General features: G+C 45.8%; 54 protein-coding genes, 1 tRNA gene and 1 pseudogene (1 of these 56 running past the window's edge). 29 read left to right on the forward strand and 27 right to left on the reverse strand.

Features of this window, described 5'->3' with window-relative positions:
- Positions 1 to 398: 398 nt before the first annotated feature.
- From hemN to QL234_RS26710, 8 genes and pseudogenes are all read right to left on the reverse strand, one after another.
- The gene (gene hemN / locus QL234_RS26675) at positions 399 to 1,769 is read right to left on the reverse strand and encodes an oxygen-independent coproporphyrinogen III oxidase (protein WP_281560927.1); all 1,371 of its coding nucleotides are present in this window, start codon (positions 1,767 to 1,769) and stop codon (positions 399 to 401) included.
- A 233-nt stretch (positions 1,770 to 2,002) separates the two neighbouring features.
- The gene (locus QL234_RS26680) at positions 2,003 to 2,314 is read right to left on the reverse strand and encodes a TraR/DksA C4-type zinc finger protein (RefSeq protein ID WP_044834048.1); all 312 of its coding nucleotides are present in this window, start codon (positions 2,312 to 2,314) and stop codon (positions 2,003 to 2,005) included.
- Between the two features lie 155 nt (positions 2,315 to 2,469).
- On the reverse strand, positions 2,470 to 2,958 hold the full coding sequence (locus QL234_RS26685; protein WP_281560806.1) for a DUF2489 domain-containing protein: 489 nt from the start codon (positions 2,956 to 2,958) through the stop codon (positions 2,470 to 2,472).
- 10 nt (positions 2,959 to 2,968) lie between these two features.
- Complete coding sequence (yihI, locus tag QL234_RS26690; RefSeq protein ID WP_281560807.1) at positions 2,969 to 3,538, reverse strand: Der GTPase-activating protein YihI; 570 nt, start codon at positions 3,536 to 3,538, stop codon at positions 2,969 to 2,971.
- 830 nt (positions 3,539 to 4,368) lie between these two features.
- Entirely contained in the window at positions 4,369 to 4,899 is a 531-nt protein-coding gene (locus QL234_RS26695) for a VOC family protein (RefSeq protein WP_281560808.1), read from the reverse strand.
- Positions 4,900 to 5,074: 175 nt separating this feature from the next.
- Positions 5,075 to 6,868, reverse strand: a complete 1,794-nt coding sequence (locus QL234_RS26700) for a PDZ domain-containing protein (RefSeq protein WP_281560809.1) — start codon at positions 6,866 to 6,868, stop codon at positions 5,075 to 5,077.
- Positions 6,869 to 7,062: 194 nt separating this feature from the next.
- Positions 7,063 to 7,923 carry a formyltetrahydrofolate deformylase gene (gene purU, locus QL234_RS26705; RefSeq protein ID WP_281560810.1) on the reverse strand — a complete coding sequence of 287 codons (861 nt, stop codon included), beginning with the start codon at positions 7,921 to 7,923 and terminating at the stop codon, positions 7,063 to 7,065.
- Between the two features lie 327 nt (positions 7,924 to 8,250).
- Positions 8,251 to 8,460, reverse strand: a pseudogene (locus QL234_RS26710) (VF530 family protein); the annotation flags it as partial.
- Between the two features lie 220 nt (positions 8,461 to 8,680).
- Here QL234_RS26710 and QL234_RS26715 point away from each other — a divergent pair.
- A complete protein-coding gene (locus tag QL234_RS26715) occupies positions 8,681 to 10,570 on the forward strand; it encodes a methyl-accepting chemotaxis protein (RefSeq protein ID WP_281560812.1) in 1,890 nt (629 codons plus the stop codon).
- 19 nt (positions 10,571 to 10,589) lie between these two features.
- On the opposite strand, the gene QL234_RS26720 is transcribed toward QL234_RS26715, so the two are convergent.
- Both QL234_RS26720 and QL234_RS26725 read right to left on the reverse strand, forming a co-directional pair.
- Positions 10,590 to 11,360, reverse strand: coding sequence for a transporter substrate-binding domain-containing protein (locus tag QL234_RS26720; protein WP_281560813.1), 771 nt, complete (start codon positions 11,358 to 11,360; stop codon positions 10,590 to 10,592).
- Entirely contained in the window at positions 11,344 to 13,620 is a 2,277-nt protein-coding gene (locus QL234_RS26725; RefSeq protein WP_281560814.1) for a TonB-dependent receptor, read from the reverse strand. Before QL234_RS26725 ends, QL234_RS26720 begins: the two co-directional genes overlap by 17 nt.
- Before the next feature lie 231 nt (positions 13,621 to 13,851).
- Between QL234_RS26725 and QL234_RS26730 the strand changes: the two genes are divergently transcribed.
- Both QL234_RS26730 and QL234_RS26735 read left to right on the forward strand, forming a co-directional pair.
- Positions 13,852 to 14,478, forward strand: a complete 627-nt coding sequence (locus QL234_RS26730; protein WP_281560815.1) for a peroxiredoxin-like family protein — start codon at positions 13,852 to 13,854, stop codon at positions 14,476 to 14,478.
- A gap of 272 nt (positions 14,479 to 14,750) precedes the next feature.
- Positions 14,751 to 14,960, forward strand: coding sequence for a hypothetical protein (locus QL234_RS26735; RefSeq protein WP_281560816.1), 210 nt, complete (start codon positions 14,751 to 14,753; stop codon positions 14,958 to 14,960).
- A 252-nt stretch (positions 14,961 to 15,212) separates the two neighbouring features.
- Here QL234_RS26735 and QL234_RS26740 read toward each other — a convergent pair whose 3' ends face one another.
- The 4 genes from QL234_RS26740 to QL234_RS26755 all read right to left on the reverse strand — a co-directional run bounded on the left by QL234_RS26740 (position 15,213) and on the right by QL234_RS26755 (position 17,835).
- A complete protein-coding gene (locus tag QL234_RS26740; RefSeq protein WP_281560817.1) occupies positions 15,213 to 15,764 on the reverse strand; it encodes a VOC family protein in 552 nt (183 codons plus the stop codon).
- 101 nt (positions 15,765 to 15,865) lie between these two features.
- A complete protein-coding gene (locus QL234_RS26745; protein WP_348650738.1) occupies positions 15,866 to 16,354 on the reverse strand; it encodes a GNAT family N-acetyltransferase in 489 nt (162 codons plus the stop codon).
- A gap of 48 nt (positions 16,355 to 16,402) precedes the next feature.
- Entirely contained in the window at positions 16,403 to 17,437 is a 1,035-nt protein-coding gene (locus QL234_RS26750; RefSeq protein ID WP_281560818.1) for a nitronate monooxygenase, read from the reverse strand.
- Positions 17,438 to 17,583: 146 nt separating this feature from the next.
- Positions 17,584 to 17,835 (reverse strand): helix-turn-helix transcriptional regulator, encoded by a 252-nt coding sequence (locus tag QL234_RS26755; protein ID WP_281560819.1) that lies wholly within the window; start codon positions 17,833 to 17,835, stop codon positions 17,584 to 17,586.
- Positions 17,836 to 18,316: 481 nt separating this feature from the next.
- Between QL234_RS26755 and QL234_RS26760 the strand changes: the two genes are divergently transcribed.
- Both QL234_RS26760 and QL234_RS26765 read left to right on the forward strand, forming a co-directional pair.
- A complete protein-coding gene (locus QL234_RS26760) occupies positions 18,317 to 18,508 on the forward strand; it encodes a hypothetical protein (protein WP_281560820.1) in 192 nt (63 codons plus the stop codon).
- Between the two features lie 80 nt (positions 18,509 to 18,588).
- On the forward strand, positions 18,589 to 19,209 hold the full coding sequence (locus tag QL234_RS26765; protein WP_281560821.1) for a hypothetical protein: 621 nt from the start codon (positions 18,589 to 18,591) through the stop codon (positions 19,207 to 19,209).
- A gap of 109 nt (positions 19,210 to 19,318) precedes the next feature.
- On the opposite strand, the gene QL234_RS26770 is transcribed toward QL234_RS26765, so the two are convergent.
- Positions 19,319 to 19,624: a hypothetical protein gene (locus tag QL234_RS26770; protein ID WP_281560822.1), complete on the reverse strand. Its 306-nt coding sequence runs from the start codon at positions 19,622 to 19,624 to the stop codon at positions 19,319 to 19,321.
- A gap of 156 nt (positions 19,625 to 19,780) precedes the next feature.
- A complete protein-coding gene (locus tag QL234_RS26775; protein WP_281560823.1) occupies positions 19,781 to 20,686 on the reverse strand; it encodes a LysR family transcriptional regulator in 906 nt (301 codons plus the stop codon).
- Between the two features lie 162 nt (positions 20,687 to 20,848).
- Here QL234_RS26775 and QL234_RS26780 point away from each other — a divergent pair, with 162 nt between their 5' ends.
- On the forward strand, positions 20,849 to 21,847 hold the full coding sequence (locus QL234_RS26780) for an NADP-dependent oxidoreductase (protein ID WP_281560824.1): 999 nt from the start codon (positions 20,849 to 20,851) through the stop codon (positions 21,845 to 21,847).
- Between the two features lie 342 nt (positions 21,848 to 22,189).
- Here the strand turns inward: QL234_RS26780 and QL234_RS26785 are convergent, their stop codons facing one another.
- Complete coding sequence (locus tag QL234_RS26785) at positions 22,190 to 22,408, reverse strand: hypothetical protein (RefSeq protein ID WP_281560825.1); 219 nt, start codon at positions 22,406 to 22,408, stop codon at positions 22,190 to 22,192.
- Positions 22,409 to 22,526: 118 nt separating this feature from the next.
- Here QL234_RS26785 and QL234_RS26790 point away from each other — a divergent pair, with 118 nt between their 5' ends.
- Complete coding sequence (locus tag QL234_RS26790) at positions 22,527 to 23,315, forward strand: hypothetical protein (protein WP_281560826.1); 789 nt, start codon at positions 22,527 to 22,529, stop codon at positions 23,313 to 23,315.
- A 201-nt stretch (positions 23,316 to 23,516) separates the two neighbouring features.
- Here the strand turns inward: QL234_RS26790 and QL234_RS26795 are convergent, their stop codons facing one another.
- From QL234_RS26795 to QL234_RS26810, 4 genes are all read right to left on the reverse strand, one after another.
- The gene (locus QL234_RS26795; protein WP_281560827.1) at positions 23,517 to 24,584 is read right to left on the reverse strand and encodes an FRG domain-containing protein; all 1,068 of its coding nucleotides are present in this window, start codon (positions 24,582 to 24,584) and stop codon (positions 23,517 to 23,519) included.
- Between the two features lie 119 nt (positions 24,585 to 24,703).
- On the reverse strand, positions 24,704 to 25,153 hold the full coding sequence (locus QL234_RS26800) for a hypothetical protein (protein WP_281560828.1): 450 nt from the start codon (positions 25,151 to 25,153) through the stop codon (positions 24,704 to 24,706).
- A 111-nt stretch (positions 25,154 to 25,264) separates the two neighbouring features.
- The gene (locus tag QL234_RS26805; RefSeq protein ID WP_281560829.1) at positions 25,265 to 26,419 is read right to left on the reverse strand and encodes a DUF3800 domain-containing protein; all 1,155 of its coding nucleotides are present in this window, start codon (positions 26,417 to 26,419) and stop codon (positions 25,265 to 25,267) included.
- A 174-nt stretch (positions 26,420 to 26,593) separates the two neighbouring features.
- Complete coding sequence (locus QL234_RS26810) at positions 26,594 to 26,845, reverse strand: hypothetical protein (RefSeq protein WP_281560830.1); 252 nt, start codon at positions 26,843 to 26,845, stop codon at positions 26,594 to 26,596.
- Between the two features lie 660 nt (positions 26,846 to 27,505).
- On the opposite strand from QL234_RS26810, the gene QL234_RS26815 reads away from it, so the two are divergent.
- From QL234_RS26815 to QL234_RS26850, 8 genes are all read left to right on the forward strand, one after another.
- Entirely contained in the window at positions 27,506 to 27,784 is a 279-nt protein-coding gene (locus QL234_RS26815; protein WP_281560831.1) for a hypothetical protein, read from the forward strand.
- Positions 27,785 to 28,045: 261 nt separating this feature from the next.
- Entirely contained in the window at positions 28,046 to 28,846 is an 801-nt protein-coding gene (gene hutG / locus QL234_RS26820; RefSeq protein ID WP_281560832.1) for an N-formylglutamate deformylase, read from the forward strand.
- Between the two features lie 5 nt (positions 28,847 to 28,851).
- Complete coding sequence (locus QL234_RS26825; RefSeq protein ID WP_281560833.1) at positions 28,852 to 30,216, forward strand: formimidoylglutamate deiminase; 1,365 nt, start codon at positions 28,852 to 28,854, stop codon at positions 30,214 to 30,216.
- 126 nt (positions 30,217 to 30,342) lie between these two features.
- The gene (locus QL234_RS26830) at positions 30,343 to 30,855 is read left to right on the forward strand and encodes a formate dehydrogenase subunit gamma (RefSeq protein ID WP_281560834.1); all 513 of its coding nucleotides are present in this window, start codon (positions 30,343 to 30,345) and stop codon (positions 30,853 to 30,855) included.
- The gene (locus QL234_RS26835) at positions 30,845 to 32,452 is read left to right on the forward strand and encodes a formate dehydrogenase beta subunit (protein ID WP_281560835.1); all 1,608 of its coding nucleotides are present in this window, start codon (positions 30,845 to 30,847) and stop codon (positions 32,450 to 32,452) included. The genes QL234_RS26830 and QL234_RS26835 overlap by 11 nt, the downstream gene beginning before the upstream one ends.
- Positions 32,449 to 35,343, forward strand: coding sequence for a formate dehydrogenase subunit alpha (gene fdhF, locus QL234_RS26840; RefSeq protein ID WP_281560836.1), 2,895 nt, complete (start codon positions 32,449 to 32,451; stop codon positions 35,341 to 35,343). The genes QL234_RS26835 and fdhF overlap by 4 nt, the downstream gene beginning before the upstream one ends.
- 20 nt (positions 35,344 to 35,363) lie before the next feature.
- Positions 35,364 to 36,191: a formate dehydrogenase accessory sulfurtransferase FdhD gene (gene fdhD / locus QL234_RS26845; RefSeq protein WP_281560837.1), complete on the forward strand. Its 828-nt coding sequence runs from the start codon at positions 35,364 to 35,366 to the stop codon at positions 36,189 to 36,191.
- A 41-nt stretch (positions 36,192 to 36,232) separates the two neighbouring features.
- Positions 36,233 to 36,457, forward strand: a complete 225-nt coding sequence (locus tag QL234_RS26850) for a formate dehydrogenase subunit delta (protein ID WP_281560838.1) — start codon at positions 36,233 to 36,235, stop codon at positions 36,455 to 36,457.
- 26 nt (positions 36,458 to 36,483) lie between these two features.
- On the opposite strand, the gene QL234_RS26855 is transcribed toward QL234_RS26850, so the two are convergent.
- Entirely contained in the window at positions 36,484 to 36,840 is a 357-nt protein-coding gene (locus QL234_RS26855) for a hypothetical protein (protein WP_281560839.1), read from the reverse strand.
- Between the two features lie 175 nt (positions 36,841 to 37,015).
- Here QL234_RS26855 and ccoG point away from each other — a divergent pair, with 175 nt between their 5' ends.
- Genes ccoG through QL234_RS26870 form a run of 3 tightly spaced genes read left to right on the forward strand, consistent with a single transcriptional unit; the run spans position 37,016 to position 40,082 of the window.
- Complete coding sequence (gene ccoG, locus QL234_RS26860; protein ID WP_281560929.1) at positions 37,016 to 38,422, forward strand: cytochrome c oxidase accessory protein CcoG; 1,407 nt, start codon at positions 37,016 to 37,018, stop codon at positions 38,420 to 38,422.
- Complete coding sequence (locus QL234_RS26865) at positions 38,422 to 39,402, forward strand: serine/threonine protein kinase (RefSeq protein WP_281560840.1); 981 nt, start codon at positions 38,422 to 38,424, stop codon at positions 39,400 to 39,402. Before ccoG ends, QL234_RS26865 begins: the two co-directional genes overlap by 1 nt.
- Before the next feature lie 47 nt (positions 39,403 to 39,449).
- Positions 39,450 to 40,082: a thiol:disulfide interchange protein DsbA/DsbL gene (locus QL234_RS26870; protein ID WP_281560841.1), complete on the forward strand. Its 633-nt coding sequence runs from the start codon at positions 39,450 to 39,452 to the stop codon at positions 40,080 to 40,082.
- A gap of 103 nt (positions 40,083 to 40,185) precedes the next feature.
- On the opposite strand, the gene QL234_RS26875 is transcribed toward QL234_RS26870, so the two are convergent.
- The 4 genes from QL234_RS26875 to QL234_RS26890 form a co-directional block, all read right to left on the reverse strand.
- The gene (locus QL234_RS26875) at positions 40,186 to 40,881 is read right to left on the reverse strand and encodes a VTT domain-containing protein (protein WP_281560842.1); all 696 of its coding nucleotides are present in this window, start codon (positions 40,879 to 40,881) and stop codon (positions 40,186 to 40,188) included.
- Between the two features lie 98 nt (positions 40,882 to 40,979).
- Positions 40,980 to 41,855 carry an SHOCT domain-containing protein gene (locus QL234_RS26880; protein WP_281560843.1) on the reverse strand — a complete coding sequence of 292 codons (876 nt, stop codon included), beginning with the start codon at positions 41,853 to 41,855 and terminating at the stop codon, positions 40,980 to 40,982.
- 89 nt (positions 41,856 to 41,944) lie between these two features.
- Positions 41,945 to 42,634, reverse strand: coding sequence for a single-stranded DNA-binding protein (locus QL234_RS26885; protein WP_281560844.1), 690 nt, complete (start codon positions 42,632 to 42,634; stop codon positions 41,945 to 41,947).
- Positions 42,635 to 43,011: 377 nt separating this feature from the next.
- The gene (locus QL234_RS26890) at positions 43,012 to 44,091 is read right to left on the reverse strand and encodes a ketoacyl-ACP synthase III (RefSeq protein ID WP_281560845.1); all 1,080 of its coding nucleotides are present in this window, start codon (positions 44,089 to 44,091) and stop codon (positions 43,012 to 43,014) included.
- Positions 44,092 to 44,636: 545 nt separating this feature from the next.
- On the opposite strand from QL234_RS26890, the gene QL234_RS26895 reads away from it, so the two are divergent.
- The 9 genes from QL234_RS26895 to QL234_RS26935 all read left to right on the forward strand — a co-directional run bounded on the left by QL234_RS26895 (position 44,637) and on the right by QL234_RS26935 (position 55,824).
- Complete coding sequence (locus tag QL234_RS26895) at positions 44,637 to 45,458, forward strand: hypothetical protein (RefSeq protein ID WP_281560846.1); 822 nt, start codon at positions 44,637 to 44,639, stop codon at positions 45,456 to 45,458.
- A 78-nt stretch (positions 45,459 to 45,536) separates the two neighbouring features.
- Entirely contained in the window at positions 45,537 to 46,409 is an 873-nt protein-coding gene (locus QL234_RS26900; protein ID WP_281560847.1) for a hypothetical protein, read from the forward strand.
- Between the two features lie 41 nt (positions 46,410 to 46,450).
- A complete protein-coding gene (locus QL234_RS26905) occupies positions 46,451 to 47,215 on the forward strand; it encodes a hypothetical protein (protein ID WP_281560848.1) in 765 nt (254 codons plus the stop codon).
- Positions 47,216 to 47,283: 68 nt separating this feature from the next.
- Entirely contained in the window at positions 47,284 to 47,607 is a 324-nt protein-coding gene (locus QL234_RS26910) for a hypothetical protein (RefSeq protein WP_281560849.1), read from the forward strand.
- A 41-nt stretch (positions 47,608 to 47,648) separates the two neighbouring features.
- Positions 47,649 to 48,053 carry a hypothetical protein gene (locus QL234_RS26915; RefSeq protein WP_281560850.1) on the forward strand — a complete coding sequence of 135 codons (405 nt, stop codon included), beginning with the start codon at positions 47,649 to 47,651 and terminating at the stop codon, positions 48,051 to 48,053.
- Positions 48,054 to 48,114: 61 nt separating this feature from the next.
- On the forward strand, positions 48,115 to 50,115 hold the full coding sequence (locus QL234_RS26920) for a hypothetical protein (protein WP_281560851.1): 2,001 nt from the start codon (positions 48,115 to 48,117) through the stop codon (positions 50,113 to 50,115).
- A gap of 1,335 nt (positions 50,116 to 51,450) precedes the next feature.
- Positions 51,451 to 51,735: a SymE family type I addiction module toxin gene (locus tag QL234_RS26925; RefSeq protein ID WP_281560852.1), complete on the forward strand. Its 285-nt coding sequence runs from the start codon at positions 51,451 to 51,453 to the stop codon at positions 51,733 to 51,735.
- Between the two features lie 438 nt (positions 51,736 to 52,173).
- Positions 52,174 to 54,225 carry a winged helix-turn-helix domain-containing protein gene (locus tag QL234_RS26930; protein WP_281560853.1) on the forward strand — a complete coding sequence of 684 codons (2,052 nt, stop codon included), beginning with the start codon at positions 52,174 to 52,176 and terminating at the stop codon, positions 54,223 to 54,225.
- A 459-nt stretch (positions 54,226 to 54,684) separates the two neighbouring features.
- The gene (locus tag QL234_RS26935; protein WP_281560854.1) at positions 54,685 to 55,824 is read left to right on the forward strand and encodes an alpha/beta hydrolase-fold protein; all 1,140 of its coding nucleotides are present in this window, start codon (positions 54,685 to 54,687) and stop codon (positions 55,822 to 55,824) included.
- Between the two features lie 201 nt (positions 55,825 to 56,025).
- On the opposite strand, the gene QL234_RS26940 is transcribed toward QL234_RS26935, so the two are convergent.
- Positions 56,026 to 56,102: transfer RNA gene (locus tag QL234_RS26940), tRNA-Arg, on the reverse strand.
- 270 nt (positions 56,103 to 56,372) lie between these two features.
- Between QL234_RS26940 and QL234_RS26945 the strand changes: the two genes are divergently transcribed.
- Positions 56,373 to 57,428, forward strand: a complete 1,056-nt coding sequence (locus QL234_RS26945) for an efflux RND transporter periplasmic adaptor subunit (RefSeq protein WP_281560855.1) — start codon at positions 56,373 to 56,375, stop codon at positions 57,426 to 57,428.
- A gap of 3 nt (positions 57,429 to 57,431) precedes the next feature.
- A protein-coding gene (locus QL234_RS26950) for an efflux RND transporter permease subunit (protein ID WP_281560856.1) crosses the window boundary here: on the forward strand, positions 57,432 to 57,671 show its beginning. The gene runs 2,802 nt beyond the window's last position; only the first 240 of its 3,042 coding nucleotides appear in the window; its start codon is at positions 57,432 to 57,434; its stop codon lies off the right edge, out of view.

A 57,671-nucleotide genomic window follows, 5' to 3' on the forward strand; every position in this document is an offset into this window, starting at 1 on the left:
GTGGCTAATGGGACTTGAACCCACGACAACCGGAATCACAATCCGGGGCTCTACCAACTGAGCTATAGCCACCACTGAGGTGTGTCGACTGCTGTTCTCAAGCAGTGCGCGGATTCTATATCGGTATTCGGGCTTTGACAAGGGCCTTTTAAAATTTTTTTTACTTTTTTTGTCTATTTGCTTTTTATTTGTGCTTTTAGGGCTTTTTCTCTGACTTTTCTGCTGGTGGCAGATATTTCATCAAAGAAATAGCTGTTTTTCGGCTGCTTAAATCAGTGCTGTTAAAGGAAGGTTTTTTTTGGATTTTGTTGCTTTTTCTCTGTCCTGGAAGAGAAAAATAAAAAAGGCACTGAAAGAAAACTTCCGGTGCCTTTTAGCTCGCTTTGGTTCGTTGGCGGTTAAATCACCCGGGAAAAACGCTGGTGATTGCGCTGCTCTTTCATATAGGCATCAAAGGTCATGCAGATGTTGCGGATCAATAACCGTGCTTTCTGGCTGACGGTGATGGCTTCGTCGGTATTGGTGAGCAAGCCGTCGCTGATGAAAGTGCTGAGCGCTGGCAGGTCATCACTGAAATAATCGTCAAAGTCGATACCGAATTTGTCATTGATGGTTTTTTTGCTGACATAGTGATTGCACATCAGTTCGCGGATCACTTCTCCACGGATTAGGTCATCTTCGGCCAATGCCAGGCCTTTTTCCTGGGCGTGCTGTTTGCTTTCTATCTGTTTGTAGTAGCTGTTGAGCTCTTTAACGTTCTGGCTGTAGCTGCTGCCGATGGCGCTGATGGCGGAGACCCCCAGGCCGAGTAAATCACAATTGCCTTTGGTGGTGTAGCCCTGGAAGTTTCTGTGCAGGGTACCGTTTTTCTGGGCGATGGCCAGTTCGTCATCGGGTTTGGCGAAATGATCCATGCCGATAAAGTCGTAACCGAAGCCACACAGGGTTTCGATGGCTAGCTTCATCAGAGCAAATTTTTCATCAACACTGGGCAGCCATTCGTCCCGCAGTTTTCTTTGCGCGGCGAAGCGGCTGGGCAGATGGGCGTAACTGAACAGGGAAATTCGGTCTACGTCCATTTCATGGGCCTTGTTCAGGGTGCGGGTAAAGGTATCTGTGTTCTGGTGGGGCAGGCCATAGATCAAATCGATATTGATGGATTTAAAGCCGACCGCTTTTGCCTCACGGATAAACTGGTGGATAAAATCGGTATCCTGCACCCGGTTAATGGCCTGCTGTACTTTCAGATCTATGTCCTGTACCCCTATGCTCAGGCGGTTAAAGCCGAGATCAAACAGGTGCTGCGCCAGGTCGAGTTCGATTTCCCTGGGGTCTATTTCGATACTCATTTCCAGCTCGTCGGAGAAATTGAATTTTTTCTTCAGCAGGGTGACCAGCAGGGTAATTTGTTCATGGGTCAGAAAGCTTGGCGTACCGCCGCCCCAATGTAGCTGCTTTACGGTATAACCGGTGAATAAGGCGGCGCGAGATGAGATTTCTGCTGCCAGATATTCTAGGTAGGTATCGGCTTTCTCCCGGTGACGGGTGATGATTTTGTTGCAGCCGCAGTAATAGCAAAGGCTGTGGCAAAAAGGGATATGCACATAGATTGAGAGTTCGCGGTTTTCCGATTCTTCTATGGCATGGATCAGGTCCGTCTGATTAAATTGATCGTTAAATTCCAACGCGGTCGGATAGGAAGTGTATCTTGGGCCGCTGGTATTGTATTTTTTCAGCAGTTTGTTGTCGAAAAACTGGCTCACTTGCATTGTATTCACCATAGAAAACGCAGGGTGCAAAATTCAGGAACACAGTATAGCTTTTGCCGATATTTACACCTTGATCGAGCGCAAGCTTAGGTAAAAAAGCCTAAACTTTGTAGGGTTTTTAATGGTTTATAAACTGGCTTTTAGCAGGCTGTTTAAATGAGGCGCCGTTCAAGCTCATTCCTTTGATGCTTGAGGCCGGGGTTTTCTTTAATCGGGAGGAAAAAGGGCCCGAATTAATCGGCACATTGAATGCATTTAATCGCCGCGGGTTGCACATGCAATCTTTTCTCGGCAATTTCTTCGCCGCATTCCAGACAGATACCATAATTGCCGCTATCGATGCGGGTAATGGCATTGGACAATTGTTGAATTTCTATTTTCGCTTCAGATTCCAGGGCGTTGAGGACTTCGTCATTTTCCCTCTCTCCCGCTTGTTCCGACCAGTCGGCATTGCGTCCTTCGGCAAAGTCCTGGTGGATGGAATCTATGCGTTGTTGAAGTGCGACAATGCGTTGGGTAAATTGTGTTTTCAGTTGCTCACTCATAATGTGCCCCTCAAAGTCTCTCTGGCTTGTATTCATGGCTTATTAATGCTGTTGCGGCTGATGGAGCTAAGCCGGCGGACAAAATTAACAGAGTAGAATTTTCACCAGAATTGTTTGAACAAAGTACCGGACGATTTAGGTGAGCAGCGCCGAAATTATTTCCTTAGCAGCTGGTAGCGCTCGTTGGCGTACTGATGTAAGAGTTCAAGATCCTGGCTTACCTTATCCCGTAATTCGGCTTCTACCTTCATACGTTCCAGATCCTGCTTCATACGTTGCTGCTTAGCGAGTTGTTTACGCTCATCTAAAATCGTCAAATGCTTTATGCGATTATATAATTCAAATATAGCAGGAAATTGCTGATCCAGTGCAGTGCTCTTCTTTAATGAGTCCAATAACACGCTTAAACGCCAGCAACCTTCGCTGTAATCGCATTGTTCTTCTTTCATCGCCCGAACTATGATGATCACGCTGTTAAGCACCTTAGCATCATGCTCGCTCAGGGCGGCCTGATGTCTTTGCTCGGCTTCTTGCTGCAACAGGGTTTGCTGTTTTAGCTGGCGCAATAATTTACCGGCATAAAATGCCAGTGCGGCTATGATGATAACCGCAAAGATAATGGCTATTAACCAGGGGGTGGACATGGTTTATCCTTTATTCGAATTCTGACAGATCACTGTTATCGAACTTATCCCAAAGCTCGTCTTCAGATGACGTTTTCTGAGCGGTTTCGCTCTCTTCGTCTTCATCATCCCAGCCGAGTAATTCACGCAATTGCTGGTGACGGGTCATTTTTTCATTGAAGTAGTCGACTTCGGCTTCGCTCAGGGCGACCTCGTCTTCCTGCTTTTCGAGAATGCTCTGTAATTGCGCATCTTCTTCAATGGCATATAGCTCCTGCTCTAACGAGGTATCCGGCTCTACGTCACGTATTGCGGCGATAGGCGAGGCCTGGACCCTGGCTTTCTTCGGCTGTTTCGTCATCGGCTGGGCCGGTTTACCTAAGGCTATCGGGGTTTTGCTGCCCAGGCGCGGATCTTTTTTGATGCCTGACCCCTGAGAGCCTTTAGTTTTCTTTTTCGCTTCAGTCTGGCGGTTGCCCGGCTTGTTGCCGGTTTGCTTCTTGGGTTTTTTATCGCTGCGCAGCGCTGTTTTGGTTTTGTCGTCTTTGACTATGCCGATGGAGCCGACTCCCGGCTTTCTGGATTTCTTTTTACGAGTCATAGGGAAAATAATCTTGCTACTGTTTAAGGCGGGTATTTTACGACATTAACAGCCAATAGAAAAATAAAAGCGTATAAAGAAAAAAAGCGATGGCCATTGCCATCGCTTCTGGAGATTATCATTGCAGGCTTTGCCTACAACTTTTAGTTTCCGATATAACCGGTTTCCCAACCTATTAGCACAGTCCCTGTAATCTCTGAACGCTTCCTATTTGTTTTTAATGCTTCCGTACTATATTTTTTTATTCTTGGTCTTCCTGACGCCTTATTGGCTGTCCATAAGGTCCTCTTGAACCTAAAAAGTACATCATCCTGATATTGAATAAACCATCCTTATTCAAAAATATTTATTCAAAATGCGAATAAACGATTGCTTTCCTTGCATATCAGTTCCCTGTTTTTATTATTTGCTGCCTGAGCAGCTGTTCAATACTTTACCCGAGATGAGCTCGGCAGCAAGTTATAAATGAAACTTTTTTAACGTTTTTTTATCGCGAAAATCTTACTTGCCTGTTTTTACTGGTAAAAAAAATGTAAATAAATCTTTCGTGAATTAGAAAAAAATCCGTTAATGGCGAATGTCTCACAAACTTTTAAGTTGTTATCCTACAGTTGATTTGTTGTCTTTTTATACGAAAAACTTCGTTTATTTGCCGATTTTTCAGGAGTGTCTGAATTCTTTACAACTTAATACCGCTGCCGTCTGCGCGCAGATCGGCAGATCAAAAAAACCAGCAAATGGCTTGCTGGTTTTTTCAAAAATATCACTCGAAAATCGGCTGAATTTCAGGTCATTTTTAAATGTAACCCAAATGTAGCCGCATCCGGCTGTTAATCCTGTTCATGTAACCAGGCAGCGTGCCTGGGAGCGCGTTTGGTTTGTGACCATTCTTCTACCATTAGCGGTGCCACACGCTTGAGTTCGGCAAACTGCTCGGGTGTGCCGGTATTGGCGGCAAGCTCCAGGCGGTGACCGTTGGGATCGAAGAAATAGATAGATTTAAACACGCCGTGGTTTACCGGCCCCAGTACTTCTACGCCTTTGCCTTCAAGCTCTTCCTTGGCGGCAACCAGGGCATCAAGATCTTCCACTTCCAGGGCGATGTGTTGCACCCAGGTCGGGGTGTTTTCGTCACGGCCCATTTTCGGAGAGTTGGGGATCTCGAAAAATGCCAGGACATTGCCCATGCCGGCATCTAAGAAGGTATGCATATAAGGATCCGGCGCTTTCGTTGACGGTACTTCGTTTTCCGCGATAGCAACGGTAAGCTCCATGTTTAACTTGTCTTTATACCATTCAACCGTTTCTTTGGTGTCGATGCAGCGGTAGGCCACATGATGAAAGCGTTTTAAATTAATCATAATATTCCGGGGGGTTAGTTGTCCTCATGGCGTTAGTTTGTACCATAAAGGTGTATTTTTCCCAAAATTTTCGCGTCAGTTAACTGCCTGGGCAGGCGTCAGCTATTTAATACGGGTGTACAAATAACTGTACACCCCTTGATGGCTATGGTGTTTTAGCCTTTTTTCGGATAGCTCAGGTAATGATGTTCTGCCAGCTGGCGGCCAGCTCGGCATCGGTTACGCTGATCTTGATTGCCGACAGCGGTGAGTCGCTAAAAGCCAGCTCAGAGCAAAGCAATTGATCGTCGCGGAAATAATAGCAGCTGACCGCCTGACCGGCGCTTAAGTGTTCGCCAAGCTGCTGCAGGGATTTTTCCGTGACCTTAAGGTTGTCCACGGCAATGAGCACATCATTGACCGCCAGCCCAGCCTTGGCGGCGGGGGAGTGCTCCACCACCACAGATATTTTCAAACCGCCGGCCTGTTCTTTAAATTGTGCCCCCAGGTAAGGGATATAATTATCGCTGCTGGTAGTGTCCAGGCTGTTCAGGCTTTTGAATTTTTGTGCTTCAAAGCTTACTCCAACTTTTGCCAGTAAAGGGGCCAGGGCTACCCGGTCCGGGGCATGTAGCAGGGCTTTAAAGGGCTCACTGATATCTTCACCGCATAAGATATTGGCGATATTGATAAAGTCGTCTTCCTGGGTGCCGATGCCGGGACGGCCGAAGTGGATCCATAATTCCCGCATCAGGGTATCCAAGCTGTATTGTCCGGCGGACTTGTCCCGGATGGTCAGATCCAGCCATAAGGCGATTAACGAACCTTTGGTGTAATAGCTGACGATATTGTTGACCGCATCCGGTCCCTGTTGATAGAACTTGGTCCAGGCATCAAAGCTGGACTCGGTTACGCTTTGTTTCAGCTCGCCGCCACCGCGGTAAACCCGGGTGGCGGTTTTGCTGAGCAGCTCCAGATATTGTTCAAACGGGATAATGCCGGCGCGGAACAGGGAAAAGTCATCATAATAGGAAGTGATGCCTTCATAGGCCCATAACTGCTTGGTATGGGATTCTTTTTGCAGATTATAGGGGACAAACTCTTTCGGTTTGATGCGACAGACATTCCAGGCGTGGAAATACTCGTGCGAGCATAAACTGAGGAAAGTTTTGTAGTTATCGCTTAATTCCTCCGGCTTGTTCGGGTTGGGCAGGTCAAAGCGGCTGGCCTGCAACACGGTCGAGTTTTTATGCTCCAACCCGCCGAAACCGCTGGCAAGCAAATGGGTGATAAACCAGTACTCGGTAAAAGGCGCTTCGCTGAACAGTTTAATATGATGCTGGCATAACTTAGCGACATCATCCGCCAGGCGCTGGTGGTCGCCGTAATGGCCGCTGGTAAAGACCAGGTGGTGCACTACGCCTTCGACGGTAAATTCAAAGGTATCCAGAATCCCTATGGCCACCGGGCAGTCGATCAGTTCATGGTAATCGGCGGCAATATAGTCGCCGAAGGCATATTTGTCTGTGCCTGTTGCCCGGGGCATGCCGGTGGCCACCTGCCAGTTATCGGCTTGTCCGGGAGGGTTGATGGTCAGCTGGCAGGCATGTTCGCTCAGCTCTTCTACCGCCAGGAAAGTTGAACTGCCGTTAAAGAAACCCCGCTGGCTGTCTAAATAGGCGGTGCGCACTGAAAGATCAAAAGCGAATACCTGGTAGCTTAGGCTGATTTGCTCATCTGTCGCGGTAACATGCCAGGTCTGCTTATCGCTTTTCTCTGCAGCCAGGGCTTGGCCATCGGCGGAAATGGCGCTCAGCTCAATGATATTTTTCGCAAAGTCTCTGATCATATAACTGCCGGGCAACCAGGCGGGCAGACTCAGGGTGTAGCTTTTTCCCGGTTCGCTGGCAAAGGTCATCTCGACGCTGAACAGGTGACTATGAATATTTTCCGGGGTGATCTGATAACAAATTTTATTTTTATGTTGCATATAGGTAACCAGGATAATTGTAATCTTGCTTGATTGCTTGGCTTATTCTGCCGGGCAAAGGAAGTGGGTGAAGTCTGGTTTGCACTTGATTTCAGCACCATCCCTTAGCGCACTGTATTAATTAACTAATAATAGTCGCGATACCGGAACAGGATAAAGAAAACTCCTGTTCCGGCGTGTTTGCTTTGGCCTTATTAAGCCAGAATAACGGTTTTGTCGCCGTTGAGGCAGATGCGTTGCTGGGCATGCATTTTCACGGCATGACACAGGGCAGTGGCTTCCAGGTCATGGCCTGAGTGCACCATTTGTTCAACGGTGAAGGTATGGTTAATAGGTTTGACTTCCTGCACGATAATCGGGCCTTCATCAAGATCTGCGGTCACATAGTGGGCGGTGGCGCCGATCACTTTTACCCCGCGGGCATGGGCCTGGTGGTAAGGCTTCGCCCCCTTGAAACTGGGCAAGAATGAGTGATGGATATTGATGGCGTTGCCCTGGAGTTTGACACACATATCGTCGGATAAAATCTGCATATAACGGGCCAGCACCAGCAGCTCGGCATCGGCGCTTTGCATCACGTCCAGGATGGCGGCTTCCTGCTGGGGTTTATTTTCCTTGTTGACCGGCAGGTGATGGTAGGGAATACCATGCCACTCCACCAGGGACTGACAATCCGGGTGGTTGGACACCACAGCAACAATATTGACCGGCAGCACACCGGCTTTCCACTTGGTTAACAACGAGACCAGGCAGTGATCGTCCTTGGACACGGCAATGACGATATTGGGAAGATCGTTGGCATTTCGGATGCGATAGCTCAGGTTGAGCGGCTTGGCGAGCTCGTCGATGGCGCTGACAAATTCTTCAAACGGCACTTTCAGGTTGCGGTCATCAAAGGCGATACGGGAAAAAAAGGTATCGGTATAGGGATCGCTGTACTGGGACGTTTCGGTAATAAAAGCGCCGTGTTCAAACAGGTTATGGGTAACTTTTGCTAAGACGCCTGAAGTATCAGGACATTGCCAGGTTAAAACGTATTGATTGTTGATTTGCATAATGTCTCACTTGATAGAAAAAGTTATTGTTTACCTTGCTTGGTCCTAATTGATTTTTATCCGATTTTTCCCCGGTTGTGAAAACGTTTGCGTTAGCGCTGCGAACTGCACTTGTTAAATGCTTAACAAGTTAAGGAGAAGCAAGCTAACCACAATAAGCCACAGCCCCTGTTCAGGGTTAACGGCGAGGTGTGCTGAAAGTTTTCGACAACAGAGAAGCGATTTAAATTTGAAAACGGCAAAGTCTGAGCTAACAGGTTAATTCCTGCCCGGTTAATTTACGACAGAAACTTACTTGTAGGCAAGGGCTCAGTGACGGAATTTGTGTTTATTTTTTATATAGAGGTTTTCTACTTTGGTCCGGGCCCAGGGGGTCTTGCGTAAAAACTTCAGCGACGACTTGATGCTGGGGTCGTGGGTAAAGCAGCGTATCTTGATGATTTGCCCTAATTCTTCAAAACCGTAATGCTCCACCAGTTCAGTGACTATGGTTTGTAAGGTAATGCCGTGCAAGGGATTAAAGGGTTGTTCGTTCATGTTTTTCTCTGTGGTGATATCGGCCTGCTGTTATTGTATCAAGTTAAGGACGACGAGCGCGAAAAAATTATCCACAAGAAAAATCTCTGTACGCAGCCCGTGAATTAGTGAAGAATGAATCAACAGTATTTTTGCGTACAGCCAGGGAAATTGCTTTGGTTATCCTTGCCGGATAACCAGGCTTGAGTCGGCCCCTGGCGATAAACGGATAGTTTTTGTTATGTTCAGCCAATTAAAATTTGCCCATAAAATCATCTTAACCGCAGCGGTCTTGCTTATTTTAACCCTGACGGTATCAAGCGCTTACCACTACCTTAAAATCAACGAGCAAACCGAAACCAACCTGGAGCGGGGTATTAATGAAATTGCTCGCTCGGTGTCGGGGAATATTGCCAACTGGCTCAACAGCAAACTGCAAATCGTCAATGCCATCGCACAAAGTACCCGGGAAGGCAGCGACAGTGCCACCATTTTAGCCACAGTGCAGCAGGCGCAAGTGGCTGGTTTGTTTAAAAACACTTATGTCGGGGTGGAGCGCAGCGGTGAGTTTATTGTTGATGATGTCAGCATTAAACTGCCGGATGATTTTGATGCCAGGCAAAGGCCCTGGTATACCCAGGTAAAACAGGATCGCAAGTCATCCTTTACCGAACCTTATGTCGATGCCTCAGTGAATAAACTGATTATTTCTGCGGTGGCGCCGATTGAGGATAACGGCGGTTTTATCGGGGCAGCCGGCGGCGATATTGAACTTGATGAAATTGCCGATATTATTAATGCCATCGACTTCCTGGAATTGGGTTACGCCTACCTGGTAAGTGATAACGGGAAAATTCTCAGTCATCCGCAAAAACAATATCTGGATAAAAATATCAGTGAGCTTTTTGGCTATCAACCCAGTTTTTCCCGTGAACTGGTGGAAATTCCCGAGAAGGAACAAATTGTTTCGTTTATCCCGGTAGAGGGCATTACGTCGGTAAAATGGTATGTCGGCGTGGTGCTGGATCGCGACAAAGCCTATGCCCCTATGGTGACGGCAAGAAACAATGCCATTTTATCCGGTTTTATCAGTGTGGTGGCGACCATAGTTATTTTGCATTTGCTGCTTAATCACCTGATGCAACCCATCAATCACCTGACGCTGGCGATCAAAGATATTTCCCAGGGGGACGGTGATTTAACCAAACGTTTGTCGGTAGACTCGCAAGATGAAATCGGCCAGTTATCCCATCATTTTAATGCCTTTATCGATACCATTCATGATTCCATGAAGCAGGTACATCAAACTGCCGGAGCCCTGGATCAGCATATCAACAGCGTGCGTCAAAGCGCCCTGTCCGGGATTGCAATGGCAGAGCAGCAATTGAGCCGGGGCGACAGTGTCTCCAGCGCCATCTCCGAACTTAACAGTTCGGCGCAGGAAATTTCTTCCAATGCGGTCACCGCCTCGAATTTAACCTCGGCGATGCAGGAGCAGTCAAGGGAAGGGGTGGATGCCCTGAGCAATAATATTCATTCCATTGAGCACTTATCCACGACTATGGGGCAGTCCAGCGGTGAAATCGAAAAACTGGCCACCGAAGCCCAGAATATCGGCAATATTCTCGATGTGATCAAAGGGGTCAGTTCGCAAACCAACCTGCTGGCATTAAATGCCGCCATTGAAGCGGCCCGGGCGGGAGAAGCCGGGCGCGGTTTTGCCGTGGTTGCCGATGAAGTGCGCCAGCTGGCGCAGCGCACCCAGGATGCTACCGGGGAAATTGAAGTGATGATCGACAATCTGCAAAACGGTACCGGCGCCGTGGTTACCAGCATGGGGCAAAGCCAGGAAAACAGTGCCACCAGCGTGGAAATGGCGGGTTTGGCCGATGAAAAAATGCAGCAGATCATCCAGTCCCTGACCCAGGTGGATATTGAAAACCATGCGGTATCGGATGCCACCCAGCAGCAGGCGGCAGTGATCAAAAGCATAGATGAGGATATCTTGCAGCTGATGGAATTAAACCAGCAGGGGGTGAGCAATCTGCAGCAAACCCAGAATGCCTGTGACGGCCTGCAACAGGAATTTGCCGGGTTAAATACCCTGGTGGGGCAGTTTAAGGTTTCCTGAGTGTTTGCGCGGTAAAAGGTTAAGGGGGGCTGCTTGAGGTCTCTTCTTTACTGGCTTTAAAGGAGCGGACCAGGGTGTTGATATCCCTGAGCAGGTTTTTGCAGGGAGTGTTTCTGGAAATGCCGATGGAGACGTTTAAGGTCTCCACCACAAACGGCAGACGTTTCATTTCTTTGAACCTGGGAAAGTGGCTGAGCCACTTTTTTTGCGACCTGATAGAAGAGACATAATAATCGCCCCGCTTATGATGCAGCATGTCGGCGAATAAACGGTCGTTTTTAACCCGTACTGTCTTGTCTTTGGCCAGTTCCTCTATCCTGTGGCCCTTAAAGCTGCCGTAACCCTCCACCCGCCAGTAATTGGCCAGGTCTTCGACTTTTTCGATGTTCAGATCTCTGTTCTTGGCGACAAAAGCATAGAGGTTAATATGATGAAAAGGCTCGGAAAAGACCAGGTGTTCGCTGCGTTCCGGACTGGGAATCAGGCCCGCGATCAAATCTATCTTATTGTTTGCCGCCATAAACATCATTCTCGGCCAGGGGATATTAATATAATAGCGAAACGGTTTATCGTATTCCCTGCTCAGGCGGCCGATCAAGCCGTAGGCATATCCTTTGGTTTCCTGTGATTGAGGGTCCAGATAAGACACCGGCGGCCAGTCACCGGCACCGCCGGCACGAATAATCGCACAAGCCTCCTGTGCGCCGGCGATAGACGGGGCAAATAGCAGCCAGGCAGACAACAACCAGTTAGGGCCGCTTAACCGGGAAATATTACAGGCCGAAGTCATAATAAACGGATAACCCTAAGGTACGTGGTCTTAGCGGGCTGGCGACTATGGCCTGATCGCTCAAGGCCGCCGAGGTCGCTTCCCTATGGTCAAACAGGTTGCTGATATAAAGCGCCAGCCGCCATTGCTGCAGGGAGAAGTGATAACGCAGCGTGGTACTGCTATAGCCATTGAGTTTTAAATAACCGGGATCTCCGGGGAAGGCGGTGACCATATCGCCGACCTGGCGGAAATCGACACGGATCAGGTTATCCTGCCCCAGCCCATGGTCAAGGTGATAATCTGCCGAGATCGCCACGGACCATTTTGGGCTGTGGGGCAATTGATCGCCGTCGAATCCGGCCGAGGCTAGTTGTCCGGCCCCGGGCTGATCTTGTGTGAGGCGGGCATCAAGCAGGTTAATTCCGGAGTAGATCTCTGTATTTTCCCCCAATGATGTTTTCAGCTCCAGTTCTAACCCGGTGGCCCTGGCTTTGCCGGCATTGGTGATAAAGGTAAAAGCGCCGGTTGTCTCATCTGTGGCCTGGGTCTGGATATCGTCCCAGTCCATTTGATAGACGGCGCCGTAAAAACGGGCGCGATTATGGTTAAAATTCAGCTTCCAGCCCAGTTCATAGTTAATCAGCGAGTCGGCTTTATATGCCGGGGCATTGTCGGCAAAACCCAGTGGCTGATTGACGCCCCCCGGGCGAAATCCTTCGCTGATTTGCCCGTATAACAGGGTGTTTTTATGCCATTGATAACTGAGGTTAACTTTCCCTACCCAGCTGTCGTCCTTGACCTTCTGGGCGATAAATTTTCCCGGCGGGCCAAAAATAGAGGCCAAAGTTTCCTGGCGGTCTTCTTTTTCACTTTGATACCACCTCAGGCCTGCTGTTGCCTGCCAGCGGGGAGTAAAAGCATAACTGACTTCTCCGAATACGGCTTTGCCCCGGGTGGTGCCCTGGTTGTCCCGGGCAAATAAGCGGTTTAACGCCACTCCCTGGTTATCAAATTCCATCTGGCCGCTGCTGTTGGTGAAAGCCACCTGGCCGAGACGGGAATTATCCCGTTGCTGGTAATATAAGCCGCCAAGCCAGTTAAATGCCCCGGTGCCCTGTGAAAAAAACCGTAATTCGGCGGCCTGGGAATAAACGGTTTCCCTGCCCCAGGAAGCGGTGCCAGCCAGGCAATCGGGAAAGTCATCGAGCTCACAGCCGAGCATGCTGAACACAAAGCGTGAGGTATCGAACAGACGCAAAAACTCCCGGTCGATATAGGAGAAGCTGGCAATCGCCCCTAAGCTGTCTGTGTCATAGCGGTAACTGAGGTTCAGCATTTTCAGGGTATCGGTTAACGGGGTTTGCACAAAGTTTTGTTGCCGGTAGTGATCCGAGCCGAATGTCTGCAGGTGGTAATCAAAAGCGGCGCCGGTTTCCACTTCCTGAAAAAAAGTACTGACGCTGACCTGGGATCGGGGAGAAAGACTCCACAGCAGGGCTGCCCGGCCTCCCCGGGTCTGGTCGTCATTTATTTCCTGCCGGCCATAGACCACATCGTCAATATAGCCGCCGGTATCGCTATAATATCCGGACAGGCGTAAGGCCAGGCTATCCTGGCCCAGGGGAATATTGACCATGCCTTTAAGGCCGTGGGAGGCATCGCCGTCCCGGGTGGTTTCCGCATGCAGGGCCAGGGCCGCTTCATACACCTGCAACTCAGGCTGGCGGTAGAGGATTTTGATCACCCCGCTCATGGCCCCCTGACCATATAAGGTGCCCTGCGGCCCCCTGAGCACTTCTATCCGATCGATATCCCAGAGGGTGAGATCAGATTGCTGGGCGCCGGCATTGCTGTCTTCGCCGTTAAAGCCGGCGCCGCTAACGGGGATCTCATCGTAATAAAGCGCGACCTGGGGTTCGCCGCTGGCGATAATGCCGCGGATAATATAGCGTTTATCACTCGGGCCATGGTCGGTGCTGTATAAGCCGGGAATACTGGTAAACCAGTCGGAGAAGTGTCTGGCACCGCTGTTTTCAATGTCCTGTGCTGTTAATACGCTGACGGCCATACTGGTTTCCTGCAAATAAGCCTGGCGCTTATTGGCGGTCACCTGGATTTTTTCGATTTCCTTTTCCGTTTGTTCCGACTTGGTTTGTGGCCAGGCCGTTGGGGTAAGCAGGAGCATGAGGCACAAAATGGTGGTTTGCCTGGCGATGGCATTCAGTCGCTGCACTCCCGTTAATAGCAGCGGGTAATTGGCCGGGGGCGTTTGCTTCATGGGGTAAATACGACCAGTTTTTGGTTTCCTGAGTATAGGTTAAAACTTCGGCATCATCATAAAGACACCCGGCAGCAGCCTTACTTGTCTGCAGCAACAGGCATTGGCTGGCTAACGGCAGGTAAAATTTGCAGATAGGCGATATATTTCTCCCGTTGGAAATTTTATCCCGGGTCGGTGGGTCTTTTGCTGAAATCATTAACTTAAAATCAATCCATTAACATGAAATTTATGCACAAACTTATAACCGCCGCCATGGCTTTATTGTTTATTGTTACCGTTCAGGCCAAACCCATTGCCGAAGATGTCAACATGATCCGCCCGCTGCTCAACGGCCAGCAGGCTCCGGAAGTGATGGTCACTACGGTGGCAGGCAAAGAAGTGAATTTACAGGATGTTCTTAGCGGCAAGAAAACCATCTTGTTCTTTTATCGCGGTGGCTGGTGTCCGTTTTGTAATACGCAAATGGGACAGCTTAAAAAAATCAGCGGCCGTTTAAATGGCATGGGCTTTCAGCTGATCGGCATATCAACCGATGCTCCTGCAGGGCTGAAAGAAAGTATCAAAGAACGCGACCTGGATTACACTCTGCTGTCCGACTTTAACTCCCAGGTGAGCCAAAGTTTTGGTTTGGCCTATTTTGCTTCACAAAAAACCACCGAGCGTTATATGTCGAAAATGAAACTTGATAACCCGCTGCAAAAAAACCAGCAGGGCCAGGAGCGTTTGGTTTTGCCTGCGCCCGCCGTTTATGTTTTTGATGCTAAAGGCCTGGTTCAGTTTAACTATGTTAATCCAAACTTCCGGGTACGGTTAGACGAAGAGTTGTTACTCAAAGCGGCTGAATTAGTTAAATAAACTTTTATCGTTCTTATACGTTGTAAATGATGAAACCGCTCTTTGGTTAGCTGTTTCATCATGTTAAGGCTTATTCAGCCGGAAATGCTTGGCACCAACAGCAGAAAGCTTCTCAAACAGTGCATAGAAATCACAACTTATTTGATAATGTATTGTTAATTATTTGTTGATATCATTTTTATTCTGATTATACTGGAAAAGTCTTGTTTAAAAGATAACCAGCCTTTCATCTCAACCAGGGCTATGAAAACACCAATACAAAGGATAGTAAAATGATAAATAAAAATAAAAAACTTTTAAAAATGGCTTTATTAGGCATGTCTATCGCGTTAGCCCCGGCGATGTCAACTGCCGCCAGTAGCTGTGGTTCTCATTGTCTTACAGAAATGCGCGCATGTTTAAGTGTTGACAGTGGCTCTGAGACCTGTTTTTACAAATATGAAAGTTGCATGATCAGAAGCGGTTGTCCTGGTTGGGCATAACGTTTACTTTGTCTTTAAGTGTTCATAATGAGCAGCCCGAATGAGTGGTATTTATAACTACAGCCATCTACGGGATAAGGCAGTGCTCTGCTTGTAGGAAAACTTTGACTGGTATAAAGTCAATCAGTCTTTATTCGGTCAAAGCGATATGAGCACCTACTGCAAATGAATACTTTGATAACAGGAGAATGCTAGTCTTAAGACGTACCGTCAATGGCTACTATTCTCCTTTTTTATGAAGCTGTTAGCAGATTACACCGATAAATTTTCCCGATGTGACTTCTTCCATTCGTTCGCTATTGAATAACCCGGCAACTCTTTGATCTTACTCTCTGTAAATTCAATCAATGCTTCGTCGGTGAGTGTAAAATCAACGGTAAATTTACAAGGTTGGTTCACATACCAAGGGGTATCGGTAAAAATTTCAAAGCGATTATCTTCAGGATCTCTAAAATAAATGGACCAGGTGCTGCCATGAGAGACGGTCTGGATATTTATTTCAGGCATTTGCTGCAAGGAGGTATTAAACAATCTCAACTCAGTAAGAGAGCCAACCCTGAAAGAAATATGATCTACCGGGCTTGCTATTGACCGGTGAGACTGCCTGGGATTTAAAACAATTTGGTGGTGCTCGTTTGGACTGCGGCTTAAAAAAACCATGCCGTTTTTACCTTCCCCCCTGTCGGTAACAACAAAACCTAAAGCTTTTGTATAAAATGCTTCCATTTGAGTAAGATCTTGAACATATAATTCAACATGACTTAAAAGCATGTTTGGCATTTTTACTTCTTTTGATACAGCCATTTGCGCGCTTTTCTCCTATGCCCGATAAGGGCTGTTAACTAGTTGGCTAAAGATGAAGCAAAGCGGCAGCTGGCCAACCGAGAAAGTTACCGCTTTAGTTGTTATTTGGTTAGTTGCTTATGCATGATGAAAGAGTCAACAAAGCCGAGTTTTTTGTGCTGATATGCCTCAGGAATTGTCCCGATAATTTCGTATCCCAGCTTTTTCCATAAGTTAACGGCAACTTCATTGGAGGAAACCACCGAGTTAAATTGCATTGCACGATAACCCAGTTCTATCGCCACTTGTTGAGAATGCAAACATAACTTGCGGGCAATACCTTTTCCCCGGCTTTGCGGGCTAACCATGTAACCGCAATTAGATATATGAGAGCTCGGGCCGGAGGCGTTTGCTTTAATATAATATGAGCCGAGGATCACACCATTTTCTTTGATGACAAATGATTTTTCGGGAGACAAACACCACAAGTTATAAGCCGATTCAAAACCAATGTCGGGATCAAATGCGTAGGTCTCTTGAGCCGATACTATTTCCTTAAAAACAGGCCAAAATGATTCGAAATCACTTCTTGTCATTTCACTAATTTTCACTATACCTCCAGAGAAAAAATGCTGTTTTGGGCGTCGTGGTAAAGCTTGTTAAAGGCAGCCAGCCCAAAGATCGTGAGTTAATTTTGTTGCTGAGATTTCCCGGCAACCACTTCTGTTTGTTCCTGCCCAAAGGGGGGAAAAATCAGCTTGATTTTGTGACTCGGCCTTTGCTCTTAAAGGAGCAAGTGTAATTGATGCATAGGGAAATTCCGGCGCTTTATCAGAAATATAATTTAAATCTCTCATAAGCTCATTGCTAATCCCCCTGGCCAGACGGCCTGAAAATATATTGGTCAAAGCGGTTGTGCTGTTTTTTGACTTTATGGCATCCCGGTGAATATCGCTTGTTTTTGCTTCGTCACACAGAAGATAAGAGGTGCCAATCTGAACGCCTGATGCTCCCTGCTTGAGCAGTGCTTTGATATCGCTGGAAGCTGCGATACCTCCGGCAGCTACAATGGGCACAGATAATGCCTTTTTCAAACAAGCCAAGAGCTCAGATGTCGATACTTGTGTCGAGGGATCTGAAGTCATGAACATCGCTCTGTGGCCACCGGCTTCACTTCCCTGGGCTATTACCACATCAGCGCCATTTTCCTGCAGCCAAATACCTTCATCTTTTGTCGTTGCCGAAGACACTACTACCGTGCCCCATGATTTTATTCTGGCGACAAGATCTGCTGGTGGCAGGCCAAAATGAAAGCTCATTACCGGAGGTTTATAGGGTTCGAGTATGTCAGCAACGCTGCTATCAAAAGGAACTCTGAGGCCAGAAATCTTTTCAGGGGGATTGACTGAAAGTGAGTCGTAATATTTTTTCAGTGTCTGTTCCCATGTTTTAAGCGCCTGATGATCAATGGCAGGCATTACATGACAGAAAAAATTAAGATTATAAGGTTTTTCTGATCTGTCTCTAAAGTTGTTAACTTCGGATAAGATTTGCTCTTTAGTCAGCATGCCGCAAGGGATCGAACCAAGTCCTCCTGCTTCTGATACTGCAACGGCTAACTCCCAGTTCTGGACACCGGCCATGGGAGCCTGAATGATTGGCTTGGTAATGCCTAGGGTATGGCACAAGTTCATTGTTGTCTTCCTTGAAAAAGATGTGGACAGCTCCAATCTGATTTCTGCGTTTGTTTCTAATCGTGCAAATTTATGGATGTACTATGTTGTACTTTTTGCGATTGATAAGGCTTATTTACAGGCAATCAGAAAAGCATTGGCTAACGTTACTTTTTCTTTAGCTTTTTCTGATACAAAGCGTCAAATTCAGTTATGCTTAGCTTGAAAACCTGACAAATTTCAATGAGCTCTATATAGTCAAGTTTGCGCTCGCCACTCTCATATTTAGAAACAAAACTTTGAGGCTTACCAAGGATGTTGCCTAACTTGGTCTGGTTCATGTCCTTGTCACGGTTTCGAAGCTCTCTAAGCAGCTCCCTCAACTTTACCCTTCTTTCGTCCCAGGATTTGTTAGTCATGTGATATTTCAACGCTGGTGAAAAATCCCAATTTAGTATATTTTTTCAAATATCCCATTTTGGGATATTTACACCTGCAAGAAAGCGGTTTAACATACTCCGGGTTAACAGCGGCAGTAAAATTAGCAGCTTGCTGATGCGTTGCCATCTCCTGTTAACTGCACTAGCAGAGCAATAAATAAACTCGCCTTTCTTAAGGCAATACGGACATAAAAAGATAAGTAAGGATATTTTGTGTTTAGATTCGTAACCGCTGATGACTTACGGCGCATGAGATTGTTTTGCGGCTACTCCACCGAAAAGATGGCCAAAAAAATTTCTGTTAGCCACACCACCTATAAGCAATACGAGGCCGGCATAAAGCAGCCTGAAATAGGTGTTTTCAAGTGGCTGCTCGTTTATTGCCGGCTAGGCATTACCCCTGTGCTCATGCAGCTCCGTGAGCTAATAATCCACTTCAAAAAGAATAAGGACTTTAAAAATGACAAAACCAACACTTACCCTAAGCCAGCAAAGAAACCACACGGCCAGGTTGAGCAAGAAGATTTTGAAAACAAATGATCTCAAAATGATCACCGGTGGCAGCGGTATTCATAACGGCGATGATCCGGCTGCACCGACGGTGGTAACTCCGGTGGCCGACAGGCAAACGGTTAAACCTGTTAACGGCTGATGCGGCGATAAAAAAGGTGTTGAAGGCGGGCTGGTTTTCCTGCCCGCTATTATGGCCAATAGACGAAGGACAAGGCGACAATGGCAAAATTAATCTTGATATTTTTGGCGGTCTGCTATGCGATCATCAGTCAGAATGCCTTGCATGTATCTGTGCTGATAAACATTTCATTGTTAGTGATCATCTTCATGAACAGGCATAACGTAAATATTGTACATGTTTGCGCCTGTTTGCTGGCGGTGTACTTTATAGAAATGCTTATTTTTGAAAACCTTATTATGACCAAGAGTGCCACCGTCAGTCAGGTATGGATTAACGCAGTTATCTACAGCACACATTTTGCGATAGATTTGACGTTATTCCTGTTATTGGCTTTCAGGGTGCCGCTAACCAGGGCAAGACTGCAGAAGCAGGGTAAACCTTATGCCCATATTTTTACCTATAACAGCGAATTTGCTTTAACAAGCCTGTTTGCTGTTTTTATGCTGGTAGACCTGCTGGCATTGGTTGAGAATTTTATCAGGCACCTGGACGAATTGGGCCTGAGTGCTGAAGCCGTGCAAATATTTTCAAACTGGAGCCTGGTTTTTTATAGCTATATCCCGGTAAAGAGCGTGCTGTTAGGCATCAGCTTTTTGCTGATTTGGTCTATGGCAACGTCAATAGGACAAGACAAATATAAAAAAGGGGCAGCAGGCTGATTGCCATTTCATCAAGCCTTTTAGGTGATGAAACAGACTACCAAAAGCCTGTTTCATCATAGCTCATGTATAGAAGACAATGGGGGTTAACATGTTCCCGGCTATGAAACTATATTCGCAATAGTAAACCAAGCGTGCAAAGCAGCAGCCCTGATAAAGAAAGCCATTGTTGTATCTTTGGATTGCCAATGGTTGAGATCTCTTTAGATTTAAAGATATCTTTTAAGGGGGAAAAAAATAATTTAGGAATTAACCCTGCGCTTAATAACAGAAAAAACACGCCAACGGTCATGAGTAATTCCCTGATATTAACCTCGACAATTAAAAAGTCATAAATGCCAGTTATTAAAATTAAAGCTGAAAAACTGACACATAAAACTAAAATTACCTTTTCTTTAAAGGGTAAGTGATTCAATACCGAGTTCTCCTGATTGCAGCTCATGCTTTAAGCCACCGCCCAGTCTACCTGTTCAACACCCAAGTGCAAATAGCCGGTTATAATTCACCAATTGCATGTAATTGATTAATAGCATGTCCCACTTTGGCCTTAGGATAATGATGCGCCTGCAACTTAATAGTGGCCTTTAATCCGCTCCACTAAAAAATCCACCGCGACTTTGATTTTGGGCACATGATATCGCTGTTTTTGATAAAGCAGGTAAATAGCCAGCCCCGGTTTTTGGGTAATACTCACGGCTGGATTAATGTCTATTTCTACCAGCTCCCCCCGCTCAATATAAGGCTTAAGTATCCATCGCGGCATCATCACAATACCTTCACCTTCAACCGCCTTTCTTAGTAGCCACTCATCACCATTGCTGATCACCACCGCAGGTGCTGATACGTCGCGCCATTGACCGTCAATCTGGCACAACCAGGGGTTAGGACCAGTAGGCATACGATAATAAAGCCCTTTATGCTGAGGCAGATCTAACGGTGTTTTTGGCGTGCCCATACGCGCCAGGTAGTCAGGAGAAGCAACCGGATAAAAAGTATTGTCAATTAACGGCAAAGCAACTACCCGCTCATTTGGTGCATGACCACCACGAATGGCGATATCTACCTCGTCGTAACTAAAAGCCGCTAATTCATCACTTAAATGAACCTCCATAACCAGATCCGGGTATAGCTCACCCAGTTCGTCCAATAGCGGAAATAGAATACGCTCACCCACACCGACCATGGCACTGATCGATAACTTACCACTCGGTTTCGTTTGGTAACTTTTCACCAGCTCATTACTTTTCTCCAGCTGACCGAGTACTTCACTGACCTGCTGATAATATTCGCGACCCACTTCTGTTGGTTGTACAACCCGTGTGGTGCGTTTTAAAAGCGTCGCCCCCAGACTTTCTTCCAGGCTGGCAACACGTCGAGATAAAGATGAAGAAGGTACAGAAAAGAAAGCCGCTGCTTTATTAAAGTTGCCTAACTCAACAATTTTCACAAAATACTTTAAAGCCCGAAGCTCATCCATTTGCAATATCACCTCGCTATTAGTGTCTTTTAGGCAACAAAGAAACCCAAAATGGCCTCTATATCCTCCAAAAATTATAACTTAGCATATTTCTATTGTTTCAAACACGGCTTAGTCATCAAAAAGTGATGAAAGCAAAAGTAAGATCTGAGGATATTCATTATGACGACCAATACTGCAATTAATCTAATTAAGCACCATGAAAGTGGCGCTATCAGTGCTGACTTTTTCCAAACGGTGAAATTGGACAAACCCAGCATAAAGGAGGGTGAATTACTGGTTAAACAAAACCACATGTCCCTTGATCCTGCAATGTTTGGTTGGATGAATGCGGACACCGAAAGCTATATTCCACCGGTAGAGCTAGGTAGTGTAATGCGCAGCTTTGGTATTGGTGAAGTGGTTGAGTCCAGTCACCCTGACTTTAAGGTAGGTGATCGCGTTACAGGCATGATGGGCTGGCAAGAATATTTCTTAAGCAATGGGGAAGGGCTGGACAAGGTGGACTCGCCCCTTCCGGATGCGGATGTCTTGTCTGTATTTGCCTTGCCTGGATTAACAGCAACCCATGGACTTTTTAATGTGGGTCAGCCCAAAGCGGGTGAAACACTTGTGGTTACAGGTGCCGCAGGCGCTGTTGGCTCTATTGTAGGGCAATTGGCAAAAGCAGAGGGCCTGCGAGTGATAGGCATTGTCGGCAGTGAAGAAAAAGCAGATTGGATCGTTAAAGAACTGGGGTTTGATGGTGCAATCAACTATAAGTCTGATGACCTCGATACTCAGTTAGCGGCCCTGACACCTAAAGGCATTGACCTATTTTTCGAGAATACTGGCGGCCCCGTACAGCACCTTATTTACAACAGAATGAACGAACATGGCCGTATTGTTGTTTGCGGCCTGATCGCAGATTATGAAAATGGCGAATACCGAGCAGCCCCAAGCTGGATCAATGTCATTAAAAAGCGTTTAACCGTTCAAGGCTTTGTGATGACAGACCATTTCCATAACTCCCCAGCGCTATTGGAGAAATTTGCACCATACGTGATGGAAGGCAAAATCAAACACCGCTCGCATGTGCTAGATGGTTTAGAGTCAGCCATATCCGGATTGAATTTACTTACCACAGGTGGCAACAAAGGTAAGCTGATTGTTCGATTGTAGTCTGAGTTAAATGAACAGAGCATCTTGGCGGCAAGGTGCTCTGTGTTTAAGGCTGCTATTTCCAAAATAGGCGCTTATAGTTTGACCGTTTCATTTATTTATAGCTTTACACATCGACCTTTTATATTTGTCCTGTCTTGTGAAATAAGTCACCGCCCAGAGTGGTGATAAGGCGATGCCCGGTAGAGCAAGTTTAACTTAGGTGTAATATAAAGAATTACTGACCTCCTTCATTTACTTTCAACTAGATTTAACCATCTTGTTATCCATGGCTAGAATGGCAAACCATTATTAATAGGATGATAGGAACGATTATTTTTTGCTGAGCCGTATTCCGCTGCTTCAGCAATCAATACAACCAGGTTGTTGCCCTGCCGGTATGGTAAAGATAACTGTTTTACCTGATGGTGCGGTGTGATTTTTATAGCCAGTAGCGTTGGAACTTCCTCTGATGATACCTCCAGTGTAATTCTCCGCTGTATCTGCTTCAGTCAAAGCAGTGCCATCATGCTTAAAGAAGGTAACCCTGACATTAACAGCAGAGCTGGTGATGTTTGTCATACAGGTGTCCATGCTTGTAACCTCCACGCTTTTAAAATCACTAAAGAAAAAATAAATATTGACTTTTAATTGAGAAAACTATAATCCTTTGAATAACTTCATAAAAAGGATGTATAACATGCATAAAAAATTATTAACCGTAACACTACTAGCTTCATTAACAACTTTTTCTGCATTTTCTAAAGACAACATAATCGTTGATGTTAATAACCCAGTTGTTGGTCTGATCGGTGCGAGTTATGTTGACCCGGAAGCATCAATACATAACACCGTAGGTTTAACCAGTTTAAATGGTTCATCTTACCGCGGTATTGCCGACTATTTAAAAGCGACAACCATCACAAAAGCAAAAGGCTTAGTGTATCGAGAAAATGCTGAAGGTGGTGCCACCAGCGGTGGTGCTAATGGCTTTAAATCAATGTTACAACAAGCGCAAGAATTGGTAGAGCACACCACACAATGGGCTGACGGTACACATATGAAAGCCGCGGTTATATTTTCATTTAATGACTGCAAACATACCTTAGCAGGTTTGTGTCCAAGTCAAAGTGACGTTATTAGCGCTTCAATAAACAATACACTTGATACAATAAATTACCTGCAAAGTAATAACGTTAAGGTTTTTATTGTACGTGCTCCAAGTTACGATGATCTAGACTTCCCATTAACAGAGCAAATATTTTCAGACGTTATTCCTGGTTTTGCAATGGTTGATGAGCAAGGTTATCAACTGATCCAAGATACTTTCCAAGAATATGTTCATAACCTTGATGGCGTAACAGTTATTGATGCATGGCAAGAATTTGACCATATGGGGGATGGCTTACACCCTGATCATAAATCAAAGCGAAAAGCGGCTAAAGTCATTAACACAGTACTTGAAAAAGCACTAAAAGATAAAATGTAGTTTGTGTTTTATTGAATGCTCCATCAATTGTATTTTGAAGTGCTTTCATTAGGAAATAGATATCTCTGAATAAATTCAAACTTCCAATAACAAAAGCTATAGGAAATATAATTACTGGCATCAGTTCGATTATCTGTTATAAACCAAAAAACATTTAACGCCTAAATCAGGTGCGCCGTAGGCGTCACCTGGATTTACTTGTTATATTTTCACTTTGGCAAGTACTTTTTTATGAAGAACCTTTGTATATGTGGTGATTTCTGGATAGATAAAATCTTCAGTAATACCGTAAAGTTTCAATTCCTCATGTATTGCCTTTGCATGTTCATACTGTATGTCAATACGAATGATACCTGCTGAATTATCAACCCTTTTTAACTCTGATATGTCTGCTATAGTATTAGACTCATTAAAATCTGAGGCACTATATTCAACATTTTCGATATCTTTAGAAAAAAGAAGTACACCCTGTTGATTTCTAATTCTTGGATTTATTGGTAATGGCTCTATGATAAAACTGTTTGGATTATGTAAAGTTACAGTTGCGATTCCTTTAATGTAGTTAACTCTTTCAGTATTAAGGACTCGATCAGCTAATTCAGCTTTTTGTGGATTAGTTAAAGCTAGCATACCCATTGCTCTTGAATGAAGCTTATCATGCAGCATTATAGGTGGGATAAGACTATCCGGTATAAATGCATCACTATTATTTGTTAGTTGATGAAATTCATGTGCGAGATCTATATCAGATTTACTCAAGCTCTTTCTTTCATAAATTTCAGCCATTGAGGAAAGATTTTTTTGTTCTTGCTTGATTGACATGAACAAGTCATTGCTACTTGATACTGCGGTAGGATTTTTATGACTGTTAAATAGCATAAAGATAGAGCAGTCATTATCCTTTTTGGCAGATTCAGTTGCGAAGAATAAAGCTACTAATGGGTTTTTTGTTAGATCTATTAGCCGAGTCGATAAACCATAATGTTGAGCAACCATTAGTAAATCAAGTTCATTTAGCTCGTAATTCTCTAGCTCATGAATTTCTGAATAAATTGGCATATTTTTACTGAAATTTAGAAATAATTCTCTGGCTAATCTATACCCAAAGTTATCTGGTTCATTACCTGATTTGTTGTTGTTTATAAATCTATAAATAGAAGAGCTTATGTCATATTTAGAAGAACTCTGTCCCCTAAAAAAAGCTTGTGACTCATTGTTATAGCATTGTTTTACTATTTTTAGGAAATCTCCAACTGACTCAATTGGCACTTCAAATGTTCCTTATAACTCGATTGAAAATATAACGCTTGCTTTTGGGTATTTTTATTACCGTTTAGACGCGAAGCGGCTGGTAATTAAAATTCCCATAATAGGCACTTGTTAGGTTTTTACACACATACATATTTTTTAAAAGACCAGAACAAACCGATAAAAATCGGTAGTGAACCGAGAATATAAAATAAATTGGGATATAAACTACTTTTAACCTTATTACGTATAGCTGTACTTAAAATGGGGTGTATTATGTGGTTTTTATTCTCGCCTTCCAGCTTCACCAAAGCATCCACATTAGCATTTAAAATTTTATTGTAATATTTGATATCTAAAAGCCATATCGCGATCCAAAATATACACAATGTAAGGAACATAAAAATTAAAAATATAAAAGGTACTTTATCGGAGTTTTTAGCAATTATCCCTATGGTGGTCATCAAGATAGAAAGTAGAGCAAGTGCTTGTATTCTCAGTTTTAATATTATTCCGTTAAAATGCACAGTCATATCTTCATACTTACACCACAATTCGAAAAATTGTTCGTTTTTTTCAGCTTCTGTCATTTAATTAAAATCAATCTATTTAATAGAGCACGTATATAACTTAAAGCCTAACGACGCGCTCTGCGGCAATTTTAGAGCGCAGCGGAAAAATTGTCCGATAGCAGCGCCTTGTTATGTCTGTAGCTCAAGAGGATTCTCCCTAAGAGCCATGGTAATGAACTGAATGTACTCTCCTATAGCTTCAGTTAAGCTATGGCCATTTTTACTCCGTTCAGTAAGCTCCTGAAGCAAAATAGCATTTCTCTGCACTTCTAGTTTACTTAAATCTAGATGGTCATAGTCCTGGAATACACTGCCAAAGATAACATGCTCTTCAATCATGCCTCTCCATTTCTTTGCATATTCGTCTTGATTTTCGTTGTCACATGCATAGGCAAATGCCCCGGCTATTGCATCAGCAAGTTGAACTCCATGAACAATTTTTGAATCTACTAAGTTAAGAGGCTCCCTTAGATTAAAGGTAATAGGAGAATCCATGCCTGCAACATGCGAATATTTCTTGTCTTCCCTATTGATCATGACATTGAAAATTTCTTGATCTTCACTCAATGGCTTTGATTGATCGCAATAAGCCGTTAATTGATCGTATTCTTGCCCCCATTCAGCCAGCAGGCTAAAAAGTGCTGTATTTGTTAAATCCAGCACCCATTTTCCTGCACCACTACCAACATAACCATCTAGTTCTTCGACTACAGCTTCTTTGTTATGGATAGCAAAGTCACATATTTGCTCCAAAACTGGAGATATACCTTCGTCTTTGGATGATGAAAATAGTGCTTTAAGCCCTTCAAAATCCCCAGTTCTCATCAGATTTTCGAAGTCTTCAAATATCTCTTCGGCCATCGCGCCTCGGACGCTTAATTCCACATGAAGCATGTTACTTATAAAACGATGGAAATTGATATTGTAAAATATAGAATTTACGCTCTGGATAGCTGGTTCAAATATATATTCAAAAAACTTACCAGCTAAGGCATATTTCTTGTCAGAGACAGAAACTTTAAACCTACCTTTAAAGTTTTGAATTATTTCATCAACTGCTCTTTTCCCCTTTACACCTTTTAATAATTTACCCCCTTTTATTTCACCATTTTGAATTCTGTATTTTTTAATGATGTACTCCACAAAATCCTGAGCCTCTTGATGTGGGCATTCAATTGAGGCGTAGCAAAATATCTTTTGTTGCTTATGAAGGAGGTTGTTACCCGTAAACCCAGACTCATCAAAATGTAAAATTGCGTTTGTTTTATCCTTTGTCAAATCCATACTAATTCCTTTTCTATTTCGACTATTCCTGCGAATTCTTCCTGATACTGCCCTATATGTGACTATGTCTGGATGCTTTCTTCTAATTTTCTGATAGTTAATCAAGGGTAGAAATCCTCAGGGACATAACGCTTGCAGCAGTGGAGAGCGTAGCGAATCCGATGGCTGCACTTGTTATAACTGTTCATTAATTTGGTCACAAACCTTAAAGTAGTCAGTGTAGATAGAGCCATGCCCACGAGAGCCGTTCTTGTAATGAACAACTAAAATATTGTTATCAGTCAACCGGACACTACCACCAATACTTGTTAGTTCGATAACATCCTCTAGTTCTACCTCTAAAATCTTCTCAGCATCAGATTTAGAAAACGTGAGTCCATACTCAACCTCATCACCATCATCAAACATAGTTAAATACAGAGACATCTATGCGACTCCTTGCAGTTATAACAGCTTAACAGGCGACAAAATGTCGTAGTTAACCACGAGATTTTGTCGTCTTTACTGAATTTAATGAACTGTAAAATAAACAGATTATCTCATTAGTTCAACTTCTTCACTCTTATTTTGAATATTAAAGAAATAAGTGAAATACGACTTTTCTCCGTCTAACAAAACACCTTATAAACAACACCTTGTTTGCATAAATGCACAGCATCGATTTGCCATGTACGAGATAAACACAACTGCTTTTTAATTGGTTATATCTTTGTACAGTTATTCATACAGTATCTATAAATCACTAAAATATTATTTGTCAGCACAGTCGGATTTATCCCGTTTTTTGTACTAAAAATGAAGGTAATTATTAATAAACACAGGAGGTATTTTCTTTACTGGCAAACAAAGAGCAAGTGAACAATTAAGCGCTACCCCTGAATGTGGCAACATCCAGAGGCAGCTAACCGCAACAGATATACGAGGTATCCATCATGGCTAACTCTAATGATATGCCAGAGTTTCACTCGGTTAAAGTTTCTTTAACAGAAAATACACGTGTCTGCCCACGCCCACCGGCAATGAATGCAAGCAATCGTGACTTTGCCGGCAGCTGTGCGCCGCTCGTCATCAAGGGAGGCCGGTATCATGTCTGAATCAAATGCAACATCCCAGGATTATGAGGCCAAAAGAGCTCAGCTGTTGAGCGAGAGTCTCGAACTTTGTGACGACTTTAGCAAATTCAGCGATGAATACTCTTTTCTCTGTGATGCTTTTGCCGCTGTTGCCCGCGAGCCGGAGTGTATCACCCCGCCAACCAGTGAGGGGATATGGTATGTGAGTTATCGTTTGAAAATGCAGGTCAGAAGCTACCGGGATAAAATAAACAGCATCCACGATGGCTTATGCGCGCTCAAGCGTGAATAGTCAGGGCAAGTAAGGAAAAGGGCGGTTGGGGTTATTGCCATATCAGCCGCCTGATGCCGCCCCTGAATAGCTTCGCTCTCTGCCACAAACTCACCCGGCTTTTCAGCAGGTATCAAATGTTCAAAGCAGCAGTTCACCATGGTTTTAGCCATTCCTTTGGCCGGGCAAAAACCATGAGATCATATTCCCTATTTGAGCTCATACTTGATACATGATAAATTAAATGTACAACTTGTATATACAATTAGGCGGAGCCCTGAAATGTCATCCACTTATACCTTGATCAAAGGCACAGTTCCTTTGTTGATCAGCATGCCGCACAACGGTGAAAAAATTCCACAGGATATTGCCGATACTATGGTGCCTTCGGCGCTTAAGGTGCCGGATACCGACTGGCATAAGGATAAGTTGTATGATTTTGCCAAGGCCATGGGCGCTTATATCATCATGCCGGAATATAACCGCTACGTGATTGATTTAAACCGTGACCCGGATGGCGTGGATCTTTATCCGGGGGCAAACAGCACCGAATTGTGTCCCACTACCGGCTTTGATTTATCACCTTTGTATCTTGACGGCAAAACGCCGGATGAAAATGAAATCCAGCGTCGTATCAAAACTTACTGGCAGCCTTATCACCAGGCACTTGCCGACACCCTGGCGGAAATCAAAGGGCAGTTTGGCCGGGCGGTATTGCTTGAAGCTCATTCTATTCTTTCCCATGTACCGAGGTTTTTCGAAGGCCAGTTGCCTGATTTCAACTTTGGCACTGCCAATGGTGCCAGTTGTACGCCTGAAATGTTGGAGCAAGTGCAGTCGCTTGATTACGCCCCTTATTCCATGGTGTCGAACGGCCGCTTTAAAGGTGGTTTTATTACCCGGCACTTTGGCCAGCCGGAGCAGGATGTACACGCCTTGCAGCTGGAATTATCGCAACGTACCTATATGAATGAACCCAGCCCTGAATATAACGAAACCCTGGCGGCTGAGGTGAAACCTAAGCTGCAAGCCCTGGTATCGGCTTTAATCGACTTTGCCCAGCAGCCGGGACAGGAGAAATAATCACTATGAAACTTTACGCGGAAAAAGTCCTGCTGGCAGACGGCTGGGCACAGGATAAAACTTTAATCATAGAAGACGGTGTTATCAGCAGTATCGAATCAGGTTGTCTTGAAGGGGCTGAGCGCGCCGCAGGGCCTGTGATCCCGGGCATGGTCAACTGTCATTCCCATGCGTTCCAGCGTGCCTTTGCCGGTTTTAGCGAGCAGGGCAGCGAAGGCAAAGATAGCTTCTGGACCTGGCGCAACATCATGTATAAATTCCTCGGTCAGCTGACGGCGGAAAATGCCGAGGTGATCGCCAGCCAGCTTTATATCGAAATGCTGAAAATGGGTTATACCCGGGTGGCGGAATTTCATTACCTGCATCATGACATTGACGGCGAAAATTATCCCGAGCTGGCACAGATGGCCAAGGCCATTTTCAATGCGGCGCAAACCTCGGGCATCGGCCTGACCATGCTGCCGGTATTGTATTGTTTCAGCGGTTTTGGCCCGCTGGCGCCGAACGAAGGGCAGAAACGTTTTATCAATTCTGTCGACCAGTTTAATCAGTTGGTAAGTGATTGCTTCGGTTTAAGTACACAGTATGAGAATGCTAATGTCGGTATTGCTCCCCATTCATTGCGTGCGGTAGATAAAGAGGCGCTGCAGCAGGCGGTGGTCCATGTGCGCAGTCTGGATAACAAAGCGCCGGTACATATCCATATTGCCGAGCAGCAAAAAGAAGTGAACGACTGCCTGGCCCATTATGGTCAGCGGCCGGTACAGTGGTTGCTGGATAATATGGAGCTGGATCAGCACTGGTGTCTGATCCACGCCACCCATATCGACGAACAGGAACGCAAGGGTATTATCAACAGCAAGGCGATTGCCGGTATCTGTCCTACCACGGAAGCCAACCTGGGTGACGGTATTTTCCCGACCACGGAATTTTTGGCGGAGCAGGGCACTTTTGCCATCGGCTCAGACAGCCATATCTCGGTTAATCCTATTGAAGAGTTGCGCTGGCTTGAATATGCCCAGCGGCTGATCAAGCAGCAGAGGGCGATTTTGGCGGATGAGCAGCAGCCTTCTACCGGTTTGAATTTATGGCAGCGGGCGGCAAAAGGCGGTGCCCAGAGCACCAACAGCAATACCGGTGAACTGGCGCTGGGCAAGCAGGCCGATTTATTGGTGTTAGACTCACAAGATACTCGACTTTTTGCCAATTCGGCGCACAATATCCTTGATAGCCTGGTTTTTGCCAGCCAGAAAAATCCTGTCAGGGACGTGATGGTTAATGGCCAGTGGCGGGTGCAAAACCGTCAGCATGAACATGAGCAAAGTGCCGCAGATGCCTTTGCGGACTTGCTGGCAAACCTGTCTAATTAGCATAGCCAGAGGTTTATTGGCTGAAGGATTACACCGGGCAGCAGGTAGGGAAACGGCACCTGCATTTTTTGGGTAAAGAGTTGACGGTAAAAGTAGACGGTAAAGAGTAGCGGGCGGTAGAGAGTGATGACGAAATTAAGTGAACAGCAATATCAGGTGGTGGCCAAGTCCGTCTCTGACAAAAAAGCCTTGCCGGGAGCGCTGCTGCCGATATTACATGATATCCAGGATCAGCTGGGTTATATCCCCAAAGCGGCGATCGACATAATTGCTGCCGGTTTAAATCAGACCGCCGCCGAGATTTACGGCGTGATCAGTTTTTATCATCATTTCCGCCTGGACAAACCCGGTAACCACCTGGTGGAAATCTGCCGGGCGGAGGCTTGCCAGGCCATGGGCTCTGAGGCCTTAGAGCAGGAAATCAAAAGCAAACTGGGCATAGACTACCACCAGACCACTAAAGATAATAACGTTAGTCTGGAGCCGGTTTATTGCCTGGGCAATTGTGCCTGTGGCCCTTCGATTAAAGTCGGTGAGCGTGTTTATGGCCGCATGAGCGGCGAAAAGTTCAGCCGGTTGATGGATAAACTGTCTACCTATGTGGTGGAACTTGGACAGGGAGAAAACCATGCCCGTTAAAATTTATATTCCCTGCGATACCACAGCCCTGGCCATGGGCGCAGACGAAGTTGCTAACATAGTCGAATTTCAAAGCCGGGAAGCCGGGTTGTCGGTAGATATTATCCGTAACGGCTCTCGCGGTTTGTTTTACCTTGAGCCGTTAGTGGAAGTGGAAACTGCCCGGGGGCGTATTGCTTTTGGTCCGGTAGAAGCAGAAGATGTGCCCGGTCTGATTCAGTCCCTGGTAGCACATGGCGACTTTTCTGAAGGTAAAGCATTTGCAGGCAAACATCCTTTATATTTGGGGTTAACGGAAGAAATTCCTTATCTGGCCAAACAGCAAAGGCTGACCTTTGCCCGTGCCGGGATTATTGACCCGCTAAGTCTTGAAGATTATCAGGCCCACGGCGGTTTTGAAGGTCTGAACCAGGCCTTGGCCTTAACCGGCTCAAATGGCCCGCAGGGCATAGTCGATGAAGTAAAAACCTCAGGTTTACGTGGCCGGGGCGGCGCGGCTTTCCCCACGGGAATAAAATGGCAAACGGTGCTTGATACCCCAGCAGAGCAAAAATATATCGTTTGTAATGCCGATGAAGGTGATTCCGGCACTTTTGCCGATCGTTTGCTGATGGAAGCGGACCCCTTTACCCTGATTGAAGGCATGGTCATCGCCGGTTTGGCGGTGGGGGCAAACCAGGGTTATATCTACCTGCGCTCCGAATACCCGCAGGCGGATAAGATCCTCAATCAGGCAATAAAAACCGCTTATGCCCAAGGCTATTTAGGTGAAAATATTCAGGACAGCGGCCAGCACTTTGATTTGGAAGTGAGACTCGGTGCCGGTGCCTATATTTGCGGTGAAGAAACCTCCCTGCTGGAAAGCCTGGAAGGTAAACGGGGTCTGGTACGCGCCAAACCGCCGTTGCCGGCGATTGAAGGTTTATTTGGTTTACCCACCATAGTTAACAATGTTATTTCCCTGGCATCCATCCCGGTGATCCTTGCCAAAGGCGGGGAATATTACCGGGATTATGGCATGGGACGCTCCCGCGGCACCTTGCCGGTGCAGTTAGCCGGTAATATCAAACAAGGTGGTCTGGTGGAGCTGGCTTTTGGTGCAACCTTGCATAACCTGGTGTTTGAATTTGGCGGCGGCACCTTTAGCGGTAAACCGGCCAAGGCAATCCAGGTGGGCGGTCCTTTGGGGGCTTATCTGCCAGAAGAACAATGGCATACGCCCCTCGATTACGAAGCCTTTGCCGCCAATAATGCGGTATTGGGTCATGGCGGCGTAGTGGTATTTGATACCAGTGTCGATATGGCGAAGCAGGCGCGTTTTGCCATGGAATTTTGCAAAATCGAATCCTGCGGTAAATGTACGCCGTGCCGTATCGGCGCGGTACGCGGGGTGGAAGTGATCGATAAGATTATCGGTGACGATCACCGGGAGCAAAACCTGGAACTGCTAACCGATTTATGCGACACCATGGAGCTGGGATCCTTATGCGCCATGGGCGGCATGACACCTTACCCGGTGCGCAGTGTGATGGAACATTTTCCTGATGACTTGATTAAAGCTGTCCCTGGCAAAGCACAGCAGGAGCAAGAGCTATGATTTCCTATTATGATCCTAAACAGCATCCTGAAGATAAAGATCTCGGCACCCCGGCAGTTCGGCTGAACCACCAGCAAAGCCTGCCCCAGGTCACGCTGGAAATCGACGGCTGCGAGGTGACGGTGGAAGAAGGCACTTCGGTGATGCGCGCCGCCGCCCTGAATAATATCAATATTCCCAAGTTATGTGCTTCCGATAACCTGGAAGCCTTTGGCTCCTGCCGTTTATGTGCGGTGGAAATTCAAGGCATGAAAGGTATGCCAGCCTCCTGCACCACCCCGGTGAGAGAGGGCATGCAGGTAACCACGCAAAATAAAAAAATTGCCAAGTTACGCCGTAATATTATGGAGCTTTATATTTCCGACCATCCGCTGGATTGTCTGACCTGTCCCAGCAACGGCGATTGTGAATTGCAGGATATGGCGGGGGCCGTGGGTTTAAGGGATGTGCGCTATGGTTTCAGCGGTGAAAACCACCTTGATGCCAAGGGCGATGACTCCAATCCTTATTTTCATTTTGATCCCAGCAAATGTATCGTTTGCTCCCGCTGCGTGCGCGCCTGTGAAGAAGTACAGGGCACTTTTGCCTTAACGCTTGACGGCCGGGGCTTTGATTCCAAGGTTTCTACCGGGGCGGACAATAATTTTCTTTCTTCCGATTGTGTTTCCTGCGGTGCCTGTGTTCAGGCCTGTCCGACGTCGACCCTGATGGAAAAAAGCGTGATCGAACAGGGCCAACCTGAGCACAGCGTGATCACGACCTGTGCCTATTGCGGTGTCGGTTGTTCGTTTAAGGCGGAAATGAAAGGCACCGAAGTGATCCGTATGGTGCCTTATAAAGGCGGCGAAGCAAACCGGGGACATTCTTGCGTCAAGGGACGTTTTGCCTTTGGTTATGCCAATCATAAAGACCGTATCACCAGCCCAATGATCCGTGACAGCATAGATCAGCCCTGGCGGGAAGTGAGTTGGCAAGAGGCAATAACTTTTGCTGCCGACAAGCTGAAAAACATCCAGCAAAAATATGGTCAAGACAGCATAGGCGGTATCACGTCTTCTCGCTGTACCAACGAAGAAACCTATCTGGTACAAAAGCTTATTCGCGCAGCTTTTGGCAATAACAATACCGATACCTGTGCCCGGGTGTGTCATTCGCCCACCGGTTTTGGCTTAAAAGCCACCTTAGGGGAGTCTGCCGGTACCCAGACCTTCGATTCCGTGATGGATGCCGATGTGGTGATGGTGATCGGCGCCAACCCTACCGACGCCCATCCGGTATTCGGTTCTTTGCTGAAAAAACGTTTGCGCCAGGGGGCAGGACTTATTATTGCCGATCCCAGGCGTATCGATCTTGGCATCAGTCCGCATGTTAAACTTGATCACCACCTGGCGTTAAGGCCGGGTACCAATGTCGCCTTTATCAATGCAATGGCTTATGTGGTGGTTGAAGAAGGGTTGGAAGATCAAAGCTTTATTGATGAACGCTGCCAGCAGGAAAATTATCAAAAATGGCGTGAGTTTATCAGCGACAGCCGTCACTCCCCGGAAAATACCGCCGATATCACAGGTATAGCGGCAGAAGAATTAAGGATGGCGGCACGCCTCTATGCCAAGGCAAACAATGCCGCGATTTATTATGGTCTCGGGGTAACTGAACATTCCCAGGGGTCAAGTATGGTGATGGGCATTGCCAACCTGGCGCTGCTGACCGGCAATATCGGTCGTGACGGCGTTGGTGTTAACCCGCTTCGGGGACAAAACAATGTCCAGGGCTCTTGTGACATGGGTTCTTTCCCCCATGAATTACCGGGCTACCAGCATGTGAGCAAGGATGAACTCAGGACCAAGTTTGAACAAAACTGGGGCGTGGAAATAGACCCTGAACCCGGTTTACGTATTCCCAATATGTTTGATGCCGCCATCGACGGCAGCTTTAAAGGGCTTTACTGCCAGGGTGAAGATATCGCCCAGTCTGATCCCAATACCCAGCACGTACAGCTGGCGTTGTCGTCGCTGGAATGTTTGATCGTGCAGGATATTTTCCTGAACGAAACCGCGAAATTTGCCCATGTATTTTTACCCGGCGCTTCTTTCCTGGAAAAAGACGGCACCTTTACCAATGCCGAGCGCCGTATCAACCGGGTACGCCAGGTTATGCCGCCGTTATCCGGCAAGGCTGACTGGCAGGTGACCATGGCGCTGTCGGAGGCGCTTGGCTATCCGATGAGTTATCAGCATCCGTCTGAAATTATGGATGAAATTGCCCAATTAACCCCGACCTTTACCGGTGTCAGTTATGACAAACTGGAACAGTTGGGCAGCATCCAGTGGCCCTGTAACGAACAGGCGCCAGACGGTACCCCGATAATGCACAGGGAAAGTTTCCCTATCGGCAAGGCAACCTTTGCCGTCACCGAATATGTGGCTACCGAGGAAAAAGCCAACCGTAAATTCCCGTTATTGCTGACCACGGGCCGTATTTTGTCCCAGTATAATGTCGGCGCCCAGACCCGGCGCACCGACAACCAGATGTGGCACGACAGCGATGTGCTGGAAATACATCCCGATGACGCCCAGGAGCGGGGCATCAACGAAGGTGACTGGCTCGGCATTAAAAGCCGCGCCGGTGATACCGTATTAAAGGCGCAAATCAGCGACCGAATGCAGCCGGGAGTGGTATATACAACTTTCCATCATCCCGAAAGCGGCGCTAACGTGGTGACCACGGATAATTCCGACTGGGCGACTAACTGTCCCGAATATAAGGTTACCGCGGTGCAGGTGGAAAAAGTAACTTCACCGTCGAAATGGCAAGAGCGCAACAAGCAGTTTTCCAAAAGGCAGCATGCGCATCTGGTTGCGGCGAAAACGCCGGCAGCTAAGGCCAATTAAGGTTTGCGGGCACTGTGGTGATGAATAAAAAGGATCAAGGTTCGGATAACAAGCTGCCGCTGCAGCAGGTTAACCGGGTGATTCGGGCCGGGGAAGCGGCAGATAAGGCACAAGCCGATACCGTGATCACCGAAGAAGCGGTGGCGCTGGTGTATAACGGTATCTCCCATGCGGTGATGATGACGACACCGCAGGATTTAGTGGATTTTGCCCTCGGCTTTAGCCTTTCCGAGGGCATTATCACCAAAGCGGCTGATTTACTCGATTGCGAGATTTACCACAGGGAAAACGGCACAGAGATTTGTTTAACCATCAGCTCGCGCTTTTTTACCCGGCTGAAACAGCAACGCAGAACCTTGGCGGGTACCAGCGGTTGTGGTTTATGCGGGGTGGAGTCGCTGGCGCAAGCGTTTAAACAGCCAGATGCCCTCCCCAAAGCGCCGCTGGTGGATTTTTTGTCGATAGAAAAGGCGGTGACCGGATTTAACGGCGAGCAGGTGTTAAACCGGCAGTCGGGAGGTGTACACGGTGCGGCTTTTTATCACAATGACGGCGAGCTGGCGCTGCTGCGTGAAGATGTTGGCCGCCATAATGCCCTGGATAAACTAATCGGTGCCCTGGCACAAACCGATTTTTCAGCCGGACAGGGGTTTGTGCTGGCATCGAGCCGGGCCAGTTATGAAATGGTGTATAAAACCATTAGCTGCGGTATTAATCACCTGGTGACTTTTTCTGCCCCCACCAGTAAGGCGATAGAGCTGGCCCGGGCGGGAAATTTAAACCTGATAGGTTTTGCCCGGCAGGGGCGGCAGGTGGTTTATCACAGTGCCGTTGAACCTTTGTCTTGAGAGATTGAAGATACACCGATGAAAATAGAGAAGGAGAAAATATGCCCTCGGCAAAAGTGAATAACCTGATCAAAATGGTCAATCAGATCGCGGCCAATATCTGTTTTCAGTCTACGGAGCAGGAAGCCGTGCTGAAGATCGTCAATCACCTGCAACTGTTTTGGGCTAAGTCGATGAAGCAGGACATTATCGAATATTATCAGCAAGGCGGTGAAGAATTATCTGAGTTGTCTGCTCAGGCGGTTGCCCGTTTAGCCGGGCAATAACGGCTGTTAAGTGCAGGGCCGGGGGGTTATAAAAATGCTTCGTAGTTATAAACGGTTTTGCACACCTTGGTCAGGTTGCTCGGATGTAGCTTGGGATTATCCTGATGGTTTTGGCAATAATCCTCATAGAAGGCCTTTACCGCTTCCCGGTTGGCGGTGATTTTCTGTAAATAAGTGAGTTCATCCGGGGAAAAACTGTAAAATTGCGGTTGGAGATCATCATAAATCTTTGCCGCCTTTAATCTCACCTTAGTGTCTGTTCCTTTAGAAAAAATCTCTATCACCAAAGCTTTCTGCTGCTGATACCAGGCCTCCACACTAGGTTGTGGATTAAAATGTAAAAATAATGCTCCGGCAACGATTAAGATCAATAATTTTTTCATAGCATGTAATATAATGCGGCCCTGAGGATAGGATAATCAATTTTCATTAAGAATACATTATCTTAATTAAGTATAGGGTTATTGTGGTAATAGACCAGTAATCCCATGTTTTCGTACCTTCCCGAACTTTCAAGGATTTATCGTGAAACCAGATGAAAAGCAAAAAGATGTCTCCATGCATATTCCGGTAAAGAATATCAAGATACATCCGGCCAAGCATAGCGGCAGCGAAAATTACAAACCCAGGGATCAGATCTACGTTCGTAAAGTTACCGGCTTTTTCCAGCAATTGCGGCAAAAGATGAATTTTTTCTTTTTGGCGGCGTTTACCTTATTGCCCTGGCTGCAATATAACGGCCATCAGGCGATTTTGTTTGATATTATGGAGCAGCGCTTCACCTTGTGGGGGCTGACCCTTTGGCCGCAGGATCTGACCTTGCTCGCCTGGTTATTTATCTTAAGTGCGTTTTTGCTGTTTTTTGTCACCACTTTTATGGGACGGGTGTGGTGTGGATACCTCTGTCCGCAAACGGTATGGACCTTTATCTTTATCTGGTTTGAAGAAAAAATTGAAGGCAGCGCCAACCAGCGTAAAAAGCTCGACAGCCAGAAAATGGACTTCAACAAGTTCTGGCGCAAGGCACTGAAACACTTTTGCTGGCTGGGTTTTTCGGTATTAACCGCGCTGACTTTTGTCGGTTATTTCGTGCCGATGCAGGAAATATTTGTTGATTTCTTTACCTTTAATGCTTCCTTTGCCGCTGCTGCCTGCGTCTGGTTTTTCGCTTTTTGTACCTACGGCAATGCCGGTTGGATGCGGGAAATCATGTGTCTGCATATGTGCCCTTATTCCCGTTTCCAGTCTGCAATGTTTGATAAGGACACGGTGACCGTTTCTTATGATGCCAAACGCGGTGAAAGCCGCGGCGCCCGCTCCCGTAAGCAAGATCCGAAAAAGCTGGGATTAGGGGATTGTATCGACTGTAACTTATGTGTGCAGGTGTGCCCGACGGGCATTGATATCCGTAACGGCTTGCAATACGAATGTATTAACTGTGGTGCCTGTGTTGATGCCTGTGACGGTGTAATGGAGAAAATGAATTATGCCAAAGGTTTGATCCGCTATACCACAGAGCATGAACTGGAAGGGAAAAAGGTGCATTTAGTGCGCTCGAAACTGATCGGTTATGCCGTGGTGCTGGTGATCATGAGCAGCTTATTGGTGATGGAAATTGTTAACCGGGTGCCGGTGTCGCTGGATATTATCCGCGACCGTAATGCCCTGGCCCGGGAAAATATTCGCGGCGAAGTGGAAAATGTTTATACCCTGAAAATCCTCAATAAGTCACAAACCGACAATGTTTACCGGTTGACGGTTAAGGGTATCCCCAATGCCAAATGGATAGGGGATCAGGAAGTGACGGTAAAAGCGGCAAATGTTTATACCTTGCCGATCAGTATTGCCGTCGACCCCTATGAATTATCCGGGTTTATTACCGATATTTCCTTTGTGGTAGAGCAGATTTCAACAGACAGTGATGTTAAGCTAGAGCAACAAAGTCGCTTTTTTAATAAACGTTAATGTCTGTATTTGATTTTACTACCCTGTCTCCGGACCTGATCCTTGACGGTCTGGAGAGTGTCGGCTTTTATCCCGACAGCGGTTTGCTGCCCCTGAACAGCTACGAAAACCGCGTTTATCAGTTTCATGATGAACAAAAAACAAAATATGTGACCAAGTTTTACCGGCCGCAGCGCTGGAGTGAAACCCAGATCCGCGAAGAGCATGCCTTTGGTTTTGAGCTGGCGGAGGACGAGCTGCCTGTGGTTGCCCCGCTAAAACGCGATGGCGAAAGCCTGTTTAATTTTAAGGGTTATCACTTTGCCGTATACCCTTGCCGGGGTGGACGCATCTTTGAGGTGGATAACCTGGATCAGCTGGAATGGATGGGACGTTTTGTCGGCCGTATCCATGCCCGGGGGGCGCAACAGCCTTTTGAGTCCCGGCCAGGTTTTAACAGCGACGAGTTTTTGCACCAGGCAAAGCAGGTTATTTTCAATTCCGGTTTTGTGCCCGACACGTTAAATAATGCCTTTTTCACTATTTTAGATCAGGTGGTGGCGCTGGCGGACGAGCAGTACCAGCCGGCACATGAAATACGATTGCATGGCGATTGTCATGCCGGTAATATTTTGTGGACCGACGACGGCCCGCATTTTGTCGATCTGGATGATTGCCGCAGTGGCCCTGCTATCCAGGATCTGTGGATGATGTTATCCGGGGACAGGCAACAACAATTGTTACAATTGGATACTATGCTGATGGGCTATGAGGAGTTTTTTACATTTGAAACTGACCAGCTTGTCTTGATAGAATCATTACGCACCATGCGTATCGTGAATTATATGGCCTGGTTGTGTAAGCGTTGGCAAGATCCTGCCTTCCCGCGTAATTTCCCCTGGTTCAATACCGAGAAATACTGGGAACAGCAGATTTTAATGCTAAAAGAGCAGTTTTCTATGTTGCAGCAACCGCCGCTAAGTTTAGTGCCGGGGATGTAGGGCCAAATCTGAGGCCAGATGATGTTCATTTAAGGAAAATGAGAATAATGAAAAAAGTAATCAGTTTAATAATGTTAATGTTTATCCCTTTTATGGCGTCATGTGCCGAATTTGAAGAGGGTAAGCAGTATACCAAGGTCAGTGAAAAAGCCTCGACGAAACCGGAAGTCAGAGAGTATTTTTCCTTTTACTGTCCTCACTGTCTTAAGTTCGAACCATTTTTTGCCAAGGTGAAAAAGCAGTTGCCTGAAGGGGTGCCGTTCGAGCGTAACCATGTTGACTTCCTGCGTGCGGCTTCGCCTAAAATCCAGGCCATGCTAAGCAAGGCGGTTGTTACGGCTCAGCAGATGGGTCTGGAAGAGAAAGTTGTTGCCGCGATTTTCAATTATATCCAGGTACAGCGCGCGGTGATCACCTCGGAAAAAGACCTGCGTAATATCTTTGTGTTACAAGGTGCCGATGGTGAGAAATTCGATAAGATTTTCAAAAGCTTCAGCGTAAACAGCAAAGCGAAACAGATGAAGAAAAACCAGGATTACTTCTCGCAAAAAGGCGCATTGACCGGCGTACCTACCATTATTATCAATGGTAAATACCGCATCAATAACCAGGAGCTTGACCGCGATAACTTCGAAGAAGATTATCACAAGCTGACAAAATACCTGCTGGCGCTTAAATAGTTCGACAGTAAAGGTAATAAACAAAGGGGCTTAGGGCCCCTTTGTTGTCCCTAAAAGCAAGAAATTTGCGTTTGCCGTGATTGCCAATAGCAAACCTTTACATCTATCCGGTCTCTTCTTTGGGCTTTATCGCTAATTTAGCCAGTGATGATTGCCGTACCAGGTATCCGCCGATCAGGGCGATGGTTAAAAATAAGCCCAGGGTGACATATACCTGCTGCTCGTCTGCTAGTTTCACGCCGCTGCCGGCAAAAGAGAAAATCAGCATCTGGGGAATAAAGCCGAGTAAAGAGCCCAGCACATAAGGTTTGGCCGATACCCGGGTAACGCCTGCCAGGATATTGGTCATCAAATTACTGCCCAGCGGCAATAGGCGGATAATGATGGTTTTGGCCAGGGTCTGCTGTTCGATAAAGCTAGAGACTTTGCTGATCTGTTTTGGGTATTTGGCACTTACCCTGTGACTGAGCAAATGTCTGGAGACGCTAAAGGTCAGCAAGCAGCCAATAGTAGCTGCCAGGGTGGCGAGTACGGCGCCAAAAAGAGCGCCAAAACTGTAGCCGCTGACAAAGGCGGCCACTTGCCTGGGTAAGCCTATGGCGGTGGTGATGCTTAAAAAGATAAATAAGGTGATCATGCCCGCCGGTCCTTGGGGGATCACTTGTTGCTCGATCAGGTATTGTCCCCAGCTGGCGGGGTTTAAATGACTCAGATCGGCCAGGGTGACGGTATTGCTGCCGACAAGGGCGATTAACACTATCACCAGGGTGAACAAACTATACTTTAGACCTGATGACACAATTGCAACTCTTACTTCTTTGTGAAAAATAACTAATACCGGGTCGGTATGATACCCCGTTATGACTAGGGTGCAACTGTGTTAACTGAATTTCTTGCTCAGACGTGTTCCAGCAGCTTTTCCTTGGCCCGGGTGAATTCGCTCTCGGTGAGCAGTCCTTCTTGCTTAAGTTTTGCCAGTTTCTCCAGGGCAGCCAGAAATTCAGCATTGCTGGTTTTTTCCTGAGTTTGTTGTTCCTGTTGCCGTTTTTCTTTTTGCTGCCGGGCGGATATGTCCTCTTGCTGTTGTGGTGACATTTTTTCGGTGACAGGGGCTTGTGTTTGTTGGCAATGATAGCGGTTGATTTGCGAAGACAATAACCGGCACCAATCAAGAATGTCTTCGACCACATCCTGATAACGGGTGTGGGTTAACCGTTTGTTTCCGGCCCTGAGGTAGAGACAAATTGCATATCTTTGCCGGTGTTTATCGGTTAACACCAAGTGGACTTTTCTGAGTTCGCCGTCGTGCATTTTTTTACTTTGTATACGGGCAAAATCAGCCTGCAACTTTTTTTCCTGCTCGGCGGTAAAAGTATCCGCCTGCTCTTGGGTGATCAGGCTGATCAGCTTGTCGTTGAGCAAAATTTTACTGCTGATCACATCGCTGATGTTAAGCACGGTATCGGTATTGGTCTGATGCCGGCGATACAGGCCTATTTGCTGTTTGGACTTACTGATCTCCAGGTAGACATATTGCTTCCCCGGCAGGGAAGAGAGGCCGTAACGGTTTCTCCGGTAACGGATTAACAGGAAAATAAGCAGTAAAGACAAGGCCAGCAGCAGGAAGGTTTTTTGATTGGTAAGTAGGGAAGTATCCGGGATTGAACTGCTCGCGCTAAAACCCGGAGTGTGGTAGCTGCAGGCAAATAAGACCATAAGCCGTTTAGCGGGGCTTAATACCTTGGAAAAACACCACTTGAATAGATTAACCATAATGCCTGACTGATCCTTATTCTTGTTCGGCCGTTTATGGTTTTAGTTATTGGCCGTTTGTGTAAAAATCCAGCATTTTGAGCAAAAAATCAATAGTTAATTGTTGGTTTTTTTATCAGTTGTATATGTTTACCATCAATAAACTGAGATTTATCAAGGTCATTGAGGTAATTTAGCTTGCCTTCAATTAACAGGGTATCGCCGGGGGCAGCATGCTCGCTCAGGTATAATGCCTGTTTTCCCCAGATATGAAGCGGGCGGGTCACCGTCAGTTGTTTTGGTTTTTTGCCTGTTGTTGACGCGGTTTCGAAGAAGATTGAAATATCGGCATGCGCCAGGGTTTTATTGTTTTCCGTGGTCACCTGGGTAAGGGGAGCGGTTAAGGTTGCGCTGCAATGGACCTGGTTGATCTCCTGGGTATAACCTTTGGCAAATGCCTGGATAAAGGTGGCGTTGACGGTTTCTTTCGGGGCGTAGTCATGGCTGGCCAGGTAACCCTGCACCAGCAGAATATCGCCTTTTTGCGCCCGGGCGATCACTTGTTCGACACTGTCGCCAACCACCTTGATATGGTGAAAACTGGTCCATTGTTTTTGGCTGTTGGTTTTTTTATCCAGCCATTTGCTGTGGGTGGCCAGGGTTAACTCGGTAATGGCCTGCACCGGATTTGCCAGGTAGCGGATTTCGGGTTTGTTGACTAAATTGCCCAGTAAAGTGACTGAATTTAATTGCAGGTCATTGATCTGGAGGTTGGCAGATGCCGAGGTAGCGTGAGACATAAAAACGATCCTTTGAATTGCCGGCCAGGATTTTCGACAGTTTGAAAGTTGCTAGATCATAGCAAACGAAATAATTAATTGATCACCTTCAATGGTCTAAACACACAATTTCTTCGTTGCGTTCAATCCCAATAGCTGGCTATTGCTCAATCGCGCGCCTCGCCTGCATGGATGCAGGTGCTTAGCTTTAGTCTGGAACAATAAAGCTGTGAACTTGAATGTTTATCCTCATTGAATCTTGAGCAATTATTTATCACGTTTGGTATAAGACTATTTATAATAAAGGGTTTTTGAGAAAATAAAAAGCCAGCACCGGCATTGAATATCGGTGCTGGCTCAGATGTGTCGGTGTCGGCGAAAACCGGTCAAACGACAGGTTAAGCTTCCTGGTTCAGGCAATGCTTGATCGCCACCGACAGCAGTTCTTTTGCCGTGGCGTCACTGGCCGGTAATTCGGCATCGCTGGTAGCGACTGGGGTGACTCTTTGCCCCCATTTGATATAACCCGCGCCCCAGGTTAAGCCGGCGCCAAAAGCGGCGGTCATAATATTATCGCCGGGTTTGATGCGACCGTTTTCCAGTGCTTCACATAAGGCGATTGGTACCGTAGCGGCAGAGGTATTGCCGTATTTTTCGATATTCACCATTACCTGGTCGTCACTGAGTTCGAACTGTTTTTGCAAGGCGGCAATAATGCGTAAGTTGGCCTGATGCGGTACCAGCAAGTTAATGTCGTCGACATTAAGCTCAGCCTGTTCGAGTACGGTTTGTGCTGCCGTGCCCATGCCTTTTACCGCGCGGCGGAAAATATCTTTACCGATAAAATGTACGTCTAATGCGGTCGGGGCATTTTCATAACGGTCCATGTCGGTACCGAAACCGCGTATTTCCAAAACGTCCCTGGCTTCGGTATCGCAACCGAGTTTGGCATTGACCAAACCGAGTTTTTCTTCGCTGGCTTCAATCACCACAGCGCCGGCGCCGTCGCCAAACAATACCGCGGTTTCCCGGCGCGACCAGTTAATAAACCAGCTCATGCGCTCAGCGCCGATGACAAGCGCTTTTTTAACGGCGCCTACCCGTACCTGGGCGGTGGCGCTTTGCAGGGCATATAAAAAACCGGTACAGGCGGCGGTCATATCGGCGGCAGCGGCATTGTTTGCGCCGATCATTTTTTGCACCATGGAAGCGGTATTGGGCACTATGGTATCCGGGCAGGAAGTGGCGACCACTATCATATCGATTTCATCGGCGCTAACTCCGGCGGCGGCCATGGCACGCCGGGCGGCAACCGAGGCCAAATGGGCGGTATTTACATGTGAAATCCGGCGAGATTTAATACCGGTGCGGGTGGTGATCCACTCGTCACTGGTATCGACAAACGTTGAAAGATCATCATTGGTTAACGTTGCCGGAGGTAAGCACTTACCCCAGCCGGTAATTTCAGCATATAACATATAAATTCCTAAAATCTGCTATCAAAATGGATAGTGATACATCTGTTAACATCTTACTGGTCTGAGCTGATGTTTTCTAGCGATAAATTAGACAAATATTGATTATTCGCAAAAGAAAGGTGTGCTGGTGCGTAAAGGCGTTTCTGGCTGTGGTTGCTTTGGTGGTTCATGTATTTGTGGGGCTCCAGGGGGGGAAACCCTGGCTCAAGCAGCAGAATAACCAGGATTTAACTAAGCACGATGTGTATCACTAAACTGGCGTATAAAAGTTAGCCGTTTGTATATTTATTGTTTATTTTGCCCGCGAAAAACGCTATTATCCCGCCCTTGTTTTTTAGCGTTACTCTCGATTCCTGGAAGGTGTCAGGGGCTAAAAGCAGTTAACCACCTAACCGCATGGATGCTTGAGGAACAATATTCATTGTGCCGGGTATGTTTCAAAGGTTTCCCGCCCAATACTTGCTTCCCGATTGATGAGTACTTAGTGCCAGGATCTGGGCACTAATATTTCCTTAAACATTTATAAGCGGCAGTTACTTAATTTTATGAAATCTACTTTATTCACCTTAGTGTTTTTGATCGGTCAAAGTATTGCTTTTGACGTGCAGGCAGCGGGGAAAATTACCTATCTCAATGTCGTGGACGATACCGTTTATTTCACCACAGATAAAGTAAAAGCCAGTACGCCAAGTTGCGTTGTCACTGAAAATGCCGAGCAGTGGACGGTATCCCTGAACAATAAAACCGGCCGTGCTTTGTATTCCTTATTGGTGACTGCCATGGCGGGTAAACAGGCGATTAATATTGAAACAGGTGCTGATTGCGGCGACATTGCCGGGATTGAAAGGGCAAAGGGGATCAGCTTACAACCAAGCAGTGAAACCTCTTCTGCAGGGCAAGTACAATGGGCCGGATATACAAGCGCGGTAAGAGGCCATTTTGTTTATCAGGATGGCGTGCGCAAGAGTCCGGTACTGGCTGCCACAGGTCTTTGTCAACAGCTGTGGCCTAAATCTCGAGTGATGCTCTGGAATGATTACCTTAGTATTCTCTCGACTTATCCGCATACGAATGAAATCTGGTTTTTAGATGCACTTGAGGCAGCCAGTGAAGCGAATACGAACGAATATAATGGCAAGCTTTCATCCGGGGCGTTGTTGGCCTTTAAAAATGGCCAGACTAAAACTTTAAATTATTATGGTAACGATACCTCAAACCTAAATCAGAATGTTTCTTATAACACTCAATATAGCTGTTCAGATTGGACATCCAGTACGTCAGGTAGTAAAGGCATGGTAATGACGGTAAATGGCGAGTTTACCAATTTGTATTGTAATAACTATCGCAAGCTGGCTTGTGTGTATTAATGAATGCAGTTGACCGAGACATTTTTAACAGCAACACAGTTACACTCGAAACTCATTGACAAATTATTAAAGAAGCTTATGAAAAAATATCTGTTATTACTTGCTGGTTTATTTGCAGCTACACCGGCCTTAGCCGCAGGAAAGATCACTTATCTTAATGTGGTAGACGATGTCGTTTATTTTACTACTGATGAAGCTAAAGTAAGTGCGCCGGCCTGCGTTGTCGCTGAAAATGCCCAGCAGTGGACAGTTTCCCTGAACAATAAAACCGGTCGAGCCTTGTATTCATTATTGGTTACCGCTATGGCGGGTAAACAGGCAATTAATATTGAAACTGGCAGTGATTGTGGTGATATATCGGGTATTGAGCGGGCTAAAGGGATCAGCTTGCAGCCGGTAAATAGTGAAACATCTTCGGGGAGTACTGCCACCGCAGTAAGGAACAATGTGCTGTCGTATGGCGTTGAAACTAGTCAAAATTTTCAAATCATTAGCCGTAAAAATCTTTTTACTAACAGTTCGGGATTTTATACTGAAGAGTTTCATGGCGGATTGGGGAATTATAAGAAATTTTCTGTCAATAACAGCCGTCGCTTGGTTGCCAGTGCCGAGGGCAGCGGTTGGCTCACGGCAATTTTAACGCCTGAAACGAATGGTACAGATACCAGTGATAAAACGACCCTGGAAGTGATTATTGACGGTGAGAATACCACGATGGAATTGTCAAAAAACGGCTATGGCAGTTTTTTCTTCGGGTTAACAGAGCCGAGTGATTCTGACCGGGATAAGCGTCATATCGTGGCGCCTGTTGAAGTGGTTCAGCAGGGGAAAGGGATCTACTTTGAAACCAGCCTGGAAGTTTGGATCACGGAAGCTGCCGTAGCACAAAACGCCCAAGGTTTTGGCTATGCAGGAGTGCATTACATACTTGGCACAGAAGTAAAACAGTAATGGTAATGAGTTATCGGTTTAATCACACTCGAGGAAATAAAGTGACAGTAATAAAAAAATATTTACTACTTATCTCTACGTTGTTATTTACTAATTTGAGTTATGCTGCGGGAAAAATTACCTACCTCAATGTAGTGGACGATACCGTTTATTTTACCACTGATGAAGCCAAAGCCAGCACGCCTGGTTGTGTGGTGACCGAAAATGCACAGCAGTGGACGGTATCCCTGAACAATAAAACCGGACGCGCCCTGTATTCGTTATTGGTTACTGCGATGGCGGGCAAGCAGGCGATTAATGTTGAAACGGGGGCTGACTGCGGCGATATAACAGGTATCGAGCGGGCGAAAGGTATTAGCTTACAACCAGCAACCGAGACAGCAAGTACAAGCGCTAATGGTAAAGCCCTTTATCTGTTCCAGGGAGATGGGGTTACTAAAGTGGGCCGTATTGCTGAAGTACTTTCACCTACGACATTTTATTATTTACCTGTTGGCAATGAAGAGCAGTTTGCATTCTATGACAGTGGTGCTCGTTTTGAAGAAGGGTATATGTACTTTGATGGCCCTGACTGTAGCGGTAATGTTGCCGGAAATAAAAATTTCTTAGAGAAAATATTTAGAAATAAACATTATAACGACGGTAGGTTATATCAAGCAGGTAGCTTACTTAATTTCCCAATGCAATCATACTTATTATCTGATGGTACTTGCCAAGCTAATGTTACAACGGGCATATATATGACAATTAAGGAATATACCGATCCTTTATGTGGTGATTATGCATGTGTCATAAAAGAAGACTAGTGTCGGCAGGTGAAGGTTTATTTGTGACTTTCCTGAAGTTTAATTGCTGTTTTAGAGATTACCAATTAATGAAAAAATTATTAATGAGCTTATTAACCTTAACTATTTCACAGCAGGTTATGGCTGAAAGTGCATTAACAGAAATCAAGGTCAGCGACGATATTCTGTACTTTGCGACATCAGAAGAACAGACGGCTACGGTTAGCTGTGTGCAGCCAGAGAACACCGGCACCTGGGCGGTGTCGATGAATTCATCTACCGGCAAAAATGCCTATACCGCATTAATGACGGCGGCGGCCACCGGGCAAAAAATTACCGTTGTTTCGGCCAATGACTGTGCCGATAAAAGCGGTTTCGAACGTCCGGCCAGTATTGCTGTTAGCAGCAACTAATCGCTGCTTTATCGAATAATAAATGAAATTTGAGGAATAAAATGAAAAAGTTAACTGTATTATTTATCGGTTTGTTAAGCCTGGTATCAACGGCTCAGGCGGCTGAAGTGTTATGTAAAAATGCCCATGTCGACACCATCACGGTAGAAGGTAACCGGGACACCAGCACCAACCTGATCAGCCAAAGCCTGTTGATCAGCTTTAAAAATGCCAGCACAGGTGCTTTTGATAACTGTGGCGGCGCTTTCGACCGTTATGTTTATTTAAAGGCTGATCAAGTTAATACTGGTGTTTTTAATGCCATGGTATCTATCGCTTTTATGGCCAAAGCCAATAACTACGAAGTGGAATATATGATCAAGCCGACCAAAGACATTTACAGTGCAACCGAGCTGGCATATCTGCAAATTGTTGAGAATTCGGCTTTACCCGTGATTACTCCCTAACCTTTAATTTGCTTTTGGGCGTGTAACGCCTGCCGATAAAAATAACACCAGGTTTTAGTTAATGCTGACAAGCTCTAAATTCCCCTTCTTATGCGCTGGATGGCTGTTGCTGTTCAGTACCTTTAGCCAGGCCAATACCGAAGAGTATGTGCCTGTGGTGGTTCACTATATTATGGATGAAATAGAGCCTGAGGCGGCAGGCACTATTACCCTGCCGGATATTAGCAATACCGGTGAATATACCGTTAGCTGGACGCTGGAACAGCCGGGTGAATATTATGTACTTGAAGCTTTGACGGCTGATAGCGGCAATAATCACTGGCAGCAGGTTTTTAGCGGAGATGCTACCAGCTGGAGCGTTTCACAAGCCGACAACGGCCGCTATAAATACCAGGTAAAAGCCTGTGACAGCAACGGCTGTGGCAATTACCTGGAATCGGCTTATGTCACGGTTGAATTGCCGCCGAGTGAGCCAAGCAATGTTATTGCCGAACAAGTCGGTAATGAAAACAGTGTTCGTTGGACAGCGTCGACGCTGGCAAGCAACAGCATAGCTAAGTCGGCTTTAAAACCAGCCGCCATGGCGAGCACTCAAGTGGCGAAAACGGCCCAAACACAAACCCAGACAAGTGAAATCATCACTTATTTGCTTGAACAAAGCATTAATGGTGACAACTACCAGCCGTTAGAGCAAACCACGGCCACCAGTTTTAGTCATACCGTTACCGAAAATGAAACCCGCCGTTACCGGGTGAGTGCCTGTGATCAGGACCTATGTAGTAAACCTTCGGCGCAGTCAAATGCGGTCGGCGGTTTTGCCGGCACTAACCGTTTTACAGGTAGTGCCAGCGGAAATCAGGTGAATTTTACTTGGGATGAAGTTACCGGCGCCACCAGCTACCTGATCCAGGTGCAATATAACGGCGGCGAATGGCTGATCGTGGCCTTTACCGAGGAGCTTTATTATTTATACGACCTGCCCGGAGAAGGACAATATAACTTCCGGGTGCGGGCTTGTGATGCGCTGACTTGCTACGAAGGCTCTGCCCAGCAGTATGCAGTGACCATAAACAGTTCGGCGCAATGCCGACAATTTGCTGATCAGTTCCAGATTTACAGCGACAATGGCAATTATTACCTGGTAAGTCCGGATCCCACCCCGGCGATTGAATTTATTCCCGGTACCTTATTAATTCCGGTGCGTAAAGATAACGAGTTGCGCATGGGGTTATGGCAAATATCTCCCCTGCAATCGCCGGCGGAACACTGGCAACTGACCAGCATCAGCAAAGCCGAGTTTAAACAGGCAGGGGCTGCCAGCGGCGGCCTGTATATGTCGTGTCAGCCAGGTGAGTCATCATCGGCAATTTTAAGCTATCGCAATGTGGATGGCAGCGACAGTTTTTCGGTGCAGGCCGAGATGTCAAATGGCGTGGTGCCGACCTTAACCATGCTGGACTCTGTGGTTCGTCCTTCCCGCCCGGTGGCTCTTCTTGAAGGTACCACCATCACCCTGAATTGGGACAGCATCCCTGAAAATACCGACTTGGTAGAAATTTATGTCAGTTACGGCGGTAGCCGCTGGGTGGATGTGACCAACTCATTGCAGCGGGTTGGCTCAGGCAATGAGCAGGCAGTGTTTACCGACCTGGAGGAAGGTAGCCGGATATTCAAAATCCGCGCCTGTGATCTCAATCGGGCATGTACTGAGTTTTCTGAGTTATCGAATGAAACCGTTATTGGCTCAGCTCCCGTGGTTTACCGGGACAGTGAAGGCAACCTATATTTATGGTTCCCTTCCCGCTCAGCCAATGCTTACTATAAGTTAAGTGAAGGCAGCAATGGCTGGCAGGCCGAGTATTTAACCGCGCAAGAATGGAATACTCTGGATCCGGTTAATAGCTTTGAAGATAGCGGTTATCAGTTCGAATTCGGTGATTTTGCCGGTAATGAATTAATAGATTTCCGTATTTTTGATGACGGTATCTTGAATATCATTATTGAACAAAAAAGCCAGATACTTAATATCCGTACCGAATTAATGGGAGCCCCGGCTAGTTAATAAAAGTCATCGCTATTGATATCGGGCAACCCTTGAGCTATCCTGATTTGGCTACTACCACTGCATTTGCCGGTGTGTACGTAGGGCTTTTTTGTGCGGTGAGGATAATAGTGCCGGGCAAAATATCGATCATGGAAAACAGTGGCTTGTAGACAGAATCACTCAGCTGGTAGCTGTGTTTGCCATAGAAATCTGCGCCTATGTCATCATGAGCAATCATTACCATTTAGTGCTTAGAGTGAATCAGCATCAGGCAAGGCAATGGCAACTCCGGGAGGTGGCTTTACGCTGAATGCAGCTTTTTAAAGGGCACCCTTTGGTTGACCGTTATTTATCTGAGGCTGAAATCACTTTTATCTGAGGCTGAAATCACTCAGGCAGAAACGGATAAAGCGCTGGAGCTGATTGAGACATGGCGGCTAAGGTTATTTGAATTGGGCTGCTTTATGCGTTGTTTGAATGAACATATAGCGATACAGGCGAATAAGGAAGACAACTGCAAAGGCCGCTTTTATTCGTCACCATCCCTGGTACTCCCCCTTCGGGCCAGCTAAAGCTGTTCTAATTTTTTCCTGAAAAATTAGTGGGAAGGGCGTTTTAAATCTCAGGCTTTATTGGATGATACTGCTTTGTTGGCCTGTATGGCGTATGTTGATTTGAATCCGGTACGGGCTGCAATAGCAGATACCCCGGAAGCCTCAGATTTCACCAGCATCCAAAAAAGGATCAAGGTGCTGGCTACGGCGGGAAAAGAGCAAGACCTGCCCCCCCGGTATACTCTCTTTTACCGGTTACAAACCCCATGGTAAGCCGAGTCCTGGCCTGCCTTTTAAGCTATTTGATTATTTAAACCTGGTAGAATGGACCGGGCGTTGTGTCCGGGACGACAAACGTGGTTTTATTCCTGCTGACATTCAAACCTTGTTTGAACGCCTTAATATCAATGAGAAAGACTGGTTAATGGTGGTAAAAGACTTTAATCGGCACTTTATCAGTGCCGCAGGCAGTCCTGCTCAATTAAGCCGCTGGGCGGAAAGAAGCAAGCGAAAATGGTGCTGTACCCATAAGCCACTATACCTTTATGCCGACTCAAAAACTTGAGTCTAAAGCTGTAAACCATCACGGACGTTCATACTGTAATTGACAAGAAAAAAAGACCTTGTCATTTTGCTTTAACTGCAAAAGCGGTCTTTCATTAAAGGTGCAATCCAGCTACCAAAGGAGCGCAGCCACTTCAATATTCTTCACAACTCATAGCAGTAATCAAGGCGCAACCCCTGAGTGTACACAGCACCCAGAGGTCGCTAACCACAACGAACTTAACAGGAGTCCGCCATGGCTGAATATCATCATACGCCAGAGCCCGTCTCGGCAAAAGTAAAATATCCCATTTATCGGCAACTTACCGTGTTGGAAACCAGCTGCGAGTCGGCAGCGAAAACCCGGGGCATAGGCATTAATTATGTGCCGGTAAACCTGGAACCTTGCATTGTCCTTAGGGGGAAATGGCTCAGACAGGCTGGTTTTCTTGTCGGCCAGAAGATCAGTATTGCTGTCAACCGGGAGCAACTGCTCATTACGCCTAAACAGCTTTATGCAAAGCGGGCAGTTGAGGAATAGTTGTTAACCATTAAGGCTGTTGCTTGCTAAGCCGGATGCGGCAGCCTTATCGTAAATCAGCTTTTGAACAAGTCTCTAAGTGTTCTTCTCATACTTGTAAATTGAGTTAAAGGGTGGAGATCTTCTTCAATGTATTCAAACTTATGTCAAAATAGTTTTCTGTAATTGCTGTTCAATATATGATTTATTGCAATAAAACCTTCCACCATTGTTTTAATGTCTCTCGTCTCATTTCCCATATCAGCGAATAAGGAGTTTTGTTTGTTATATATTTTGTACTGATTGCGTCACTGTCGGGTCAGCCCAATCAAATTAAGGGCTAAAGGTAAGGAGAGCCTGAAATAACTCTGGTTTATGCGCTTTCGAATTTGATATCATGCCGACTAAAGGAGCTGTTGATTCAAGCTGAACAAATAATAGATATTAAAATTACAAAACATGGCATATCTTAAAATTGGTGAGTTTCAGTTAGATATAGAACGTTCGCGAATTATAAATAACGGAGAAACAATAGCTTTAGAGCCGAAAGTACTCGAAGTGCTTTTAGTGCTGGCGGAGCGGCCGGGAAGAGTGGTGCCAAAAGCTGAGATCATTGAAAAAGTGTGGGGTGATGTCGTTGTCGAGGCCAATGCTCTGCATAGATGTATCAGGCAGCTAAGAAAAGCCTTTAATGACAATGTTAAAGAGCAGTCCTATATAGAGACGCATCCCAGGAAGGGCTATAGCCTGGTAGCAGAGGTCAGTAAGGAAACGGATACCAAGGCTGACGAAAAGCAAAAGCTTGGAGCAAATTCAATCTCAGTAGCCCCGACAAACAAGACAGGCCGTTATTGGCTGTTACTTTTGATTTTGCTCGTGCCGATCGCAGTTTATTTTTTACCTAAAGAAACCGGTCATATTTATCAATTTAACAACTTAACGCCATTAACGGCTACTGACGCGGTTGAATCAAACTCAGTGTTTTCTCCTGATGGCAAGTATGTCACCTTTCTTAGAGACAACACCAATGGGGCTGACCATATTTGGTGGTTAAACATTGCGACTAAAGAAGAGTACAGACTCACTAAGGAGCCAGGAAACTATAGGAACTTGGCCTGGTCGCCTGATGGTGAACGTATTGCCTTTACCCATGTAATCGCTGATGAAAATAGCTACTGTATGCAAGTTGAAAGCTTATATGTGCCCCTGGCTATCAGCAGCCCGCAAGCAACGAGTATATTGGCTGAATGTGATGATAGTCATTACGAATCTCCTCAATGGCTAGATGACAAGCGATTCTTTGTAATACAACACGCAAATAAACAAAGCAGCGTGATATTGTTTAACTCTGAGTCAGGTAAGGGAAAGCGCATTTTCTCTGATACAAAGGCAAAAGTGCACGCTCTGGCTATGTCTCAAGCGGTTAAGAAACTGGCGATCACCATTCTTGCCGATCAACATAAGCCCAGAATTTTTATTTATAATATTGAAGACAAATCATCAGAGCCGCTATCTTTCAACATACCGCAAAAGTACAGCAACTTTTTCCATTGGCATCCTACTTGGGATCATGTGGGTGAGGGATTTGTCTTTTCAGTGGGACGCTACCTGCTCCATATGAATATGGCTGGAAACTTTACCGAGTTGCATTCATCCGATTCCCCAGACCTACGGTTAGCCGATGTGAGTAGCACAGGGAATAGTATTGTAATGACCATGGGCAAGGCCGACAGGGACATTTACATCCGCCCCTTATCCGATCGAAATGAAATATCCGCCAAAGTTGTCGGCAGGAGTATTGTTAAAGAGTTTGACGCAAAATTTAATCCAAAATCAGAAGAGGTCGCTTTTTTATCAGAAAGGAATGGAGTGACAAATGTTTGGGTAGAACAAGTAAATGGAACGAAGCAAGTTTCTAATATGCCCGAAGGCGTTGAACAGTTTGTATGGTCTCAATCCGGCAAAGAGATTTTGTTGTTTCATGGAGGAAAGTTAACAATAGTCTCTCTAAGCAATAAAGAGCAGGTTTCAAAACCTGTTGAGACAGATGTTAAAATTACCCGTATTTTCCAATGGTTTAATCAAACTCAATTATTATGCAGCACCTTTAACCAGGGTAAGCATCAATTGATAAGTTTGAATATAGAAAATGGTGGCTTTGAAACTTTATACGACGGACATGTTTATTGGGCACAATTGGATGAGGGAAAACTGGTTATATCGGATCAGAATGAGCAGATTTTTTCTGTAGATAATGCAGATGCGGTAAATATAACTATTGAAAAGGAATTAGCGCCTCAAGCGCCGTTTTTCCTACGTAAGGGGTATTTGTATTTACTCAGTAGCTCAAAAGAATTGTGGCGATATCATCTGGAATCAAAAGGTCTTGAGTATTTAACCCGCTTCTCACGTGGGGATACCTGGTTAAATGACGTGGACCACCAAAGTAAACGACTATTAACTTCAGAGATTCAAATCAGACAAACTGAATTAGTGTCGTTTCACAACTAAGCATCTTTACCGTCTTATCGATCTCAAACTCCACATACAAGTAATAAGCTAATCACAGACTTATTAGCCTGATTGGTAACAAGCGGTCTATTTTTTGGCTCGCTTACGTTATTTACCGTCCAAATCACGATTATTTTTTTAGTTTTCCCATCATTTAAAAATCAAATTTTATCGAGTAAATCGAGAATTATATACGCCATAAAATCATGGGTTTAGCTAAGCCATCAGAAAAAAATCAGAAATCAATCACCCATCCAACATGTCAAAATGCAGCAGCTATGTCAGTGTAATTGCATTAGCGACAGCAACTTGTAAAAGGAATATTAAAGCATATGAAAGTCACATAAAAGGTGTCAGTTTTAGCACAAAAAAGTTACATCTCCGTTCTTTTTGCATAGCATAGAAGCGATCGCTAGCCCTGCTAAATCGCTTACCATCACATAGTTTGGAATTAATTATATGAAGTCTCCACAGTTACTATTTCTCTTTGCACTTTGGCTGGTGCCTTTCTTCAGCTTGAGCGGTGAACCGATTGTTATAGGTGAAACCATCCGCATTGACTCAAAAGTTCTGAAGAAACAAGCCAGCATAAATATTACGCTGCCTGGTAGTTATCAGGCACTAACGAATAAACGATACCCGGTATTTTATAGCATCAGCTCTGATGAAGGTTATGCGGCAACTGCCGGTACTCTGCGAAATTTAAGTCATAATCGGGAATATCCAATGCCCGAAACCATTTTGGTTTCTCTGACCACAGAAACTGCAGTCAGTATTATCCAGCGTGGTGTCAAGAGTGAAGATTTCATCAATTTCCTCGAAATTGATGTTATTCCCTATATAGACAAGCACTATCGTAGTCAACCTTTTAGAATAGTATCGTCTGGTGCAAGGTTTGGTATGGCGCCGTTATATGGGCTTATCCATAAACCCGAACTGTTTCAGGCTTATATTACTATTAGTCCCTGGATAACAGATGAATCCGGCCTGTTAGGGGATTTTGAAGCCTTTTTGAAGGAGAATAACGACATCTCAGCCTTTTTATGGTTAAGTTCCGGCCGAGAGCTCAGAGAGGTGGAAAATTACAATAAATTGATAGCGCTTTTACAACAACATGCCCCAAAAATGCTGGATTGGAAAAGTGCAGAGTTCAATCAAAATACCAATATGTCACAAGGTTTGCTGAGCCTGCCAAACGCATTGGAGTCTTTATTTGCTGATATGTACCTGGCGCCAGAGTCACCAATAGTACGCGCAGGAGCCAAGTCAATAAAAAGCTATTACCAGCAACTCTCGGATAGTAAATACGGCTATGCAGTTTCTGCAGAAAGAGCGTTAAGTGCTCTTGGCTACGCAAAACTCAGAGAAGAAAAGGTCAAAGAGGCCATAGCAGTTTTTCAAATCAATCTGCAAGACTACCCTGATTCACCACATGTCTATACCGCTATGGCCTGGGCCTTTAAACTTGATGACAATCTGGCCGCCGCATTGCCGATGCAAAAAACCGCCTATGAGCTGGCATTGAAACAAAATAGCGCATACAAAGACTACTATAAGCAACTATTTACTGACATAGAAAATGCATTATCAGCCAAATGATAGTCAGTTGCCTGTATAGGTTGCTTTTCTTTTTGGCCGGAAGGTTAGTATTGTTGTTAAGTACTAAGGTTGTTGCTTGCCAAGCCGGATGCGGCAGCCTTATCGCACAGGATATAAACATGCGATAACGGGCATTTAAGATATCTACAGTAAAAACTTACGGGGAAAAGTTGAGATATAGAATTACAGGAGGATACAAAATGGCGCACCCTGCAGGAGTCGAACCTGCGACCTCTGCCTCCGGAGGGCAGCGCTCTATCCAGCTGAGCTAAGGGTGCATTCACTTTGGCTTTTCAGCGCGCAAATACTATAGCTTCTCGGCAAACTTGTCTAGCAAACTCGGTGAAAACTTTATTTTTTTTTATCAAGCGTTGAAAAATTATTCTATTTGTCTGTTTTACCTTGTTTGCTTTGAAAAAGCCGATCCGGGCTATTTGCATAAATCTAAAGCTAAGTACTTGATTAAAAAAGATGTACTTTCACTATTAACAGGCCTACAGTAAGCGCTATAATCTTTTTAGCTGATTCATATTAAGATATTCAAGTCGATGAAACCTGATCTCCTGCAAAATTTAACGGCTAAGTTTATGTTCGTTAAACTGTTTTTCTTGTTATTGGCGGGAGGCTTTACCTCCCTGGCATCTGCACAAAATGCTCCTGTATCGGCTCAGGGCTATGACAGTGAGGAAGTGTATGTCGAGCCTTACTTTAATGAAATCCGCCGCACCGGCAAGTTAGATTTTAAGCGTACTTTAAACCTGTCTTTTAAAAGCTCGGGTTATCTGACCCGGCTAACGGTTGATGAGGGGGATATCTTTAAAGCGGAGCAGTTACTGGCGGCGCTGGAAACCGATGAGCTTATCGAAGAGAAAAATGCCAGTTATGCCGAGTTATTGCAGGCGAAACGTGATGTCAGGCGTATTAAACAGCTGGCGGAGAAAAAGCTCACTTTTGAGCAGGAGCTCGACAGTGCCGAAACCCGGGTCGAAACCACCCGGGCAAGATATAAAGTAGCTTATTACAACCTGGAAAAAGCCCGAATCGCGGCGCCGTTTGACGGTGTGGTATTGGCGCGCCATACCGAACTGGGAGAGCTGCAGTCTCCCGGCACCCAAGTGCTGGAAGTGGCGGCATTAAAGAATAACTGGATTGCCAAGGTTGCCCTTACCGGCGCCGAAGTCAGCCGGGTGAGTGTCGGGCAAAAGGTCAGCGTGGTACTGGAGCGCCTGGGGGAAGTTGAGGGGGTGATCACTAAGGTGCCTGCCATCGCCAATACCCGGGGACAGTTGTTTATGATCGAGGTTTTGCTGCCTGAGCTTTCCCTGGCCAAAGGGGTTGCTGCCGGACAAATCGTCGAGGTGCTTATCCGCATTTCAGTCGGGCAATCGGTTTACCGCATCCCTATTGAGGCTTTGATTGCCGTCGATGATGCCGGCAAAGCCCTGGTGATGGTCAGCCCGGCTGAGCAAAGACAATTTGTCGAGCAGGCTTTTGATATTCTCTCCCTGGATAACAGCTATGTTTATCTGCTGGCCAATGAATTTGATCAGCCGCTTAATATCATCACCCGGGGCTGGCAACATCTCAGCGTCAGTGGCCGCTAAGTTATGAATTTACCTTTTGCCGCCATAAAAAACGCCCAGTTTACCTTTACCCTTGTCGTGCTTATGGTGCTGGTGGGGCTCGTGTCTTATTTTAATATGCCGCGCTCGGAAGATCCCCAGTTTGAAATTCCCATCACCTTGCTGGAAATCATTTATCCCGGCGCTTCCCCCAAGGATGTCGAAACCCTGGTGGTGGATCCGCTGGAAGAAGAGTTTTCCGATATTGAAAATATCAAAAAAATC

The sequence above is a fragment of the Thalassomonas sp. RHCl1 genome (assembly GCF_947387555.1).
In the GTDB taxonomy this organism is placed as follows: domain Bacteria; phylum Pseudomonadota; class Gammaproteobacteria; order Enterobacterales; family Alteromonadaceae; genus Thalassomonas.

What these genes read in the sequence shown, in the direction of transcription:
- QL234_RS26805 (WP_281560829.1), bottom strand. Translation starts at nt 26,419, where the DNA reads ATGGATTTGACAAAGGATAAAACAAACGCAATTTTACATTTTGATGAG.
- QL234_RS26865 (WP_281560840.1), top strand. Translation starts at nt 38,422, where the DNA reads ATGTCTGTATTTGATTTTACTACCCTGTCTCCGGACCTGATCCTTGAC.
- QL234_RS26935 (WP_281560854.1), top strand. Translation starts at nt 54,685, where the DNA reads ATGAAGTCTCCACAGTTACTATTTCTCTTTGCACTTTGGCTGGTGCCT.
- QL234_RS26765 (WP_281560821.1), top strand. Translation starts at nt 18,589, where the DNA reads ATGGCAAAATTAATCTTGATATTTTTGGCGGTCTGCTATGCGATCATC.
- QL234_RS26880 (WP_281560843.1), bottom strand. Translation starts at nt 41,855, where the DNA reads ATGGTTAATCTATTCAAGTGGTGTTTTTCCAAGGTATTAAGCCCCGCT.
- ccoG (WP_281560929.1), top strand. Translation starts at nt 37,016, where the DNA reads ATGCATATTCCGGTAAAGAATATCAAGATACATCCGGCCAAGCATAGC.
- QL234_RS26740 (WP_281560817.1), bottom strand. Translation starts at nt 15,764, where the DNA reads ATGGCTGTATCAAAAGAAGTAAAAATGCCAAACATGCTTTTAAGTCAT.
- hemN (WP_281560927.1), bottom strand. Translation starts at nt 1,769, where the DNA reads ATGCAAGTGAGCCAGTTTTTCGACAACAAACTGCTGAAAAAATACAAT.
- QL234_RS26725 (WP_281560814.1), bottom strand. Translation starts at nt 13,620, where the DNA reads ATGAAGCAAACGCCCCCGGCCAATTACCCGCTGCTATTAACGGGAGTG.
- QL234_RS26785 (WP_281560825.1), bottom strand. Translation starts at nt 22,408, where the DNA reads ATGACAAACATCACCAGCTCTGCTGTTAATGTCAGGGTTACCTTCTTT.
- QL234_RS26925 (WP_281560852.1), top strand. Translation starts at nt 51,451, where the DNA reads ATGGCTGAATATCATCATACGCCAGAGCCCGTCTCGGCAAAAGTAAAA.
- QL234_RS26850 (WP_281560838.1), top strand. Translation starts at nt 36,233, where the DNA reads ATGCCCTCGGCAAAAGTGAATAACCTGATCAAAATGGTCAATCAGATC.
- QL234_RS26835 (WP_281560835.1), top strand. Translation starts at nt 30,845, where the DNA reads ATGCCCGTTAAAATTTATATTCCCTGCGATACCACAGCCCTGGCCATG.
- QL234_RS26755 (WP_281560819.1), bottom strand. Translation starts at nt 17,835, where the DNA reads ATGACTAACAAATCCTGGGACGAAAGAAGGGTAAAGTTGAGGGAGCTG.
- QL234_RS26750 (WP_281560818.1), bottom strand. Translation starts at nt 17,437, where the DNA reads ATGAACTTGTGCCATACCCTAGGCATTACCAAGCCAATCATTCAGGCT.
- QL234_RS26825 (WP_281560833.1), top strand. Translation starts at nt 28,852, where the DNA reads ATGAAACTTTACGCGGAAAAAGTCCTGCTGGCAGACGGCTGGGCACAG.
- QL234_RS26920 (WP_281560851.1), top strand. Translation starts at nt 48,115, where the DNA reads ATGCTGACAAGCTCTAAATTCCCCTTCTTATGCGCTGGATGGCTGTTG.
- hutG (WP_281560832.1), top strand. Translation starts at nt 28,046, where the DNA reads ATGTCATCCACTTATACCTTGATCAAAGGCACAGTTCCTTTGTTGATC.
- QL234_RS26900 (WP_281560847.1), top strand. Translation starts at nt 45,537, where the DNA reads ATGAAAAAATATCTGTTATTACTTGCTGGTTTATTTGCAGCTACACCG.
- QL234_RS26715 (WP_281560812.1), top strand. Translation starts at nt 8,681, where the DNA reads ATGTTCAGCCAATTAAAATTTGCCCATAAAATCATCTTAACCGCAGCG.
- QL234_RS26800 (WP_281560828.1), bottom strand. Translation starts at nt 25,153, where the DNA reads ATGACAGAAGCTGAAAAAAACGAACAATTTTTCGAATTGTGGTGTAAG.
- QL234_RS26910 (WP_281560849.1), top strand. Translation starts at nt 47,284, where the DNA reads ATGAAAAAATTATTAATGAGCTTATTAACCTTAACTATTTCACAGCAG.
- QL234_RS26695 (WP_281560808.1), bottom strand. Translation starts at nt 4,899, where the DNA reads ATGATTAATTTAAAACGCTTTCATCATGTGGCCTACCGCTGCATCGAC.
- QL234_RS26945 (WP_281560855.1), top strand. Translation starts at nt 56,373, where the DNA reads ATGAAACCTGATCTCCTGCAAAATTTAACGGCTAAGTTTATGTTCGTT.
- yihI (WP_281560807.1), bottom strand. Translation starts at nt 3,538, where the DNA reads ATGACTCGTAAAAAGAAATCCAGAAAGCCGGGAGTCGGCTCCATCGGC.
- QL234_RS26885 (WP_281560844.1), bottom strand. Translation starts at nt 42,634, where the DNA reads ATGTCTCACGCTACCTCGGCATCTGCCAACCTCCAGATCAATGACCTG.
- QL234_RS26730 (WP_281560815.1), top strand. Translation starts at nt 13,852, where the DNA reads ATGCACAAACTTATAACCGCCGCCATGGCTTTATTGTTTATTGTTACC.
- QL234_RS26780 (WP_281560824.1), top strand. Translation starts at nt 20,849, where the DNA reads ATGACGACCAATACTGCAATTAATCTAATTAAGCACCATGAAAGTGGC.
- QL234_RS26855 (WP_281560839.1), bottom strand. Translation starts at nt 36,840, where the DNA reads ATGAAAAAATTATTGATCTTAATCGTTGCCGGAGCATTATTTTTACAT.
- QL234_RS26720 (WP_281560813.1), bottom strand. Translation starts at nt 11,360, where the DNA reads ATGACTTCGGCCTGTAATATTTCCCGGTTAAGCGGCCCTAACTGGTTG.
- fdhD (WP_281560837.1), top strand. Translation starts at nt 35,364, where the DNA reads ATGAATAAAAAGGATCAAGGTTCGGATAACAAGCTGCCGCTGCAGCAG.
- QL234_RS26685 (WP_281560806.1), bottom strand. Translation starts at nt 2,958, where the DNA reads ATGTCCACCCCCTGGTTAATAGCCATTATCTTTGCGGTTATCATCATA.
- QL234_RS26870 (WP_281560841.1), top strand. Translation starts at nt 39,450, where the DNA reads ATGAAAAAAGTAATCAGTTTAATAATGTTAATGTTTATCCCTTTTATG.
- purU (WP_281560810.1), bottom strand. Translation starts at nt 7,923, where the DNA reads ATGCAAATCAACAATCAATACGTTTTAACCTGGCAATGTCCTGATACT.
- QL234_RS26735 (WP_281560816.1), top strand. Translation starts at nt 14,751, where the DNA reads ATGATAAATAAAAATAAAAAACTTTTAAAAATGGCTTTATTAGGCATG.
- QL234_RS26680 (WP_044834048.1), bottom strand. Translation starts at nt 2,314, where the DNA reads ATGAGTGAGCAACTGAAAACACAATTTACCCAACGCATTGTCGCACTT.
- QL234_RS26915 (WP_281560850.1), top strand. Translation starts at nt 47,649, where the DNA reads ATGAAAAAGTTAACTGTATTATTTATCGGTTTGTTAAGCCTGGTATCA.
- QL234_RS26790 (WP_281560826.1), top strand. Translation starts at nt 22,527, where the DNA reads ATGCATAAAAAATTATTAACCGTAACACTACTAGCTTCATTAACAACT.
- QL234_RS26890 (WP_281560845.1), bottom strand. Translation starts at nt 44,091, where the DNA reads ATGTTATATGCTGAAATTACCGGCTGGGGTAAGTGCTTACCTCCGGCA.
- QL234_RS26775 (WP_281560823.1), bottom strand. Translation starts at nt 20,686, where the DNA reads ATGGATGAGCTTCGGGCTTTAAAGTATTTTGTGAAAATTGTTGAGTTA.
- QL234_RS26815 (WP_281560831.1), top strand. Translation starts at nt 27,506, where the DNA reads ATGTCTGAATCAAATGCAACATCCCAGGATTATGAGGCCAAAAGAGCT.
- QL234_RS26760 (WP_281560820.1), top strand. Translation starts at nt 18,317, where the DNA reads ATGACAAAACCAACACTTACCCTAAGCCAGCAAAGAAACCACACGGCC.
- QL234_RS26700 (WP_281560809.1), bottom strand. Translation starts at nt 6,868, where the DNA reads ATGCAACATAAAAATAAAATTTGTTATCAGATCACCCCGGAAAATATT.
- QL234_RS26810 (WP_281560830.1), bottom strand. Translation starts at nt 26,845, where the DNA reads ATGTCTCTGTATTTAACTATGTTTGATGATGGTGATGAGGTTGAGTAT.
- QL234_RS26930 (WP_281560853.1), top strand. Translation starts at nt 52,174, where the DNA reads ATGGCATATCTTAAAATTGGTGAGTTTCAGTTAGATATAGAACGTTCG.
- QL234_RS26830 (WP_281560834.1), top strand. Translation starts at nt 30,343, where the DNA reads ATGACGAAATTAAGTGAACAGCAATATCAGGTGGTGGCCAAGTCCGTC.
- QL234_RS26895 (WP_281560846.1), top strand. Translation starts at nt 44,637, where the DNA reads ATGAAATCTACTTTATTCACCTTAGTGTTTTTGATCGGTCAAAGTATT.
- fdhF (WP_281560836.1), top strand. Translation starts at nt 32,449, where the DNA reads ATGATTTCCTATTATGATCCTAAACAGCATCCTGAAGATAAAGATCTC.